Origin of the sequence: Schlegelella aquatica (genome assembly GCF_026013905.1) — a bacterium.
Lineage (GTDB): Bacteria > Pseudomonadota > Gammaproteobacteria > Burkholderiales > Burkholderiaceae_C > Caldimonas > Caldimonas aquatica.
The window spans coordinates 2,742,767-2,796,540 of the sequence record NZ_CP110257.1 but is presented as its reverse complement, the minus strand read 5'-3'; the positions used below and the strand labels follow the sequence as shown (position 1 = coordinate 2,796,540).

Here is a 53,774-nt window from a genome sequence, read left to right as displayed (position 1 = left end):
AGCTGCTTGTCGTTCATGTACTCGCTTTCCGGCATCGCGAGCACTTCTTCGTCGGTCAGTTCGCGGCCGGATTTGGTCTTCCAGGCATTGGCGATCCTGGGGTCGACCTTGGCTGGGGAGGGGCGGCGCTCTTCGAGCACTGCCTGAGAGGTGGTCTTGTTCATGCTGGGTCTCGCGATGGGGCGGGCGGCTTCGGGAGCCGCCGGCGCCGGAGAGACAGGAGCAGCCGCGGGTGCTGCCGCCACCGCCTGGGCCTCGCTCTTGCGCGCGGGCGCCTTGGCAGGGGCCGACGGCGCCGTCTTGGGAGCGATGGTCGAGGCCGCCGTCTTGGCAGGACGCTGGGGCGTCGTCACCGTCTTGCTGCTCGCTGGGGTTTTCTTCTTGGCCGGCTCCCGGGCGGCAGCCTTGCTGCCGGTCGCCCCGGTGACGGCGGTCTTGGCCGCCGCCTTGGCCGGTGCTTTCGTCGCCGGGGCCACCGTCTTCTTGGTGCCGGGGACCACCAAGGTCTTGGCGGCACGTTTGGCACTGGGGGTTCGCTGGGCCGGCGTCTTGCTCACTTTCGTCTCCTCAGGAGCAGTTATATACCTGCTCTTGTTTGTGCACGTGAACCGGTACCGGCCCGCGTGTCCGGGAGTACCGGCCAATGCCCCGCGCCGATGGCGTCGTGGCGGCCCGGCCGGGCGCCCAGGAGTGCGGTGACGGGCCCTTGTTCACGCGTTTGTGGTGTTCGGCTGCTCTCGAGGGCCCGGTCGCCCAGGCACCCGAGAGCGCCGCGGATTGTAGCGACGCGAGGAGACGGCGCCGCCGAGTTTTCCCGGGGGTGAGGGGGGCGTTGGTCAGGCGAGACACTGCTGTAAGCCCTGCGTAAAGATGTCCTTGGGCAGATCGATGCCAATGAACACCATCTTGCTGACCTTGGGCTCCCCCTCGGCCCACTTCGGCCCCAGGTCGCTGCCCATCAGCTGGTGCACCCCCTGGAACACCACCTTGCGGTCGGTGCCCTGCATGTAGAGCACGCCCTTGTAGCGCAGCATCCGCGGCCCGTAGATCTGCACGATGGTGCCAAGGAAGTCCTCGAGCTTCGCCGGGTTGAACGGGCGGTCGGAACGGAAGACGAAGGACTTCACGTCGTCGTCGTGATGGTGGTGGTGGGGGTGGTCGCAGTGCTCGCCGTGGTCGTGATCGTGGTGGTGAGAGTGGTCGTGCGCGTCTTCCTTGAGGAAATCGGGGTCGATCTCGAGCTTGGCATTGAGATTGAAGCCGCGCAGGTCGAAGACCTCGGCGATGGGCACCTCGCCGAAGTGCACCCGGCGCTGCGGCGCGCGCGGGTTCATGTGCTTGAGCCGGTGCGACAGCGCCTCCACCGCGGCTTCGTCCACCAGATCGGTCTTGCTGATGAAGATCTGGTCGGCAAAACCGACCTGCCGGCGCGCCTCCTGCCGCTGGTCGAGCTGCTGGTCGCCGTGCTTGGCGTCCACCAGCGTCAGGATCGAGTCGAGCAGGTAGGTCTCGGCGATCTCGTCGTCCATGAAGAAGGTCTGCGCGACGGGGCCGGGGTCGGCCAGGCCCGTGGTTTCGATCACCACGCGGTCGAACTGCAGCTCGCCCTTGCGGCGCCTGGCCGCCAGGTCGGCCAGCGCGGTGCGCAGGTCCTCGCGGATCGTGCAGCAGATGCAGCCGTTGCTCATCTGCACGATCTGCTCCTTCGTGTCGGCCACGAGGATGTCGTTGTCGATGTTCTCCTCGCCGAACTCGTTCTCGATGACGGCGATCTTCTGGCCGTGCGGTTCGTTGAGCACGCGCTTGAGCAGCGTCGTCTTGCCGCTGCCCAAAAAGCCGGTGAGGATGGTGGCGGGAATGGGGCCTTGGGTCATGGTGGAGCTCAGCGGAAAGGGAGGTTGAACCGGCGGGCCGCGACGGCGCCGCCGATGCGCATCGGCGCAGTGTAGCGAGGAGCGTGCCTGCCCGGGTTTCCATACGTGGGGCGGGGCGGCCTGGAAGGCCCTGCGCCGGGTCGGGTATCCTTGTCGTCCCGCAACTACGACGCACGCTTGTGTCCGATCCTCACCCGAGTCGGGCGCCGCGCAGCCCCGACAAGCGCAGCCTGTTCGAGCGACTGGTCGAATTCCTCTCGCCGGGGCCGGATTCCAAGGCCGAGCTGATCGAAACCCTGGCCGAGGCGGAGGACCGCGAGCTGATCGAGCCCGAATCGAGGTTGATGCTCGAGGGCGTGCTGCGCATGGCCGACATGACGGCCGGCGACGTGATGGTCGCCGCCCCGCGCATGGACCTGCTGGACATCCGGGCGCCCTATGACGAGCTGCTCAACGTCGTGATCGACACCGGCCACTCGCGTTTCCCCGTCTACGAGGGCGAGCGCGACAACATCATCGGCATCCTGATGGCCAAGGACCTGCTCAAGCTGCAGCGCGCGCCCGAGCTGAACCTGCGCACCTTGCTCAGGCCGGCCGTCTTCGTGCCCGAGTCCAAGCGGCTGAACGAGCTGCTGCGCGACTTCCGATCCAACCGCAACCACCTGGCCATCGTGATCGACGAGTTCGGCAAGACGGCCGGCCTCATCACCATCGAGGACGTGCTGGAGCAGATCGTCGGCGAGATCGAGGACGAGTTCGACGAGGACGACGCGCCCACCGGCATCTACACACTGGCCGACGGCAGCCACCGCGTGGCCGGCGACGCCGACATCGAGGCCGTCAACACCTTCTTCGGCGTGGAGCTGCCGGAGGAGGACTTCGACACCATCGGCGGGCTGGTGGCCCACGAGCTCGGGCACGTGCCCCGCCGAGGCGAGTTCGCGGACATCGCCGGGCTGCGGTTCGCGGTGCTGTTCACGCGCGCGGGTGCCGTGCGCTGGTTCAAGGTCACTCGCGCACCGGCAGCCCCCGAGGCGCCGGCCGAACACTGATGCCCTTCGCCGTCGAACTGCTCGCCGCCGCCCTGGCAGGCTGGGGGCACGCGCAGTCGTTCGCCGCCGACAACCGTTGGTGGCTGCAACTGGCCATGGTCGCCGTGCTGGCAGGGCTGGTGCACCGCACTGCCAGCGCCCGGCGGGCCGGCCTCCTCGGCTGGGTCTACTCGACCGCCTGGGTCGTCGGCAGCACCTGGTGGCTCTACATCAGCATGCACGAGTACGGCGGGCTGCCCGGGTGGTTGGCCGCGCTGGCCGTCTTTCTGCTCGGGGCCTTCCTGTCGCTGTACCTCGGCGTGGCGATGTGGTGGCATGTGCGCTCCGGCGCCCGGGAGCGCCTGTGGTCGCCGGTGCTGTTCGCCGCCGTCTGGCTGCTGGCCGAGCTCGCGCGCGGCGTCCTGTTCACCGGCTTCCCCTGGGCCGCCTCGGGCTATGCGCACGTGGAGGGGCCGCTGACGTCGCTCGCGCCCTGGTGGGGCGTCTATGGCATCGGCTTCGTGGCGGCGTGGATCGGGGCGGCAGGCGCCAAGGCGCTGGCGGCCGGCGCTCACCCGCGGGGGTGGGCCCCTCTGCTCGGGGCGCTCGGGCTGTGCGTGGTGGCCGCGGCGGTGCCGCACGAGTTCACGGACCCGACGGGGCGGCTGACCGTCACGCTGCTGCAAGGCAACGTGCCGCAGGACGAGAAGTTCTCGGCGGAGCATCTGCCGCAGGCGCTGGAGTGGTATGCCGCGCAGCTCGACGCCGCCAGCGGCGACCTGGTCATCACCCCGGAAACGGCCATCCCGCTCTTGCCCCACCAACTGCCCGAGGGCTACTGGGAGGCCCGGCGGCAGAAGATGGCGCAGGGCCAGACGGCCTGGCTGGTGGGCATGCCGCTCGGCAGTTTCGAGTCGGGCTACACCAACTCGGCCGTCGGGCTGGCGCCGGGGGTGCCGCTGGACTACCGCTACGACAAGTACCACCTCGTGCCGTTCGGCGAGTTCATTCCCTGGGGGTTCCGCTGGTTCGTCGAGATGATGAACATGCCGCTGGGCGACTTCGACCGCGGCCCGCTCGACGCACCGTCCTTCGTGGTCCGGGGCGAGCGCTTGGCGCCCAACATCTGCTACGAGGACTTGTTCGGCGAGGAGCTGGCGGCGCGCTTCTCCGACGCCAAGGTGGCGCCGACCGTCTTTGCCAACATCAGCAACATCGCCTGGTTCGGCAACACCGTGGCCCTCCACCAGCACCTGCAGATTTCGCGCATGAGGGCGCTGGAGTTCCAGATCCCGATGGTGAGGGCCACCAACACCGGTGCGACCGCCATCATCGACCACACTGGGCGGGTGACGCATCAGCTGCCGCCTTACACCCGCGCGGCGCTGACCGGCCCGATCCAGGGGCGTACCGGGCTCACGCCTTACGCGTGGTGGGCCTCGCGCGCGGGTCTCTTGCCGTTGGCGGCGTTCGCGCTCCTGTTGCTGGTTGCTCATCAGCGTATCTGGCCGCGGCGCAGCGAGTGAACGGCCACGGCGCGCACCGCGCCCAGGAGCCGCGCAGGGCGGGGCCGCCTAGAATTGCGGGTTCGGCCTGCGTTCGCGCAGGCTCATTTCAATTGCGCGACCGACGCACGGACCATCCATGCTGACCTTCCAGCAACTCATCCTGCGCCTGCAGTCCTACTGGGATGCCCAGGGCTGCGCGCTCCTGCAGCCCTACGACATGGAAGTCGGGGCGGGCACCAGCCACACCGCGACTTTCCTGCGCGCCATCGGCCCGGAGCCCTGGAAAGCCGCCTACGTGCAACCCAGCCGCCGGCCGAAGGACGGCCGCTACGGCGAGAACCCCAACCGCCTTCAGCACTACTACCAGTACCAGGTGGTGCTCAAGCCCGCGCCGGCCAACATCCTGGAGCTGTACCTCGGCTCGCTGGAGGCGGTGGGTTTCGACCTCAAGAAGAACGACATCCGCTTCGTCGAGGACGACTGGGAGAACCCGACGCTGGGCGCGTGGGGCCTGGGTTGGGAGGTCTGGCTCAACGGCATGGAGGTGACGCAGTTCACCTACTTCCAGCAGGTGGGCGGCATCGACTGCAAGCCCATTACCGGCGAGATCACCTACGGCCTGGAGCGGCTGGCGATGTACCTGCAGGGCGTGGAGAACGTCTACGACCTCAAGTGGACCGAGACGCTGACGTATCGCGACGTCTATCACCAAAACGAGGTCGAGCAGTCGGCCTACAACTTCGAGCACAGCGACGTGGAGTTCCTGCTCTCGGCCTTCGCGGCGCACGAGAAGCAGGCCAAGTACCTGATGGAGCAGCAACTGGCCCTGCCGGCCTATGAGCAGGTGCTCAAGGCGGCGCACACCTTCAACCTGCTGGACGCGCGCGGTGCGATCAGCGTGACGGAGCGCGCGGCCTACATCGGCCGCATCCGCAACCTGGCGCGCAGCGTCGCGCAGAGCTACTACGACAGCCGCGAGCGCCTGGGCTTTCCGATGGCCCCGCGCGAGTGGGTCGCCCAGCTGCCGAAGAAGGAGGCCCAGGGATGAGCGCCGCGCTGAGTACCAAGAACCTGCTGGTCGAGCTCTTCGTCGAGGAGCTGCCGCCCAAGGCCCTGAAGAAGCTGGGCGAGGCCTTCGCCCACGGCATCGCCTCGGGCCTCGCCGCCCAGGGACTGCGCAGCCCCGATGCCGCGGTGACGCCGTATGCCTCGCCGCGTCGCTTGGCGGTGCATCTGGTGGGCGTGGCCGAGCGTGCGGCCGACAAGCCGATGCGCCAGAAGCTGATGCCCGTCTCGGTGGCCCTGGACGCCGAGGGGCGGCCCACGCCGGCGCTGCTCAAGAAGCTCGCCGCGCTCGGCCTGGACGAAGGCGTCGTGCCGCAGCTGCAGCGCGCGATGGACGGCAAGGCCGAGGCCCTGTTCCACGACAGCGTGGTGCCCGGCGCCACCCTGCGCGAGGGCCTGCAAAAGGCGCTCGAGGACGCGCTCGCCAGGCTGCCGATCCCCAAGGTCATGGCCTACCAGCTCGAAGACGGCTGGAGCACCGTCCATTTCGTGCGCCCGGCGCACGGGCTGGTTGCGCTGCACGGCGCGGAGGTCGTGCCCGTGCAGGTGCTGGGCCTTGTGGCCGGGCGCCACACGCAAGGCCACCGTTTCGAGGCGCTGCGCAACCCGGTCGAGCTGCGCGACGCGGACAGCTACGCTGAGCAGCTCGAGCGCGAGGGCGCGGTGATCCCGGGCTTCGAGGCGCGCCGGGCCGAGATCGCTCGCCAGCTGGAAGCCGCAGCACGGGCCGTCGGCGGCGGCGTCAAGCCGGTGGACGACCGGGCGCTGCTCGACGAGGTCACCGCGCTGGTCGAGCGGCCGAACGTGCTGGTGGGCCGCTTCGAGAAGGAGTTTCTCGAAGTGCCCCAGGAGTGCCTCATCCTCACGATGAAGGCCAACCAGAAGTACTTCCCGCTGCTCGACGCCGAGGGCCGGCTCACGAACCAGTTCCTGGTGGTGAGCAACATCCGCCCCGAGGACCCGAGCGCGGTGATCGGCGGCAACGAGCGCGTGGTGCGTCCGCGCCTGGCCGACGCGAAGTTCTTCTTCGACCAGGATCGCAAGAAGACGCTGGCCTCGCGCGTGCCGGGGCTGGCCAAGGTCGTCTATCACAACAAGCTCGGCACCCAGGGCGAGCGCATCGAACGCCTGCGGGCGCTGGCCCGGGCCATCGGCACGCGCCTGGAGGGCGAGGTGCTGGGCGAGCGGGCCGAGCAAGCGGCCACGCTGGCCAAGGCCGACCTGCTGACCGACATGGTCGGCGAGTTTCCGGAGCTGCAGGGCATCATGGGCGGCTACTACGCCCGCCATGACGGCCTCGGCGAGGAGATGGCGCAGGCCATCGAGGACCACTACAAGCCGCGCTTCGCCGGCGACGAGCTACCGCGCAACCCCATCGGCATCGCGGTGGCGCTGGCCGACAAGCTGGAGACGCTGGCGGGCCTGTTCGGCATCGGGCAGGTGCCCACCGGCGACAAGGACCCGTTCGCGCTGCGTCGCCACGCGCTGGGCGTGATCCGCATGCTCATCGAGCGCGACCTGCCGCTGGAGATGGACTGGCTGATCGCCGAGGCCTTCCGGGTGTTCGGGCCGGCCCACGGCCAGGCCCAGGCCGAGGTGGCCTTCTTCGTGCGCGAGCGCCTGGTGGGCTACCTGCGCGACGTGGGCTACAGCGCCCGCGAGGTGGACGCGGTGGTCGAGGTGCGCCCGTCGCACTGGGGCGAGTTCCCCAAGCGCCTGCAGGCGGTGCGCGCCTTCGTCTCGCTGCCGGAGGCCGAGAGCCTGGCCGCGGCCAACAAGCGCGTGGGCAACATCCTGAAGAAGGCCGAGGGCACGGTCGAGCCCCAGGTGGACGCCGCGCTGCTGCGCGAGCAGGCCGAGCGCGCGCTCTACGAGGCGCTGCTGCAGGTGCAGCCTGGGGCCGACGCGGCCTTCGAGCGCGGGGACTACACTGCCTCGTTGCAGGCCCTGGCGGCGCTCAAGGCGCCGGTGGACACCTTCTTCGACCAGGTGATGGTCAACGCGGAAGACCCGGCCTTGCGCGCCAATCGGCTGGGCCTGCTGGCCCTGCTGCATGCGGCGATGAACCGGGTGGCCGATCTGTCGCGCCTGGCGACCTGAGGCCCTCGAGGAGGCGACGATGGACCGTGCGATGCGACTGGTGGTGCTGGGGCGCGATGGGGTGATCAACCGGTTCCGCGAGGAGCACATCGCCGACCCTGCCGAATGGGAGCCGCTGCCCGGCGCGCTGGAAGCCATCGCACGGCTCAACCATGCCGGCTGGCATGTGGTGGTGGCGACCAACCAGCCCGGCCTGGGCACCGGCCTGCTCGACATGGCCGGACTCAACGCCGTGCACCGACGCATGAACGAGGAGCTGGCCCGCCATGGCGGTCGCATCGACGCGATCTTCATCTGCCCGCACACGGCGGCCGACGGCTGCGACTGCCGCAAGCCCGCACCGGGCCTGCTGCTGAAGATCGCCGAGCGCTTCGGCGTCGATTGCGCGGAGATGGTGGTCGCGGGTGACACCTTGCGCGACCTGCAGGCGGCTCACGCCGCCGGCTGCGAGCCGCACCTGATCCGGTCGGGGCGCAGTGCCCACCTGACGCCGGCCGAGGCCGAGGCCCTGGCCCTGCAGGTCCCGGGCAGCCGGGTGCACGCCGACCTCGACGCCTTCGTCGCGCACCTCGTGCAGCGCCAGCCGACGCTGGCCGGGCAGGCCGGCCCTTCCTCGGGTTACGGCGCGCTGCCCGCGGCCTGAACGACCTCGGACGCACCCTGCATGAAGCTGCTCATCCTCGACCGCGACGGCACGATCAACGAAGACCGCGACGACTACGTGAAGTCGCCCGAGGAATGGGTGCCGGTGCCCGGTGCGATCGAGGCCATGGCCCGGCTCTTCCACGCGGGATGGACGCTGGTGGTGGCGACCAACCAGTCGGGTCTGGCGCGCGGTTACTTCGACCTGCCGACGCTCGAGGCCATGCACGAGAAGATGCAGTGTCTGCTGGCCGCCCACGGGGCCCGCGTCGACGCGGTGTTCTATTGCCCCCACGGCCCGGAGGAAGGCTGCGACTGCCGCAAGCCGCGCCCCGGGTTGTTCCATCGCATCGCCAGCCACTACGGGGTCGATCTCGCCGGCGTGCCGGTGGTGGGCGACACGCTGCGCGACCTGCAAGCGGGTGCGGCCGCGGGTTGCGAGCCGCACCTGGTGCGCACCGGCAAGGCCGCCTCACTGGACGCGGCGGGCCTCGCCGAGCTCGTGCAGCGGGTGCCCGGCACGCGCGTGCACGCCGACCTGGGCGCCTTCGCCGACCACCTGCTCGGGGCGGCCTCATCCGCCGCCTCGACCCGCGCCTTGCCGTGATTCCCTTGCCCTGATCCTGACGGTCATGTTGTTCCTGCGTTCGCTCGCCTACCTGCTGTGGCTCATCGTCACCGTCGTGCCGTATGCGGTGGTGGTGCTGCTCGTCTCCATCTTCATCCGCGGCGAGCGCCTGTACTGGCTGTGCGTGGGCTGGACGCGGCTCGCCGTCTGGGGGGGGCGCTGGATCTGCGGCATCCGCTGGCGCGTGCAGGGCTGGGAGCGCCTGCCCCAAGGCCCCGCGATCCTGCTGCCCAAGCACCAGTCGGCCTGGGAGACGCTGGCGTTTCCGATGCTGATGCCGCGACCGCTGAGCTTCGTCTTCAAGCGCGAGCTGCTGTGGGTGCCTTTCTTCGGCTGGGCGCTCGGCCGCCTCGACATGGTCCATATCGACCGGAGCAAGCGATCGGAGGCCTGGGCCAAGGTGGCCGAGCAGGGCCGGCGCTACATGGACCGGGGCACCTGGGTGATCATGTTCCCGGAAGGCACGCGCACGGCGCGCGGCAGGCAAGGCGTCTACAAGACGGGCGGAACCCGCCTGGCGGTGGCCACCGGCGTGCCGGTGGTGCCCATCGCCGTGACCTCGGCGCGCTGCTGGCCGCGCAACGCCTTCCTCAAGCGCCCCGGGCTGGTCGAGATCTCCATCGGCGCACCGATCGCCTCGACCGGTCGCGACCCGGAGGCGCTGATGCGCGAGGTGGAGCAGTGGATCGAGGCCGAGATGCGCCGCCTAGACCCCGAGGCGTACCCGCCCGGCGCGGCCTCCACGGCGGTGCCCCGCACCGTGCCGGACGGCACGCAAAGCTGAGCGGCCGCGCGCCGGGTTCGGCGTTTCCGTTTCCGGGGCCTCGCGCGCGCACGTGCGGCCGTGCGTGACGGGCGCAACGCGGGTGCTCGCGACGGCGGTTCTATACTCGCCGGCCATGGCACGCAGCAAGGCAAGCGATTTCGATTCCGCTCAGCTGGCCTTGCCGCTTTTCGAGCCCGAACCCGCGGCTGCGCCCGTCGTGCCGACGGCCACCGCGCCCCGGGCCGCCCCCGGCCCGGCTCCCGGCTCCGCCCCTTCGCCGGCTGGGCTGCCGCACGCCACGCTGAAGCCGCCGTTGCCCGAGGGGCCGTGCGCGGACGCGTCCACCGCGGTCGCCGGCCTGCCGACCTTCCGGCATCCGCGCGCCAGCCGCGAGGTGCGCTTGCGCGAGCACCGCATCGCCTACGAGCTCAAACGCGCCAAGCGTCGCTCGATCGGCTTCGTCGTCACCGCCGAGGGCCTGAGCGTGAGCGCGCCACGCTGGGTCGGCCTTGCCGATATCGAGGCGGCGCTGCGCGAGAAGGCGGCCTGGATCCTGCGCAAACTGGCCGAGCAGGCGGAGCGCAACCGCCGGCTGCAGCAAGCGCGCATCGACTGGAAGGACGGGGCGAGCGTGCCCTTCCTGGGCGAGACGCTGATCGTCGTCCTCGATCCGCGCGCACCGGGGGCCGTGCTCAATGTCGATGCCCAGGCCCTGCCCGGCGTGCCGCGCCTGACCCTGCACGTGGGGCTGCCGCAGCACGCCGGTCCGCAGCAGATCCGCGATGCGGTGCAGGCCTGGCTGCAGCGCCAGGCCCGGCGTGTGTTCGAGGAGCGCTGTCGCCACTTCGCCGAGCGGCTCGGGGTGCGCTACCGGCGCCTGGCGCTGTCGTCCGCCCAGACCCGCTGGGGCAGCGCCTCGGCCGACGGCTCCATCCGCCTGAACTGGCGGCTGATCCACTTCGCGATGCCGACGATCGACTATGTCGTGGCGCACGAGCTGGCCCATCTGCGCGAGATGAACCACAGCCCGCGCTTCTGGGACGTGGTGCGTTCGGTGATGCCCGACTACGAGCAGCTGCGCGGCGCGCTCAAGGAGAGCGTCGTGCCGGCGATGGACTGAGGCGGGCGCGCCCTCAGGGGCGAGACGCGAGCATCACGCCAGTGACCGCGATGGCGCCGCCGATCAACATGCTGGGCAGCAGGGGTTCGCCGAGCAGCAACACGCCGAACGTGGCGCCGAACACCGGCACCAGGTTGTTGAAGACCACGGTGCGCGCCGCACCGATGCGTTGCACGCCCTGCGAATACCACACAAAGGCCAAGGCGGTTCCGAACAGGCCCAGGTACACCGCGGCGACGACCACCGGCCACGTGAAGGCCTGTAGCTCCACACCGCGCCATTCGGTGAGCGAGTAGAGGCCGAGGAGCAAGGTGCCCCACAGCGAGGCATAGCTCGTGGCCGCCAGCGGCGTGAGGCCCCGCAGCGCGACGCGGCCGATCAGCGTGTAGGCGGCCCAGCTCCACACGCCCCCGAACATCAGCCATTCGCCCAGGCCCACCGATTGGCCGAGTGCCGCGGTGATGTCGCCGCGCGAGATCACGACCCACACCCCGGCCAGCGCCAGGATCACCCCCATGGCGCGGCGCAGGCTCAACCGCTCGCGCAGCAGCAGCGCGGCCAGCCCGATCGTGACCACCGGGTTGAGCGCGATGATGAGCGAAGTGCGGCTGGCGGGCAGGTGCTTGAGCGCGCCGAGGAAGAAGAGGTTGTACGCAAAGATCCCGGTGGCTCCCAGCGCAAAGGTGACCCACAGCTGCCGGCGGTCCAGCCGCGGCAGGCCGCCTTCCAGCACCTTGGCAGCGAGCACGAGCGCGAGGCTGGCGATGAGGTAGCGCAGCACCGAGCCCACCCCCGGCGGCACGGCGAGCGCGACGAGGCGGCCTGCGATGAAGGTGCCGCCCCAGATGGCGGGCACGGCGACCAGCCGCAGGTACAGGGGCCAGCCGGCGGCCGGGGCAGGAGCAGAGGCGAGGACGGCGCTCATGGGATTTCCCTTCGGGTGACACGGCAGACGCCGGGGGGCCTGCCTGGTAAGCTTGTTGATGAGTTTATGCTTGTGCATGCTCATAGGGAAATGAGCGATTGCTCATCGAAAGGGGCCGCGAATGACCTTCACGCAACTCGAGGTTTTCGTCACGCTGGCGCGCGCCGGCAGCTTCTCGCGCGCTGCCGCCTTGCTGGGCATCACGCAGTCGGCGGTGAGCCACGCCATCCGCGCCCTGGAGCGCGAGCTCGGCGTGCCGCTTTTCGTGCGCGACCGCGCGGTGCCCGAACTCACCCCCGCGGGCGCGCGTCTGCTGGCGCGGGCCCATGAGATCCGCACCTTGCACGAGGCGCTCATCCAGGATGCCAAGGACGCGCAGGGCCTGCGCGAGGGGGTGCTGCGCATCGCCTCGTTCGGCTCCACCTCCAGCCTGCGCATCCTGCCGGACCTGCTCGCCCGCTTCCGGCAACTGCACCCGGGCATCGAGGTCTACATCGACGAGGAGGCGGACGACACCGTGGTGCGCTGGTTGACGGAGCGGCGCGTGGAGATCGGCTTCGTCGTGTTGCCCGACGAGCGTTTCGAGACGCTGCCGCTGGTGCAAGACGAGTTCGTCGTGGTGCTGCCCGAGGCGCACCCCCTGGCCCGCAAGGCCAGCGTCGCGCCCGCCGACCTGAACGACCTGCCGTTCGTGCTGCCCGAGGCGGGCTGCAGCGATCTGATCCAGGCCATCCTGGACCGGGCGCAGGCGCGGCCCCGCATCCTCTACCGGTTTCCGCAGCTGCTGTCGATCCTCGGGTTCGTCGAGCGGGGGCTGGCGGTTTCGGTGGCCGCGCGCCTGGCGCTGCCGGACGACGCGCCCGGCGTGGTCTATCGCCCGTTGTCGCCGCGGGCGCCGCGCCGGGTGGGGCTGGCCGTGCGCGACGCGGCCAAGCTATCGCCGGCGGCGCGCGCCTTCATGCAAGTCGCGCGGCAGATGTACGGCGGGCGCCGGCAGACGGCGGGCCGTGCAACGGCCGTGCCCGTGGGCACCTGCGCTATGCCGGCGCGAACCTGAACACCCCGTCTTCGCCGCGGATGCGGCGCAGACGGCCATCGAACCACAGCGCATGCAGGTGCGCGATCGCCTCGCCGATGGCGAAGGTGGTCTGGTGCAGGTCCAGCGTGCGTTTGAAGAGCACCGGCAGCAGGTCGGCGGCGCTGCACGGCCGCTCGGCGCAGGCCTGCATCACCTCGGCCAGCCGCAGGTCGTGGTGCTCCTTGAGTTGGCGCACGCGCTCGTGCAGGCCACGGAAGGGGCGCCCGTGAGAGGGGAGCACGAGCGTGTCGGTCGGCAGCGCCGTGAGGGCATGCACCGAGCCCAGGTAAAGGGGTAGCGGGTTGGCCTCGGGTTCGAGGTCGATGACGCTCACGTTGGTCGAAATGCGCGGCAGGAGCATGTCGCCGGAGATGAGCACGCGCAGCTCGTCGCAATAGAGCGAGATGTGCTCGGGCGAATGGCCGTAGCCCGCGATGCAGCGCCAGGGGCGCCCGCCGATGTCCACGGCGGCGCCGTCCATCAGGCGGCGGAACTGGGCCGGCACCTGGGGGACCATCGAGGCGTAGTAGTTGGCCCGCGCGCGCACTTTTTGCAGCGAGTCCGGGTCGGTGAGGCCGTGGCTGGCGAAGAACCGGGCAGCCGCCTCCCCTCCGAAGCCGGTCGTGCTCTGGCTCGCGATGCGCGCGGCGTTGAAATCGGTGGCGCTGATCCACAGGCGGCAGTCGCGCCCGCCGGCGCCCCAGCGTTCGGTGAGCCAGTGCGCCAGGCCGATGTGGTCCGGGTGCATGTGGGTCACGATCACCCGCAGCACCGGCAGGCCCTGCAGCTCATGCTCGAAGACCGACTCCCAGGCGGCGCGTGTCGCGTCGCTGGTGATGCCGCAATCGACGATCGTCCAGCCAGCCTGGCCCTCCTGTTCGTCGCGCAACAGCCAGAGGTTGATGTGATCGAGCGCGAAGGGCAGACCCATGCGCACCCAGCGCACGCCGGGCGCGACCTCCAGGCTGCGGCCGGTTTCCGGCAGGCGATCGGCGAGCGGGTAGTCCAGGCGTTGTTCCAGCGGGTTCATTCGCTACACTTTACGTAAACGTCAATTTCAGCCCAGTATAGACATCCATGTCCTCCTCTGCCGTCACGCAGGCGTCACCCCTCAACGGCGTGACCTACACCATCAGCCAGCTGGCCAAGGAGTTCGACCTCACGACGCGGGCCATCCGCTTCTACGAGGACTGCGGCCTGCTGAGCCCGCAGCGCAGCGGCCCCAACGGACGCAACCGGGTCTACACCGCGCGCGACCGCACCCGGCTCAAGCTCACGCTGCGCGGCAAGCGCCTGGGGCTGAGCCTGGCCGAGATCAAGGAGCTGGTGGACATGTACGAGTCGCCGCGCGACACGGTGCCTCAGCTCAAGAAATTCCTCGTCGTGCTGGCCGCCCATCGTGAGCAGCTGGAGCAGCAGCTGGCCGATCTGCAGGTCACGCTGGAGGAAGTGCGCACCCACGAACGCGAGGCGCGCCGCCTGCTCGGGGAAATCGAGAAGAAGAAAAAAGCCTGAAACCGGGGCAGGGCGACTAGAATTGACGTTTACGTTAACGTCAATTCGACCCCGCCATGCCCACCGAGCTGCATCCGGCCGACCCCCACTTCGCCGAGCGGGTCCGCCGCTCGTTCGAGCGCCAGGCGGTGATGTCCACCATGGGCATCACGCTCGCCGGTGTAGAGGCCGGCCGCGTCGTGCTGGAGATGCGCCACCGCGCGGACCTGACGCAGCAGCACGGGTTTCTCCATGCCGGCGTGGTCTCGACCGCGCTGGACTCGGCGTGCGGCTACGCGGCCTTCTCCCTCATGCCGGCGGAGGCGGGCGTGCTCACGATCGAGTTCAAGGTCAATCTGCTGGCGCCGGCCCGCGGGCCGGTGTTTCGTTTCGATGCGCAGGTCGTCAAGCCCGGGCGCACCATTACGGTGGCCGAGGCCCGCGCGATCGAGGCGGGCGACCGGGGCGAGCGCGTCATCGCCACGATGACGGCGACGCTGATGACCGTGCTCGGCCGCGAGGACGTGCGGCACTGAAGGCCCATCTTCCATCCTTCGAGAGGACATCCCATGCAACTTCCAGGACTCGACTTCCAACTGGGTGAGGACATCGATGCGCTGCGCGATGCGGTGCGCAGCTTCGCCGAGGCGGAGATCGCGCCGCGCGCGGCCGAGATCGACCGCACCGACCAGTTCCCGATGGACCTGTGGCGCAAGATGGGCGAGCTGGGCGTGCTCGGTATCACCGTCGAGGAGGAGTACGGCGGCGCGAACATGGGCTACCTCGCGCACATGATCGCGATGGAAGAAATCAGCCGCGCCAGCGCCTCGGTGGGGCTGTCCTACGGGGCGCACTCCAACCTGTGCGTCAACCAGATCCGCCGCAACGGCAACGAGGCGCAGAAGAAGAAGTACCTGCCCAAGCTCATCAGCGGCGAGCACGTGGGTGCGCTGGCCATGAGCGAGCCGGGCGCGGGCTCGGACGTCGTCAGCATGAAGCTGCGCGCCGAGGACAAGGGCGGCTACTACGTGCTCAACGGCAACAAGATGTGGATCACCAACGGGCCGGATGCCGACACGCTGGTGGTGTACGCGAAGACGGAGCCGGAGCTGGGCGCGCAGGGCATCACGGCCTTCATCATCGAAAAGGGCATGAAGGGCTTTTCGATCGCGCAAAAGCTCGACAAGCTGGGCATGCGCGGCAGCCACACCGGCGAGCTGGTGTTCGAGAACGTCGAGGTGCCCGCCGAGAATGTGCTGGGCAACGTCAACGGCGGCGTGAAGGTGCTCATGAGCGGCCTGGACTACGAGCGGGCGGTGCTCGCCGCCGGGCCCGTGGGGATCATGCAGGCGGTGATGGACAACGTCATCCCCTACATTCACGACCGCAAGCAGTTCGGCCGCAGCATCGGCGAGTTCCAGCTCATCCAGGGCAAGGTGGCCGACATGTACACCGTGCTGCAGGCCGCCCGCAGCCTCTGCTACACGGTGGGCAAGAACCTCGACAAGCTCTCCAAGACCTCGGGCGGCGAGCACGTGCGCACGGTGCGCAAGGACTGCGCGGCCGTGATCCTGTGGTGCGCCGAGAAGGCCACCTGGATGGCCGGCGAGGGCATCCAGATCTTCGGCGGCAACGGCTACATCAACGAGTACCCGCTGGGCCGGCTCTGGCGTGACGCCAAGCTGTACGAGATCGGCGCGGGCACCTCCGAGATCCGGCGTATGCTGATCGGGCGCGAGCTGTTCGCCGAGACGATGTGAGGCCGTGATGAGCGACCTCGTCGAGACCTACCGCGGCACCGTCTACCCCTGGCACTGCGACCACATGGGGCACATGAACGTGATGTGGTATGTGGGCAAGTTCGACGAGGCGACCTGGCAGCTCTTGACGATGCTCGGGCTGTCGCCGGCCTGGTTGCGTGAAAACCGGCGCGGCATGGTCGCGCTGGACCAGCGCATCGCCACCGGGCGCTGCAGCGGCAGGCGGCCCTGGCGCTGCCCTGGGATGCGTGAGGGGCAGGGACGGACTGCGTAAACTGTGCACTGCAGCAAACCCACGCCCTGATCACCGATGAGCACGCAGCTGGACGAACTGTTCGAGAACAACCGGGTGTGGGCGCGCCAGACCGAGGCGCGCTCGCCCGGCTTCTTCACCCGGCTGCAGCAGCAGCAGGCGCCGCAGTACCTGTGGATCGGCTGCGCGGACAGCCGCGTGCCGGCCAACGAGCTGGTCGGCCTGCTGCCGGGCGAGCTGTTCGTGCACCGCAACGTCGCCAACGTGGTCGTGCACTCCGACCTCAACTGCCTGTCGGTGATGCAGTTCGCGGTCGACCAGCTCAAGGTGCAGCACGTCATCGTGGTCGGCCACTCCAATTGCGGCGGCGTGCGCGCAGCGCTCGAGGACACGCGGGTGGGGCTGGCCGACAACTGGATTCGCCACGTGCAAGACGTGCGGCATCGTCACCAGGAGTGGCTGGACAGCCTGCCGCGCGAGCGGCGCCTCGATGCGCTCGTCGAGCTCAACGTGCTGGAGCAGGTGCTCCACGTGTGCCAGACGACCATCGTGCAGGATGCCTGGGCGCGCGGGCAGCAGGTGGTGGTGCACGGCTGGGTCTACGGCCTGCACAACGGCTTGCTGCAGGACCTGCGCATGACGATCGACCAGCCGGAGGGCGTCGCTGCTGCCTACCAGGAGGCCCTGCAGCGGCTGCGCGGGCGCTACGCACCCTGCCAGGCGGAGGCGGCGTGATGTTTCCTCCCCAGCAGCTCAACGACGCCCGCGCCTACGCCATCGCGTGCGCGCTGCTGGAGGGATTCGACCGGCACTACCGGCTCTTCCGCGAGTCGAGCGCGGCGGCCAAGCAGCGCTTCGAGAGGGCCGACTGGCACGGCCAGCAGCGTGCCCAGCGCGAGCGCATCGAGTTCTACGACAAGCGCGTGGACGAGGCGGTCGAGCGGTTGCAGCGTGAGTTCTCGGCACACGAGCTGCCGATGGACGTGTGGCACCAGATCAAGCTGCACTACATCGGCCTTCTGACGAATCACCTGCAGCCCGAGCTGGCCGAGACCTTCTTCAACTCGGTCACGACCAAGATCCTGCACCGCAGCTACTTCAACAACAACTTCATCTTCGTGCGCCCGGCGATCTCGACCGAGTACCTCGAGAACGACGAGCCGGCCTCGCAGCCGACCTTCCGCGCCTACTACCCCACCAAGGACTCGCTGCGCGAGACGCTGCACCGCATCGTCACCAACTACCAGCTGCAGCGCGACTTCGACGACCTCGACCGCGACGTGGACAACGTGCTGCAGGCCGTGCATGCGCAGTTCGGCAGCTTCCGTTGGCGCGCGAACTTCCAGATCCAGGTGCTGTCGTCGCTCTTTTTCCGCAACAAGGGCGCGTACATCGTCGGCAAGATCATCAACGGCTTCCGCGAGACGCCGTTCGCGCTGCCGATCCTGCACAACAGCCGGGGTCTTTACATCGACGCGGTCCTCTTCGGCGAGGAGGATATGCAGATGCTGTTCAGCTTCGCGCGGGCCTACTTCATGGTGGACATGGAGATTCCGGCCGCGTACGTGCAGTTCCTGCGGTCGCTGATGCCGCGCAAGCCGCGGTGGGAGATCTACAACGCGCTGGGGCTGCACAAGCAGGGCAAGAACATCTTCTACCGCGACTTCCTCTATCACCTGCGCCACTCGAGCGACCGGTTCCGTATCGCGCCGGGCATCAAGGGCATGGTGATGCTGGTGTTCGACCTGCCGTCGTTCCCGTACGTGTTCAAGGTCATCAAGGACTTCTTCCCGCCGCAGAAGGAGACCACGCGCGAGCAGATCAAGGCCAAGTACCTGCTGGTCAAGCAGCACGACCGCGTGGGCCGCATGGCCGACACGATGGAGTATTCCAACGTCGCGTTCCCGCGCTCGCGCTTCGACGAGGACCTGATCGCCGAGTTGCGCCATTACTGCCCCAGCCTGCTGGAGGACGACGGCGAGCACCTGGTGATCAAGCACCTGTACATCGAGCGGCGCATGATCCCGCTCAACATCTACCTGCAAGAGGCCGCGCCGGAGCAGATGGCCCATGCGGTGATCGAGTACGGCAACGCCATCAAGGACCTGGTGGCCGCCAACATCTTCCCCGGCGACATGCTGTGGAAGAACTTCGGCGTCACCCGCAACGGCAAGGTGGTGTTCTACGACTACGACGAGATCGAGTACATCACCGACTGCAACTTCCGGCGCGTGCCGCCGCCTCGCCACGAGGAGGACGAGCTCTCGGGCGAGCCCTGGTACAGCGTCGGCCCGAAGGACGTCTTTCCCGAGACCTTCGAGCCCTTCCTGCTGGGCGACCCGCGGGTGCGCGAGGTCTTCATGCAGCACCACGCCGACCTGCTGGACCCCGCGTTCTGGCAAGGCCACAAGGAGCGCATCCTGGCCGGCCACGTGCACGATGTGTTTCCCTATGACGTGAGCAAGCGGTTCGGCCGCCAGCGCCGCGTCAAGGCGGTGCCGGCGGCAGAGCCCCTGCCGGTTTGAGCCCGCGTCGCAAACCCCCGACCTTCCACAAGGAGTGCATCATGTCCGATCCCATCGTCATCGTCTCCGCCGCCCGCACGCCCATCGGCGGCCTGTTGGGTGATTTCTCCGGCCTCGCCGCATGGGAACTGGGTGCCGTGGCGATCCAGGCCGCCGTCGAGCGTGCCGGCGTGCCCAAGGACGCCGTCGACGAGGTGCTGATGGGCAACTGCCTGATGGCCGGCCAGGGTCAGGCCCCGGCGCGCCAGGCGCTGCTCAAGGCGGGCCTGCCGCAGTCCACGGGGGCCGTCACGCTGTCCAAGATGTGCGGCTCGGGCATGCGCGCGATGATGTTCGCGCACGACATGCTCGCCGCCGGCTCGGCCCAGGTGATGGTGGCCGGCGGCATGGAGAGCATGACCAATGCCCCGCACCTGGCCTTCATCCGCAAGGGCCACAAGTACGGCGCCACCACGTTCTACGACCACATGGCGCTCGACGGCCTGGAGGACGCCTACGACCGCGGCAAGGCGATGGGCGTGTTCGCCGAGAGCTGCGTGGCCAAGTACGCCTTCAGCCGCGAGGCGCAGGACCAGTTCGCGATCGCCTCGACGCAGCGCGCCATCCAGGCCAACAGCGACGGCAGCTTCGACTGGGAGATCGCGCCCGTGACGCTGCCGGGCAAGGGCGGCGAGGTGCGGATCACCAAGGACGAACAGCCCTTCAAGGCCAAGCTCGACAAGATCCCGGGCCTCAAGCCCGCGTTCAAGAAGGACGGCACCATCACCGCGGCGACCTCCTCGAGCATCTCCGACGGCGCGGCGGCGCTCGTGATGATGCGCGAGTCGACGGCCAAGCAGATGGGCGCGACGCCGATCGCGCGCATCCACGCCCACGCCGTTCACTCGCAGGCGCCCGAGTGGTTCACCACCGCCCCGGTCGGTGCGATCGACAAGGTGCTCAAGAAGACCGGCTGGACGGCGGACCAGGTGGACCTGTGGGAGATCAACGAGGCCTTCGCTGCCGTGACGATGGCGGCGATGCACGAGCACAAGCTGCCGCACGAGAAGGTGAACGTGCACGGCGGCGCGGTCGCCCTCGGCCATCCGATCGGCGCCTCGGGCGCGCGCATCGTCGTCACGCTGCTGGGCGCGCTGAAGAAGCGCGGCCTCAAGAAGGGCGTGGCCGCGCTGTGCATCGGCGGCGGCGAGGCCACCGCGATGGCCATCGAGCTGTACTGAGCCGCAGGCGCCGGCCCGTCGCGCGAGGCAAGGAGGCGAGGCGGGCCGGCCGGTTTCTGGTAACGCGCAGGAGAACGCCCTCGGGCTCCATCGCCCTCGGTTCACGAGAGGTGCGGTCCCGCCCGAAGGGCGTTCCGTCAGAGATGTCAGGGAGGACACCATGAGCGCAGTGACAGAACGGGAGATCGTGAAGGTCGGCGAGACCTTCATGCGCACCGTGCGTTTCACGGAGAAGGACATCGCGGCGTTCGCCGCCGCATGCCTGGACAGCAACCCGCTGCATCGCGATCCGGGCGAGGCGGCCGAATCCCGCTATGGCGAGGTGATCGCGAGCGGCCCGCACACGGCTTCGATGCTGATGGGGCTGGCCGCCAGCCATTTCTCGCGCCGGGATGACGGCATCAAGCGACAGATGGTCTGTCTGAACTTCAACTTCGCCTACAAGGCGCCGGTGCATGCCAACGAGGACGTGATGCTCCACTGGGTGGTGGCTTCCGTCGAGTGGAACCGCAAGCTCGAGGGTTACATCGTGATGGTGGACGGCGCGGCGAGCACCGAGCGCTGCGGTGTGGCCGTCGTCAGCCGGGGTACTTTGCTCGTCAAGGAGGTGCCGTGACGGTGCTGCTCATTGGTGCCTCGCGTGGCATCGGCTATGAGCTGGGGAGGCAGTACCGCGAGGAAGGCCGGCGTGTGGTGGCCACCGCGCGCGACGAGCGCGGCCTCGCAAGACTGGGCGAACTCGGCTGCGAGGCCGTGCCCCTCGACGTGACCGAGGCCGCGAGCGCCGCGGGGTTCGGTTGGCGCATCGACGGCGAGCGCTTCGAGGTCGTCGTCTATTGCGCCGGGCTCTACGGCCCTCGCACGGCCGCGCTGGAGCCGCCGTCCATGCACGACTTCGACCTGGTGATGCACGCCAACGTGCTGGGCGCCATGCGCATCCTGCCGGTGTTGCAGGGGCTGCTGGCCCAGCGGGCGAAGGTGGCGGTGCTGTCGTCGGTGATGGGGTCGATCGGCGGGCGCACCGGCACCTCGGGTTGGCTCTACCGGGCTTCCAAGGCCGCGCTCAATTCGGTATTGAAGGACGTGTCGCTGGTGCTCGGCCCGCAAGGGGCGGTGTGCGTCGCATTGCACCCCGGCTGGGTGGCCACCGACATGGGCGGGCCCTCGGCGCCTCTGACCCCCGAGCGCAGTGCCGCCGACCTGCGGGCCTTGCTGGCCAGGCTGGGCCCGCAAGACAACGGCCGCTTCCTCAACCACGATGGATCGGCCATCCCTTGGTGATGTTTTCGAGGTGAACACGGCTGCGGGCCGGACGCACCGCCCGCGGCGAGACGAGGAGTACCCATGCTGCTGAGCCCCGACCAGACCATGATCCGCGATGCCGTGCGAGCGTTCGTGGAGGACGAGATCAAGCCGCACGCGGCCCGCTGGGACAAGGAGCACCACTTCCCCAAGGAGGTGCACCGGGGGCTGGCGGCGCTCGGCACCTACGGCGTGTGCGTGCCCGCCGAGTACGGCGGGGCGGGGTTGGACTACGTCACGCTGGCCCTGGTGCTGGAGGAGATCGCGGCCGGCGACGGCGGCACGAGCACGGCGGTCAGCGTCAACAACTGCCCGGTGTGCGCGATCCTGCTGCGCTACGGCAGCGAGATGCAGAAGCGCCGTTGGCTCGTACCGCTCGCTCAGGGCGAGCTGCTCGGCGCCTTCTGCCTGACCGAGCCCCACGTGGGCTCGGATGCGTCGGCCTTGCGCACGACGGCCCAGCGCGAGGGCGATCACTACGTCCTCAACGGGGTCAAGCAGTTCATCACCAGCGGCAAGAACGGCCAGGTGGCCATCGTGATCGCGGTCACCGACAAGGCCGCGGGCAAGAGGGGCATCAGCGCGTTCATCGTTCCCACCGACACGCCCGGCTACCAGGTGGCCCGGCTGGAGGACAAGATGGGCCAGCATTCGAGCGACACGGCGCAGATCGTGTTCGAGAACTGCCGCATCCCGGCCGAGTACCGCGTGGGCGAGGAAGGCGAGGGCTACCGCATCGCGTTGTCGGCCCTGGAAGGCGGGCGCATCGGGATCGCGGCGCAGAGCGTGGGCATGGCCCGTGCGGCGTTCGAGGCGGCGCTGGCCTACGCGAAGCAGCGCGAGAGCTTCGGCAAGCCCATCTTCGAGCACCAGGCGGTGCAGTTCCGCCTCGCCGAGATGGCGACGCAGATCGAGGTGGCCCGCCAGATGGTGTGGCACGCGGCCGCCTTGCGCGATGCCGGTCAGCCCTGCCTGAAGGAAGCGGCGATGGCCAAGCTCTTCGCCAGCGAAATGGCCGAGCGCGTCTGCTCCGATGCCATCCAGATCCACGGCGGCTACGGCTATGTGAGCGACTTCCCGGTCGAGCGCATCTACCGCGACGTGCGGGTGACGCAGATCTACGAAGGCACCTCCGACGTGCAGAAGATCCTCATCGGCCGGGCGCTGGCCTGAGCGCAGCCCTCGCGCTTCTTGCGCACAGCGCACAAGCGAGGCAGGGTATTCAGCTCGTTCTCAGTTGAGAGGCCCTTCGAGGCCTCGGGGTTTCCTTTGGTCCCGGGTTTTTCGCTAGCACGCGGCCCGGGGCCGGTGTTTAGCATGGACTGGACCCGACGGGACGCAAGAGCCCGCGGGCAGCTTCTCGCACACCATAGTAGGAGACCCACGTGAGCAAGACATCTTCCAAGGCGGCCAAGCCGTCTCAGCGCCGTAGTTTTCTGAAGCAGGCGACCGCCGGTGCGGTCGGTGCGGGAGCGGCCGCCTTTCCGATGGTTTCGTCGGCACAGACGGTGAGCTTGCGCTTCCAGAGCACGTGGCCCGCGAAAGACATCTTCCACGAGTTCGCCAACGACTTCGCCAAGAAGGTCAACGACATGGCGGGCGGGCGGCTCAAGATCGAGGTGCTGCCTGCGGGCGCCGTGGTGCCGGCCTTCCAGCTGCTGGAGGCGGTCAACAAGGGCACGCTGGATGGCGGCCACGGGGTCGTCGCGTACCACTACGGCAAGAACTCGGCGCTCGCGCTGTGGGGCTCCGGCCCGGCGTTCGGCATGGACCCGAACATGGTGCTCGCCTGGCACTACTACGGCGGCGGCAAGGCCTTGCTCGAAGAGATCTACAAGGCCATCAACATGGACGTGGTCTCGTTCCTGTACGGGCCGATGCCCACGCAGCCGTTCGGCTGGTTCAAGAAGCCCATCGCCAAGCCCGAGGACATCAAGGGCCTGAAGTTCCGCACCGTGGGCCTGGCGGTGGACATGTACACCGACATGGGCGCCGCCGTGAACCCGCTGCCGGGGGGTGAGATCGTGCCCGCGCTCGACCGCGGCCTCATCGACGGGGCGGAGTTCAACAACGCCTCGAGCGACCGCGTGCTCGGCTTCCCGGATGTGGCCAAGGTCTGCATGCTGCAGAGCTTCCATCAGTCGGGCGAGCAGTTCGAGGTGCTCTTCAACAAGGGCAAGTACACGGCCTTGCCGGCCGAGTTGCGCGCCATCATCGACTACGCGGTGCAGGCGGCCAGCGCCGACATGAGCTGGAAGGCCATCGAGCGCAACTCGCAGGACTACATCGAGCTGAAGAAGGCCGGGGTCAAGTTCTACAAGACACCCGACAGCGTGCTGCGGGCGCAGCTGGACACCTGGGACAAGATCATGGAAAGAAAGAGCGCCGAGAACCCGCTGTTCAAGAAGGTGCTCGATTCGCAGCGGGCCTTCGCGCAGCGCGCCAAGCAGTGGCAGAACGACTACATGGTCGATTTCAACATGGCCTACAACCGCTACTTCGGTCGCGGCGCGAAGAAGGGCTGAGGCCGGGCCGCCTGCCCGGCTGCGAAGGCGCCCCGGGGCGCCTTCTTTTTGTCTCGACGAAGGTCGGAGCTAGCGAGATGCAGAAGATGCTACTGGCGGTGGACCGCCTGTCCACATGGATAGGCAAGGCCACCGCATGGTCGGTCGTGGTGCTGACGGTGATGGTGACGTGGGAGGTGTTCTCCCGCTACGCGCTCAACCGCCCGCATGGCTGGATGCTTGACGCGCAGATCATGCTCTACGGTCTGCTCTTCATGGCCGCCGGCGCCTACACCTTGTCCAAGAACGGGCACGTGCGGGGTGACGTGCTGTATGGGTTCTTCCGCCCCCGCACGCAGGCCGCCATCGACCTCGTGCTCTACATCGTGTTCTTTCTGCCGGGGGTGTTCGCGATGACCTGGGCCGGCTGGACGTTCGCGCAGGAGTCCTTCGCGATCCGCGAGACGACTTTCAATGCCGAACCGCTGCCGCTGTATCCGTTCAAGTTCGTGATTCCCTTCTCCGGCGCAGTGCTGCTGCTGCAGGGGCTGGTGGAGATCGTTCGGTGCGTGATCTGCCTGCAGCGCGGGCAGTGGCCCTCCCGCGAGGAGGACGTCGAGGAGGTGGACGTAGACAAGCTCAAGGAGATGGTGCACGTGGATGACGACAACGACCCGCTGGCCGGGGGACCTGCACGCGAAGGTGGCCGCGCATGAAGCTCAGGAAGGAACTGTGGTTCGGCTTCACGTTGATGGCCATCATCGTGGCCGGAGCGCTCTACATGCTGCTGTCGGCGCCGGTCATCACCAACGGCCACATCGGACTGCTGATGCTGTCGCTGGTGGTCGTCGCGATCATGCTGGGCTTTCCCACGGCCTTCACGCTGATGGGCATGGGCGTGCTGTTCACGTGGCTGGCGTACGAGCGGGACTGGCACCGGACGCTGGACCTGATGGTGCAGGCCACGTACAAGACCATGGCCAACGACGTGCTGATCTCGATCCCGTTGTTCGTCTTCATGGGATACCTGGTCGAGCGGGCCAACCTCATCGAAAAGCTGTTCAAGAGCTTGCACCTCTCGCTGGCACGGGTGCCTGGGTCGCTCGCGGTGGCCACGCTGGTCACCTGCGCGGTGTTCGCCACTGCTACGGGCATCGTCGGTGCGGTGGTCACGCTGATGGGCCTGCTGGCGCTGCCCGCCATGCTGCGCGGCGGCTACAGCGTGCCGCTGTCCGCCGGCTGCATCACCGCCGGAGGGTGCCTGGGCATCCTGATCCCGCCGTCGGTGCTGTTGATCGTCTATGGCGCCACGGCGGGCGTCTCGGTGGTCAAGCTCTATGCGGGCGCCTTCTTCCCGGGGCTGATGCTGGCTGGGCTTTACATCCTGTACGTGATCCTGCTGGCCAAGCTGAAGCCCTCGCTGGCGCCGCCGCTCACGGCCGAGCAGCGGCGGGTGCCGTTGCCCGAGCCGCTGGAGCGCGCCGGCGCCGAGGGCCAGCGGCGCGCGCTGCCTGCCTTGCTCGCTGCGCTCAAGGGCCGGCGCAACCATGGAGTGCCGGCGGGCTACCTGCTGCGCCAGCTGTTCGTCGCGTTGCTGCCGGCCCTCGTGTTCGCCGCGGCCGCCCTGTGGAGCTATGAGCGGGTGACGCGTCCGGTGACGGAGGAGGTGATCCCCGGGTTGCAGCAGATGGGCGGCGACGCAGCCGAGCCCGCGGGGGACGCGGACGGCGGCGTGGCGGAGCCCCCGGCCGAGGGCCTCCAAGAGCCGGGCGCCGACGGACTGGCCGAGCCGCCGGGCAGCGAAGCGAGCGAGGCTGCCGCGGCACCGCAGGCCGGGCAGCCCTCGGGCGCCGCGACGGGCCCGGCGGGGCCGGCAGAGGCGGCACCTGCCGGCGCCGGTGAGGCGGCGCGACTCCAGGTGCCCCCGGGCTACTGGATCGGCGTGGCAGCGGGGGCGGTGGCGCTCATCGCCTACTACGCGCTGCTCAGCTTCACGCGGCTCGAGATCTTCAAGATGCTGCTGTCGAGCTTCTTTCCGCTCGTCATCCTCATCATGGCGGTGCTGGGCTCGATCGTCTTCGGCCTGGCCACGCCGACGGAGGCGGCCGCGGTGGGGGCCTTCGGGGGCTTCCTGCTGGCCGCGGCGTACCGGCAGCTCAACTTCACGGTGGTCAAGGAAAGCGTGTTCCTCACCGCGAAGACGAGCGCGATGGTGTGCTGGCTGTTCGTCGGCTCGGCGATCTTCTCGTCGGCGTTCGCACTGCTGGGCGGGCAGGAACTGGTCGAACGCTGGGTGCTGGGATTGAACCTGACGAAGCTCGAGTTCCTCGTGCTCAGCCAGGTGATCATCTTCATCCTCGGTTGGCCGCTGGAATGGACCGAGATCATCGTGATCTTCATGCCGATCTTCGTGCCGCTGCTGGACAACTTCGGCGTCGATCCGCTGTTCTTCGGACTGCTCGTCGCGCTCAACCTCCAGACCGCCTTCCTGAGCCCGCCGGTGGCGATGGCGGCCTTCTACCTGAAGGGGGTGAGCCCGCCGCACGTGTCGCTGAATCAGATCTTCGCCGGCATGTTGCCCTTCATGGGCATCCAGATCCTGGCCATCCTGCTGCTGTATGCCTTCCCGGGCATCGGCCTGTGGCTGCCGGAGTTGTTGTACAAGTAGGCATCGGTGTTCGACGCATGAACAGTCCCCCCGCCATGCAGCAGCCCATAGACTTCTACTTCGACTTCTCGTCGCCCTACTCGTACATCGCCTCCGAGTGGATCGAGGCCGTGGCCGCGCGCCATGGCCGCACCGTGCGGTGGCACGCGATGCTGCTCGGCGTGGCGTTCCAGGCGGCCGAACTGAAGCCCCCGGTGAATCACCCGCTCAAGCGGGAGTACGTGCTGCGCGACTTCGCGCGCTCGGCACGCATGGAGGGCGTGCCCTACACCCAGCCCGAGCCTTTCCCCATCCCGACGCAGAACGCGGCCCGGGTGTACTGGTGGCTCCACGAGACGCGGCCCGAGCGCGCGATCCCGTGGGCGAGGGCGTGCTTTCGCGCGTACTTCGCTCGCGGCGTGGACTTGTCGGACGCCCAGGCCCTCTCCACGCTCGCCACCGAGTTCGGGTTGGGCGAGGGGGAGGCGCAGGCCGTGTGGAACGATCCCGTGTGGAAGGAGCGCCTGAAGCGGGTCAACGAAGCGGCGGTGGCCGCGGGGGTGTTCGGCGCGCCCTTCTTCTTCGTCGACGGCGAGCCGTTCTGGGGCAACGATCGCAAGGCGCAGATCGAGCGGTGGCTCTCGCAAGGTCCGTTCTGATCGGGAGGTGGAGAGATGGCACTGAAGAAAGGCTTTCGCGCCTTGGTGGACGAGGCGATGGCGCAGGTGAAGACCTACAGCGTCGAGGAGGCACGGGCCCGGCTGGACGACCCGTCGGTGCAGTTCGTCGACGTGCGCGACGTGCGCGAGCTGGAGCGCGACGGCGTCATTCCGGGCGCCGTGCACGCGCCGCGCGGCATGCTCGAGTTCTGGGTCGACCCGGAATCGCCGTACCACCGGCCGGTGTTCGCCGAAGACAAGGAGTTCATCCTGTTCTGTGCGGCGGGTTGGCGTTCGGCGCTGGCGACCAAGACGCTGCAGGACATGGGCCTGCCGAAGGTGGCCCACATCGACGGCGGCTTCACCGCCTGGAAAGCCGCGGGGGCGCCCGTGGCCGAGAAGCCCAAGAAGGGTTAGGGCCCGGTCACGCCGCCGCCGCAGGTGGGCCGGCCGGGCCACCACCCTGCCAACGGAGCCGGGCCGGCTCTCAGGCCGGCAAGGCCGTCGGGCCGGGCGTGAGGTAAGAGGCCATCGCCTCGCCCATGCGCACCGGGCGCTCGGGGGCCCAGCCGGCATTGAAGCGCATGCAGTCCTTCGGGAACAGCATCACGACGGTCGAGCCCAGCAGGAAGCGCCCCATTTCCTCGCCGCGACGCAGCACGACGGGCCGGTCGTCGTAGCGCCAGGTGCACACGTCGGGCCGGCGGGGCGGATTGACGACGCCGTGCCAGACGGTGGCCATGCTGCCGACGATGGTGGCACCCACCAGGACCATCGCGAAGGGCCCGCGCGGCCCCTCGAACAGGCACACCACGCGCTCGTTGCGCGCGAACAGGCCCGGCACGCCGCGCGCGGTGGCCGGATTGACCGAAAACAGCTCGCCCGGCACGTACACCATCTGCCGCAGACGCCCGTCGCACGGCATGTGGATGCGGTGGTAGTCCTTCGGGCTCAAGTACAACGTGGCGAACTCGCCGTCCTCGAAATCGCGTGCCAGCGCGGCATCGCCGGCGAGCAACGCGGTGGTCGTGTAGCGGTGCCCCTTGGCCTGGAAGATCTGGTCGCGCTCGATGCGGCCGAACTGGCTCACGGCGCCGTCGATCGGGCAGATGAGATCTGCGTTGGCCACCGGTCGTGCGCCCGGCTTGAGCGCGCGGGTGAAGAAGTCGTTGAACGTCTGGTAGCTGGCGACATCCGGGTCGGCCGCCTCGCCCATGTCCACGCCGTAATGACGCACGAACCAGCGGATCACGGCGGTCGTGAGAGCGCCGCCACGGGCACGGGCGAGCGCGCCCATGAGGACGGTGAGAGCCCGCTTGGGCAAGACGTACTGGCTGAGGACGAAGAGATCGGGCACGGAGTCTCGAGCGGCTGACGAAGATGCGAAGTGTAGGCGCTCGCCGCCGCGCGCCCGTCACCGGCGCCCCCCGGCCGCCATGCGGGCAGCCGCGCCCCGGGTGCGCGCCGGGGCGCTAGGGCATCGGTCGGGGCCAGCGTTTCAACGAGGCGTCCTTGACGTCCTCGCTGACCGGGGCGGTACCGAGCTTCTCGCTGCGCAGTGGCGCGGTGGCCGGGGCCGGCGGTGGGGCGTCGGCGGGGGCGGCCTCGGGCCCCGGGCGGGCGCGCCAGCGCGCGGCGATGCGCTCCATCGCCTGCTCGAGCTGCTGCCTCTCTTGCTCGGCCTGCGCCTGCTGGTCGGTGGCCGCGGCAGCGGAGGCAGCGACCGGTGGACCGGAGACGGGGGAGGCAGGGGCCGATGCCGCGCCGGCGCGCAGTGGGGCGCTGCCGCCCTGGGCCGCGGGCTGCGGCCCGCCGCCGGTGCCGCCGATCTGCGAGCCGGCGGGGGATGTGCCGCCCATGGCCGTGCCGCCGGTGTTGCCTTCGGCCCCGTGGGGGATGCCGGGCGTGCCGCTGGGCCCCGGCGCGTTCGGGCCGCCGCCGCGACGCCTCGCTTCGACCTCCCCGCTGGTGCCGCCGCCGGCGCTCACCTGCCCTGGAAACTGCGTGCGTGCGATGCGATCCGCGGGGTCCCCGTCGCGGGCAGTGCAGGCCGACAGTGCGAGCGCGTGCAGCACGGCTGCGACCGGGAGCAGCCCCCGGGGGCGAGCGAGGCCGTGCTTCATCGCGGTGCTCCGGGTCGGGTGGCCGGGTGCATGCCGCCGGGGGCCGCGCCCCGGGGGCCGATCGCCTCGCCGGGCGGCGCCACGGCTGCGGCCCCGCGGGTTTGCAAGTCCTCGTACCACAGCCGGTGATGCTTGCGCGCCCAGGCTTCGTCCACGGTGCCGTGGCGCATGCCACGGTAGGTGCCGGGCGTGCCGAGCGTGCCCATGTAGATGTGCCCGAGGGTCGCGGCGACGTAGAAAGCGGCCCCCAGCAGATGAAGCCCATGGGCCCACTGCTGCACGTAGCGGGTGGTGCCCACGGCGCTGCCCACCTCTCCCAGATACGGGAAGTCGAGGATGAGCCCGGTGATCGACATCACGAGCCCGAGCACCGCGACCCCGAACCAGAACCACAGCTTCTCGCCGGCATTGAAGTAGCCGGCCGGCGCAGGGCCTTCGCCGATCAGGCCGCCCGCCCGGCGCACCCACGCCCAGTCCTCTTTGCAGAAGCGGTTGTGTCGCAGGAAGGTGGCGAACATCAGCACCGACGACAGGATGAACAACGGACCGACGACGTTGTGGACGTACTTGCCGGCCAGTGCGATCCACGAGAACAGCCCGTGCCCCATCCAAGGCAGGAGCAGCTTCTTGCCGTACAGCATCACGAGCCCGGTGAGGGCGAGCGCGAGGAAGCTGAGCGCGGTGGCCCAGTGGACCGCGCGCTGCCAGCCGTCGAAGCGCAGCACCTCGCGGCCGGAATCGGGCGGCGCATGGCGATCGGGCCGGGTGGCGGCCCAGGCGACCAAGAGCCCCAGCGGGACGAGCATCCAGAGTGCCGCGGCCCACCAGGCCAGCGGGCCGTTGCGCAGGGTGCGCCAGGTGTTGCCGCCCCGCTGGAGAATCACGTTCTGCTCCGGCATGGTCCCCGGGGGGATGAGGTAGTGCCGGTCCATGTGCCGGCGGCCCGACGCCGCGTCGCTCCAGCCCGGCTCGGGCGTGCCTTGCTCGGCCTGCAGGATGGTCTGCTCCTCGGCGTACGCGGGCACCGCGTCATCGTGCGGCACGGCCGAGTGCGCCGCGGTGCTGCCCAGCAGCGCCGCCACGACGAGCAGGAGGGCCGCGCAGGCGGCTCGCGGCCGGCGAAGGTCAGCGTGCATGTTCGCGTCCTTGCGGGGGTGGCGCGCGGCCGTACTCGTCCTGGAGCTGATTGCGGTTCAGCAGGGCCGCATTCCAGGCGAGGCGGTCGCGGTGGAAGTGCGCATCCGGGTGCAAGTCGTCGGGCTTGCCGTCATAGTGCCCGTCGCGCCAGGCCGGGTACTGCTCCACCTCCAGGCAGCCGGCGAGCAGTGCCGCCACTGCGACGACGGCGATCAGGCGCGTGGGGATCATGCCGGCAGCTTCCTCGGGTCGTTCTGCGTGCTGCCGGGACGCTGGTTCGTGCGCGGCGCGCTGTCGTGCGGGCCGGACTCGCGGCGCCGGGCCGGGTCGTAGGCGATGTCCCAGCCCCACAGTTCGGGCCCGTAGCCGCGCGTGTCCACGCGCTTCTTGTAGATCGCCGCGATGACGTTGGCGTCGCCCGCGAGCAGCGCCTTGGTCCCGCACTGCTCGGCGCACACCGGCAGCTTGCCTTCGCTCAGACGGTTGCGTCCGTACTTCTCGAACTCGGCCTGCGAGCCGTCGGGTTGCGGCCCGCCGGCGCAGAAGGTGCACTTGTCCATCTTGCCGCGGTGGTTGAAGGCGCCGGTGCTGGGGAACTGCGGGGCGCCGAACGGGCAGGCGAGGTAGCAGTAGCCGCAGCCGATGCACAGGTCCTTGTCGTGCAGCACCACGCCGTCGGTGGTGTGATAGAAGCAGTCCACCGGGCACACGGCCATGCAGGGGGCATCGGTGCAGTGCATGCAGGCCACCGACACGTAGTGCTCGCCCGGCACGCCGTCATGGATGGTGACGACGCGCCGGCGGTTGACGCCCCAGGGCGTCTCGTTCTCGTTCTTGCACGCCGTGACGCACCCCATGCAGTCGATGCAGCGCTCGGTGTCGCAGATGAATTTCATGCGGGCGGGCATCGCGTCCTCCTCAGGCGGCGACGATGCGGCACAGCGAGACCTTGGTCTCCTGCATCATCGTCACCGCGTCGTAGCCGTAGGTCCAGCCGGTGTTGCACGCCTCGCCGCGCACGATGGGCGCCGCGCCTTCGGGGTAGTGCTCCAGCAGGTCTTCGCCCATCCACCAGCCGCCGAAGTGGTACGGCATCCACACGATGCCCTGCGGCACCCGCTGCGTGACCAGCGCCATCACCTTGAGGCGAGCGCCGGAGGGTGTCTCGACCCACACGTACTGCCGCGTGCGCGCGCCCAGGCGCGCGGCGTCCAGCGGGTTGATCTCGACGAACATGGCCTGTTGCAGCTCGGCCAGCCAGGGGTTGGAGCGTGTCTCGTCGCCGCCGCCCTCGTACTCGACCAGCCGCCCGGAGGTCATGATGAGCGGGTAGTCCTTGGAGAAGTCCACCGCCTGCACGCTGCGGTAGAGCGTGGGCAGCCGCCAGAAGCGCGCGCGGTCGTCATAGGTCGGGTACTGCGCCAGCAGGTCGCGCCGCGGGGTGAGCAGCGGCTCGCGATGCACCGGCACGGGGTCGGGGAAGTTCCAGACGTGGCACCGTGCGCGGGCATTGCCGTAGGGCGCGCAGCCGTGCCGGACGACCACGCGGATGATGCCCCCCGACAGGTCGGTCTTCCAGTTCTTGCCTTCGGCCTGCGCCTGCTCCTCGGGCGTGAGCTCGTTCCACCACCCCAGCTTCTTCAGGAACACGTGGTCGAACTCCGGATAACCGGTGTCGATCTCGCTGCCCTGGGGCGCCGAGCCGTCGGCCGCCAGCAGGCTGCGGCCGTCGTGCTCCACCCCCCAGTTGGCACGAAACGGCAGGCCGCCTTCGGCCACCGGTTTGGACAGGTCGTAGAGGATGGGCGTGCCGGGGTGACGCATCTCGGGGGTGCCCCAGCAGGGCCAGGGCAGGCCGTAGTAGTCCCCCTTGCACGGCCCCGACTCGGCGCGCAGGGTGGTCGGATCGAAGTCGCGCTTGTGCCGCATGTGCAGCTTCAGGCGCTCGGGCGAGCAGCCCGTGTAGCCGATGGTCCAGCACGCGCGGTTGATCTCACGCAGGATGTCCTCGACGACGGGCTCGTCGTCGACCACCTTGATGTGCTTGCACAGCTCGTTCGCGTAGCCGAACTTCTTCGCGAAGAGGTACATGATCTCGTGGTCGGTCTTGCTCTCGAAGATCGGCTGGATCACGCGCTCGCGCCACTGGATGCTGCGGTTGGAGGCGGTGACCGAGCCTTGCGTCTCGAACTGCGTGCACGCGGGCAGCAGATAGACACCCTCGGTGCGCCCGTGCATCGCGGCGGTCATCGTGGGATAGGGGTCGATCACCACGAGCAGGTCGAGCTTTTGCATCGCCGCCTTCATGTCGGGCAGGCGGGTCTGGCTGTTGGGCGCATGGCCCCAGAAGACCACCGCCTCGAGGGGCCGGGGCTGGTCCACGTAGCGGCCCTGCTCGAGCACGCCGTCGAACCAGCGCGAGACGGTCATGCCCGGCTTTTCCATCAGCGCCTTGGAGGCATAGCGCGAGACGAGCCACTCGTAGTCCACGCCCCACACGGCCGCGTAATGCCGCCATGCCCCTTCCGACAGGCCGTAGTAGCCCGGCAGCGAATCGGGGTTGGGCCCGACGTCGGTCGCCCCCTGCACGTTGTCGTGGCCGCGGTAGATGTTGGCACCGCCGCCCGCCACGCCGATGTTGCCCAGCGCCAGTTGCAGGATCGACAGCGCGCGCACGTTGGCGCTGCCCACGTGGTGCTGCGTGATGCCCATGCACCACACGACCGAGGACGGGCGGTTCTTGGCGAGCATCTCGGCGGCCAGTCGCACCGAGGCTTCGGGCACCCCCGTCACGTCGGAGACCTTCTCGGGCGTCCACTTCGCCACCTCCTTGCGCACCTCGTCCATGCCGTAGGTGCGCCGGGCGATGTAGTCCTTGTCTTCCCAGCCGTTCTGGAAGATGTGCCAGAGCAGGCCCCAGATGAACGGGATGTCGGTGCCGGGGCGGATGCGCACGTAGTGGTGGGCGAAGCGCGCGGTGCGCGTGAAGCGCGGGTCCACCACGATCATCTTCGCGCCCAGCTCCTTGGCGTGCAGGAAGTGCAGCATCGAGATCGGGTGCGCCTCGGACGGGTTGGAGCCGATGAACAGGACCGCCTTGGTGTGGTGCAGGTCGTTGAACGAGTTGGTCATCGCGCCGTACCCGTAGGTCTGCGCGACGCCGGCCACGGTCGTGGAGTGGCAGATGCGGGCCTGGTGGTCGGTGTTGTTCGTCCCCCACATCGAGACGAACTTGCGCAACAGGTAAGCCTGCTCGTTGTTGTGCTTGCTCGAGCCGATCCAGTAGACCGCATCCGGACCCGACGCCTCGCGGATGCGGAGCAGGCGGCTGCCCACCTCCTCGATCGCCTGGTCCCAACCGATGCGTTGATACCGGCCGCCCACCAGCTTCATCGGGTAGCGCAGGCGATGCTCGCCGTGGCCGTGCTCGCGCACCGAGGCGCCCTTGGCGCAGTGCGCGCCCATGTTGATGGGCGAGTCGAAGGCGGTGTCCTGCCGCACCCACACGCCGTCTTGCACGATCGCATCGACCGAGCAGCCCACCGAGCAGTGGCTGCAGATGGTGTGCTTGCGCTCGACCGGTGTGCCGGGCCGCGCATCGTCGGTCGCGGCGGCAGCGGGGCCGATCAGGTCCACGTGCAGGTGCCGGGCCGCCACGCCCGCCCCGAGCGCCACGCCGGCTCGCACCAGATACCCGCGCCGGTCCATCGTCTGCTGCATCACCCCTGCGAGGCTCTTGCGCAGGAAGCCGCTCAAGCCCTGGGTCGACCGAGGATGCGGTGATCGGCTCATGCCAGTTCCTCCTCCGGGGGCCGCCCGGGCCACCCGTGTCACCAGTACGCCGCCGTGGCGTAGTACTGCAGGATGTGTTCCGTCACGTGATAGCCCTGCGGACGGTCCGCTTCCTCGGGCGCTTCGGGAGCGGCCGCGGCGCGGGCCCCTTCGCTGGCGGCGGCGACGGCCAGGGCCGGCGCGCATACCGCGGCGCCGAGAAAGGTGCGTCGATGCACCAGGGCCGGGGGTGCGGCGGGTGCCGGGGGATGGCGCGATGTCATGGTCCTTCTCCTGCGGCAGACAACGGGTCGGACGGTAGCGATTCATGCCGCCACCCCGAGCCCTCCAGCATCTCGAACGCCTCGGTCTCGATATCCAGGAAGGCGCGCACGAAACGCGCGGCGGCGGCGTAGAACCCGGCATCCGGTGCGTGCTCCATGTCGTTCAGGCACTCGGCGTACCAGGGCGCGACGTGCCGGTCGAAGAACTGGCGCTGACGCTCGAGGGGGCGCGCAGGCACGGGCCCGACACCGGTGATGAGGACCCGCATCGTCGCGCACAGCGCCGCGAGGTGGTCTTCGGGCTCGCCGACATGGCGCGCACGCGCAAGGCCCAGCGCCCGCAGGTCGGCGCGCAAGTCCGCAAGGGGCTGATCCATCATGAACCCGCTGCGATAGACCGAGGCATAGGGATTGAGCCGCGGCGTGCCGATCGAGACGAACAAGGCGTCGAATGCCTCCGCCACTTCGCGGGCCGGGGCGCGCGCAGCCTCGCGCAGCGACCGCCACGCATCGGCCAGGACGCTGCCGGCGGGGCGCGCGTCCTGCATCGAGGCCAGCGCCTGCAGCAAGGCCGCGTCGGCGGGGGCGCTCAGCAGCCGCGCAGCCAGGCCGTAGCAGTCCGCCCGTGCCTGCTCGACGGGCGAAAGTGGCGGCGCCATCGGCGCCGGCGTGTGCGGCGGGGCATGGACCCCGCTGCGAAGGTCGGTGCTCGTGCGGTGCATGGGTGGCACGGCCCAGCAGATGGCGTTCCCGGCCCGGCCCCGGGGTCGCCTGTTCGCCTTGGCACCGGCCTGGGACGGGGCCGGCGGGGAGGTCGGAAAGACCTACCGTGTAGATCTTGCACGGCCGTTGTCATCGCCCGGTCATGCAACGTTCATGGACCGGTCATGGGTCGTCTAGATGATGTGCTGCGACGTCCCCCTGGAGGAGATCCATGCACGACACGGTGATCGAGGTGCGCGGCCTGCGCAAGACGTTCGGCGACTGCTGCGCGCTGAAGGACGTGGACCTGACCGTGCGGCGCGGCGAGATGGTTGCCCTGCTCGGTGCGTCGGGCTCGGGCAAGTCCACGCTGCTGCGGCACCTCTGCGGGCTGCATCGGGGAGACGAGGGCAGCGAATCGCGCGTGGCGGTGTTGGGGCGCCTGGTGCAGCAGGCCGGGCGGCTCGAGCGCGACGTGCGCCGCACGCGGGCGGCCATCGCCACGATCTTCCAGCAGTTCAACCTGGTCGACCGGTTGCCGGTGATGCACAACGTGCTGGCCGGCGCGTTCAATCGCCTGCCGCTGTGGCGCACGGCGCTGCGGCGCTTTCCGGCGCACGAGCTGGAGGCGGCCTGGCTCGCCCTGCAGCGCGTGGGCATCGAACGCTGCGCGTGGCAGCGGGCCTCCACGCTGTCCGGCGGGCAGCAGCAGCGGGCGGCGATCTCGCGCGCCATCGTGCAACGGGCGCAGGTGATCCTCGCCGACGAGCCCATCGCCTCGCTCGATCCGGAGTCGAGCCGCAAGGTGATGGAGCTGCTCGCGCGACTCAACCAGGAGCAGGGCACGACGGTGGTCGTGTCGTTGCACCAGGTGGACTTCGCCTTCGCCTACTGCCCGCGCACGGTGGCCTTGCGACACGGCCAGGTCGTGTACGACGGGCCGACGGCGCAGCTGAGCCGCCAGAGGCTGATGGAGCTGTATGGCACACAGACCGAGGAGCTGTTCTCCCACCGGGTGGGCGCGCTGCCCGGTGCGGCCTCCCAGCCCGCGCTGGCGGGCGCACTCCCGGCAGCCGCCTGATCCCGCCCGCATTCCGCTCACCCCTTGTCCGAGGAGACGACCATGGACCGCCGCGCCTTCACCCTCACCGCCGTCGCGCTCTCGCTCGGCCTGGCCGCCAGCGCCAGCGCGCAGACGGGCGAGATCAGCTTCGGCATCATCTCGACCGAATCGTCCCAGAACCTCAAGCAGGCCTGGCAGCCGCTGCTGGAGGACATGAGCCGGCGCACCGGCTTGAAGATCAACGCCTTCTTCGCACCGGACTACGCCGGGATCATCGAGGGCATGCGCTTCAACAAGGTGCACCTCGCGTGGATGGGCAACAAGTCGGCGATGGAGGCGGTCGACCGCTCCGGGGCCGAGGTGTTCGCCCAGACCGTCTCGGTGGACGGCTCGATGGGTTACTACTCGCTGCTGGTCACGCACAAGGACAGTCCCCTGAACTCGCTGGAGGACGTGATTCGCCAGCGCCAGGGGCTCACGCTGGGCTTCGGCGACCCCAATTCCACGTCGGGAACCCTGGTGCCCGGTTACTACGCCTTCCAGCAGCACAAGGTCGATCCGCTGAAGGACTTCAAGCGCGTGGTGCGGGCCAACCACGAGACGAACCTGCTCGCCGCGGCGAGCCGGCAGGTGGACGTGGCCACCAACAACAACGAGGCCATCGAGCGTCTGAACCTGACCAACCCGGCCAAGGCCAAGGACATCAAGGTGATCTGGAAATCACCGCTGATTCCCTCCGACCCGCTGGTGTGGCGCGCGGACCTCGACCCGGCGGTCAAGGCCAGGCTGCGCGAATTCCTGCTCGGCTACGGCAAGCAGGACGCGCGCGAGCAGGCCATCCTCAAGGTGATCGGCTTCGCCGGCTTCAAGGCATCGAGCAACGCGCAGTTGCTGCCGATCCGCCAGCTCGAACTGGCGCGCGAGCGCAATCGCGTCGAGAACGACTCGTCCCTGTCGGCCGAGGACAAGCAGAAGAAGCTGCAGGAGATCGACGCCCGCTTGGCGGAACTGCAGAAGCTGGTCGCGAGCGCCCGGTGAGCCGGCCGCAAGGCGACCGTTGGGGGCGCGGCGCGGACCGCCGGACCAGGAGCTGCTGAGATGAGCATCACGCACACGTCCGTCCCCGGGGCCGGCCTTGCCGTGCCCGTGCCGCCACGCGCCGGCTGGGGGAGGCTGGCCTTGTGGGGTCTGTTGCTGGCGGTGCTGGCCGGGTCGTGGCGGGGGGCCGACATGCGGCCCTTCGACCTGTGGAACGACTCGGGCAACATGGGCGAGTACCTGCGCGGGTTCTTCCCCCCGGATTTCCGGGAGTGGAAGCACTACGCCGCAGAACTGCTCGTGACCTTGCAGATCGCCGTGTGGGGAACGGCCCTTGCCGTGACCTGCGCGGTGCCGCTGGGCCTGCTCGCCTCGTCCGACATCGTGCCGTGGTGGGTGTACCAGCCGGTGCGCCGCCTGCTCGACGGGTGCCGCGCGATCAACGAGATGGTGTTCGCGCTGCTCTTCGTCGTCGCCGTGGGCCTCGGCCCCTTTGCCGGCGTCCTCGCGCTGTGGGTCCACACGACCGGGACGCTGGCCAAGCTCTTCTCCGAGGCGGTGGAGGCCATCGACCCTCAGCCCGTCGAAGGTATCCGGGCCACGGGAGCCAGACCGCTCGAGGAGATCCTCTACGGCGTGCTGCCGCAGGTGATGCCGCTGTGGATCTCGTACTCGCTGTACCGCTTCGAGGCCAACGTGCGTTCGGCGTCGGTGGTCGGCATGGTCGGTGCCGGCGGCATCGGCATGGTGCTCTGGGATGTCATCCGAGGATTCCAGTACGGGCAGACCGCTGCCGTGCTCATCATGCTGATCGTCGCGGTGTCGCTGATCGACCTGGCGTCGTCGGCCCTGCGCAAGCGGCTCATCTGACACCCCATCGGAGGCCACCATGCCTTCCCACTCCATCATCGAGCGCATCGACAAGCTGTACCGTCTTCACGGCCAGCGGCTCTACAGCGGCCTGCAGGCGGAGGCGGTGACCGCGCTGGAACATGCCCTGCAGTGCGCGCAGCTGGCCGAGTGGGCCCACGCGGACGACGGTCTCGTTGCTGCCGCCTTGCTGCATGACATCGGGCACCTGCTGGCGGGCGGCCACACGCCCGACGGCGAGGACGACCGGCACGAGATGCTGGCGTGTGCGTGGCTGTCGCAGGCCTTCGACGCCGACGTGATCGAGCCGATCCGCCTGCATGTGCAGGCCAAGCGCTACCTCTGTACCCGCGACGCCGGCTACCACGACAGCCTCTCGCCCGCCTCCCGGCATACGCTCGTGTTGCAGGGAGGGCCGATGAGCGAGGCCCAGGCCCAGGCCTTCGAGGCCCTGCCGCACGCCCACGCGGCGGTCAAGCTGCGCCGGTGGGACGACCTCGCGAAAGTTCCGGGCCGGCCCACTCCGTCCTTGGACTACTACCTGGTCGTGCTGGCCCGTTTGGTGCAGGACGAGGTCCTGGGCGCAGGCTGGTCCGCCGCCGACGGACTGAGCACGCTTTGACCCGCGCCCTGCCGCCGGCCCGGCGCATGGGGGGCGGCCAGGGTCAGGCAGGCGGCCCATGAGGGCGGGGTGGCGCGGCCTTCAGGCCACGCGCACACCCGCCCGCCAGACCCAGCGCACGACGGGGTGGTCGTGCACCTCGCGTGCTCGCACGAGGTCGGCTCGCAAGCCAGGCGCGATCTCTCCCCGGTCCACGAGGCCGGACGCCCGCGCGGGGTTGCGGCTGACGGTGTTGATGGCCTCGCTGAGCGTGTGGCCGCCTTCGCGGTGCAGCTTCCAGGCGGCGGTCAGCAGGCTCGCGGGCACGTAGTCGGACGACAGCGCGTCGAGGACGCCGGCACGGGCGAGATCCAGTGCCGCCACGTTGCCGGAATGCGAGCCTCCGCGCACGACGTTCGGTGCCCCGGCGATCGTCGCCAGTCCTCGCGACCTGGCATGGCGGGCCGCCTCCAGCGTCGTCGGAAACTCGCTCATCGACGCGCCGAGCGCGACCGCCTCGTCCACGTGCTCGACGGTGGTGTCGTCGTGGGTGGCGAGCGCGACGCCATGCTGCCGCGCGAACTCGGCGAACCAGCGGCGGTTCGGCGCAGCGTGTCGCGTCTGGCGTTCCGGCGCCGCCCGCAGCTCGGCCTCGAACTTCTCGGCGCTCCAACCCTTCTTGCCGGTGTAGTAGATGCGGGCGTGCTCCACGTCGCTCCACTGGCGCTGGCCGGGGGTGTGGTCCATCAGCGAAATGAGCCTGAGCCGGGGGTGGGCGGCGAAGGGCTCGAACAGCTGGCGCGCGTTGGGTGCAGGCAGCTCGCAACGCACGTGGATCAGGTGTTCGGCGCGCAGGGCGCCCGCCGTCTCCAGCCGGTCGAGCACCCCGAGCAGCTCGCCCTGGTCGCGAGCACGGAAACCCTCGTCGTAGGGGTCGCCGACGCCGATCGCGTCGAACACGGTCGTGATGCCGGCGGCTGCGACCTCGGCGTCGTGCGATTGCACTGCCGGCTGTACGGGGAAGTACACACGCGGGCGAGGCATCAGATGACGTTCGAGGTTGTCGGTGTGCAGTTCCACCAGGCCAGGCAGCAGGTAATCGCCTTCCAGGTCCACCGCCCCGGGCACGCAGGTCGTGCCGCTGTCGATCGCGTCGATGCGTCCGTCGCGCACCCGTACCGTGCCCGAGATCACCTCGTGCGCGAGCACGACGCGGGCATGGGTGAGCACCAGTTCGGTCATGAGGTTCCTCGAGGTCGGGCGGGCCGGTCCAGGCCCATCATAGGGTGAGGGTGCGCGTGGCGACGCGGTCGCGCACGTCCTCGTCGTGGAAGATGCCGACGATGGCCGCGCCGCGCTCGCGCGCCTGGCGGATCAGGTCCACCACCACCTCCCGGTTCGCTGCATCGAGCGAGGCGGTAGGCTCGTCCAGCAGCAGCACCGGGGTCGGCTTGACGAAGCCGCGGGCGATGTTGACGCGCTGCTGCTCGCCGCCGGAGAAGGTGGAGGGCGCCAGTGTCCACAGGGCGCGGGGCACGCGCAAACGCTCCAGGAGCGCGGCGGCACGGGCGCGTGCGTTCTCCACGTGCTCGTCGTAGCGGGGATCGTCCACGTCGGCCGCGTCGCCCAGCACCAGGCCTTCCAGCAGGCGCTCGGCCACGACGTCCAGTGCGGGCACCCTGGGCACCGCGCGCAGGAACTGGCTCACGTAGCTGACCGTCGATCTGCGCAACGCCAGCACTTCCTGCGGTGTGGCGCGGGCAAGGTCGAGGTAGCGCGGCGCGTTCCCATCCACGCGCACCGCCACGCGTGCGCCGGCACGGCCGTCGTCCTCGCAGCCGTAGTTGCCGTAGAGGCACTTGAGCAGCGTGGACTTGCCGCGTCCCGATGCGCCGACCAGCGCGACGCATTCACCGGCATGGACCTGCAGCGACACGTTCTCGAGGACGTCCAGACGCCGACCGCCCTGCAGATGCAGGGTGAAGCGCTTGCTCAGGCCCTGCACGTCGATCACCGGCCAGGCGCGCGTTTCGATCTTCATGTCCGCTCCTTCAGGGCACGACCACCGATGACACCAGCAGCTGCGTGTACTCGTGCTGGGGGTCGTCGAGGACGCGGTCCGTCAGGCCGTGCTCGACGATACGGCCCTGCTTCATCACGACGATGCGATGGGCGAGCAGACGCGCCACGCCCAGGTCGTGCGTGACGATGATGGCGGCCAGGTGCATGCGCGCGACCAGCAGCCGGATGAGGTCGAGCAGGCGGGCCTGCACCGACACGTCCAGGCCGGACGTCGGCTCGTCCATGAGCACGAGTCGCGGTCGCGTCACCAGATTGCGGGCGATCTGCAGCCGCTGCCGCATGCCGCCCGAGAAGTCGCGCGGCAGGTCGTCGAGCCGGCTCGCGTCCAGTTCGACGCGCTGCATCCAATGTTGGGCCTCGGCGCGCAGTTGCCCGTAGTGGCGCACGCCCAGCCCCATCAACCGCTCGCCGATGTTGGCCCCGGCGCTCACGCCCATGCGCAGGCCCAGGTGCGCCTGCTGGTGCACGTAGCCCCACTCGGTGCGCGCGAGGAGCCGCCGCTGGGCTTCGCCGAGGGCGTGTACGTCGAGCCATCGGCCGTCGCGCGCGCGGTAGCGCACCTGGCCCTCGTCCGGGCGCTGCAGGCCGGCGATGCACGACAGCAGGGTGGACTTGCCCGAACCCGACTCACCGACTACCGCCAGCACCTCGCCCGGGTGCAGTTCGAGGCTGGCCTCGCGTACCGCCCAGTGGCGGTCGTACCGCCGGCCCAGCGCTCGCACCTGCAGCAAGGGCTCGGTGGCGGAAGGGCTGTCACCGTGCATCGATCGTCACCTTGAAGCTGTAGCCGTGGCGCTCGAAGCCCAGGCCCTCGTAGAAGGCATGGGCGGCGGTGCGCGACTGGTTGGACGACAGCGCCAGCTTGTAGCAGCCGGCGGCGCGCGCCTGATCGAGGGCATGCTCCATCATCCGGCGCCCGATGCCCAGCCCCTGTGCATCCGGATGGACGGCAACGTCCTCGACCAGGGCGGAGGGCGAGCAGCGGTGGCCGAGGTTGGGCAGCACGATCATCGCGTAGGTGCCCACCGCCTGGTCCGCCGTCTCGGCGATCCACAGGTGGTAGTTGGGATAGCGTTGCATCGTCTCGAAGGTGGCACGGGCCTGCCCCTCGTCGTTGGTGCCCGGCGCGTCGAGCCCTGAGGCCTCGTACAGGGCCAGGATGCGCGGCACGTCGTCGACGGTCGCGATGCGCAGGCGGATGTCAGTCGCGGTCATGGGCGGCCTCCCTTCGTTCGCGGCACCAGTCGGTGTCCGAGCAGGCCCACAGGCGCTCGCCATGGGCCAGGATCATCTCGTCCAGGTAGCTCGTCGTGCAGCCGCACAGCGCGCAGACATGGCCCTGCGGCTCCACCCGGAAGGGATGGTCCTCGAAATCCAGGCTCTCGACCCTCGTGTAGGGTGGCACCGCGTAGATGCGCTTCTCGCGCCCAGCGCCGAAGAGCTGCAGGGCCGGCATCATGTGCATCTTCGGGTTGTCGAACTTGGGGATGGGCGAGGGCGCCATCACGTAGCGGCCGTTGACCAGCACCGGGTAGTCGTAGGTGGTGTCGATGCGTCCCCATTGCGCGATGTCCTCGTACAGCTTGACGTTCATCAGCCCGTACTCGCGGTGGGCGTGCAGCTTGAGCGTCTCGGCGCGGCGGGGCTCGAGGCGGTAGAGCGGCTCCGGCTGCGGCACCTGGTAGACCAGGATCTGGCGTTCAGTGAGCGGCGCCTCGGGAATGCGGTGGCGCGTCTGGATCAGCGTCGCCTCCCGCGTGCGCTCGGTGGTGCGCACGCCCGTCGTGCGGGCAAAGAAGTGACGGATGTTCACCGCATTGGTCGTGTCGTCCGAGCCCTGGTCGATGACCTTGAGCACGTCGTCGCGTCCGATGACGGCGGCCGTGACCTGGATGCCCCCGGTGCCCCAGCCGTAGGCCAAGGGCATCTCTCGCGAGCCGAAAGGCACCTGGTGGCCGGGGATGGCGACCGCCTTGAGGATCGCACGGCGGATCATGCGCTTGGTGCCCTCGTCGAGATAGGCGAAGTTGTAGCCGGCAGCCGGCGGGGCGAGTGGCGGTCGGGCGTTCATGCGGTCGGCTCGATGGCAGGGGTCGGGTCCGCAGCAGGCGCGGGGGCGTCGGCGGCAGCGCAGGCAGGCGAGCGGGTCTCGGGGGCTCGCGCGCGCAGTCCGCGCACCAGCTGCAGTTCGCTTTCGAAGGTCACGTAGTGAGGCAGCTTGAGGTGCTGCACGAAGCCCGAGGCTTCGATGCTGTCCGAGTGCGAAAGCGCGAACTCCTGGTCCTGCGCCGGGCTGGTGAGCTCCTCGCCGAACTCGTCGGCGCGCATGACCCGGTCCACCAGCGACATCGCCATGGCCTTGCGCTCGCTGCGACCGAACACGAGGCCGTATCCGCGCGTGAACTGGGGAGGCTGCTCGGCACTGCCGGTGAACTGGTTGATCATCTGGCACTCGGTCAGCACGACCTCGCCCAGCTCGATCGGAAAGCCCAGCTCGTCGGGCGTGAACTCCACCGCCACCGCCCCGACGCGGATCTCGCCCGCGAAGGGGTGGGTGTGCGCATAGCCGCGCTGCGTCGAATAGGCCATGCCCAGCACCCAGCCCTCGTCGCCGCGGGCCAGCATCTGCAGCCGCCCTGCACGGGGCATGGGGTAGGCCGGCGGCTCGCGGGTGATGTCGGGAGGCTGCGGATCGCCGTCGCTCGGTGTGAGCGGCTCCACCAGGCCTTCCGCGGCGAGGGCCTCGAGGGCGCATGGCATGGCCTCGGACACGGGCTCCCCGGCGGCCACGGCGATCTTCTCGCCGTGCGTGGGCGGTGCCTGGTCGGACGCGCGGAGCAGATCGAAGTCCAGCAAACGTTGCGTGTAGTCGAAGGTGGCTCCCAGCAACTGCCCGCCAGGCAGGTCCTTGAAGATCGCCGAGACGCGGCGGCTGGCGCGCATGCGTTCGGTGTCGAGCGGCTCGCCGTAGCCGAACCTGGGCAGGGTGGTCCGGTAGGCCCGCAGCAGGAACACCGCCTCGACCACGTCGCCCTGCGACTGCTTGAGGGCCAGTGCGGCCAGCTCGGGGTCGTACAAAGAGGCCTCGCCCATCACGCGATCCACCAGCAGCCCGAACTGAGATTCGATCTGCGCGACCTCGATCTCTTGCTGCGCCGGATCGCCCCGGCGGGCGGCGGCGAGCAACCTGCGTGAAGCTTCGATCGCGGATTCGCCACCCTTGACGGCGATGTACATCTCAGCGGCTCCTTTGCACCACGGTCGAGCGCGGCACCGCCGCGATCTGCCCGCTGCAGGTGAAGACGATGTCCACGCCCCGGGGAAAACCCGCCTGCAGTTCCTCGCGCGCGCGCCAGAAGGCCAGGCTCAGCCCCCCCACCGCCAGCCACCTGGCATGGCGAACTCCCGGGCCCGAGAGCCGCACCCACGGCGTGGGGTCCGCATCCTCGGGGTGCGCCGGTGGCGCTGCGGCTGCCGCGTCCTCCTCGACCGAGACGATGGAGGGCGCCTCGACGATCAAAGTGGCGCCTTCCTGCGGCGCCTCGTCGCTGCCGCGAGGCAGGCCGAGCAGCAGGGCCTCGGCCGCCGCGTGCGCGGGCGCGAAGGCGTACTGTGACTCCTCGGCACGAGGTACCACGCGCATGCCGGTGTGGAAACGACCGAACGCGAGCACGCCCTCGAGCACTTGCGCCGGCGCGAACGCGGGACTCAGCCAGACGGCAGTGTCTGCATCGGCCACGGTGAGCAGTATGGCGGTGGTCGCCACGCCCAGGCCGCTCGGAGGCGCCAGTGCGTCGCGCGTGTCGGCGTCCAGGGCCTGCACACAGCCGGGCCGTGCCATCGCTTCGAGCAGGCAGCGGAAGGTGGTTTGGCTGCCGTGCACCGGATCGGCGAAGCCGCGCGGCAGCGCGGCCAGCGCGCCGGTGCTCCCCGCGTCGGGCGACTCAGAATGGGCGATCAGGGCGGCGATCATCAGCTGAGCTCCGGTTGCAGGGTGAAGAACTCGACGCGGCTGGGCGCGACCGCGGCTCGCTCGCGCGCATGGCGCTCGGCGGTGTGCGCCTGCAACGGTGCGATCACCTGCCGCCACACGTCCGCCTGCCAGGCGGGCTGCTGCAGGCAGGCGTCCACGCAGGCGATCCAGTGCGCCCTTTCGGCGTCCCGGCCGAGGACGTATCCCACGCCCACGCTGGTGTGTCCGTCCGGCCCCGAGAGGGTGAGGGCGCAGCGCGTGACGGTCGCCTCGCCCAGGTTGAAGCGGTCGCCGGTGTTGCCGATGCGGCCGCGCAGCATCACGAGGCCGTGCTCCGGCGGGCGCAACCACTGCCCCGGGTGACGCCTTGCCAACGGCGCGGCATGGCGCTCGAGCGCCTCGCGGCTGGAGCGCGCCAGCACCGACAACCATTGGCGGCGCGCCTTGGCGTCGCAGCGAAGAACGGGGGACGGGGAGGGCTCTGACATGGATCGGTCATCTAGACGACTCTATGATGTCGCCCAGTGTGCAAGCCATCGATGACAGTTTGTTGAAGCTCGATCCTCCTGCGACCCGCATGCTCCACGACCCAGCCCTGACCCTTGCGGCCGACACCGAGCCGTCCCTGCCGCGCTGGCAGCAGATCGCCCAGGCCCTGCGCGACGACATCGTGGCGGGCCGTTTCCTGCCCGGCGAGCGCATGCCCAACGAACTCGTCCTGGCCGAGCGCTTCGGCGTCAACCGCCACACCCTGCGCCAGGCGGTCAAGGCCCTGGCCGACAGCGGCTTCGTGCGTGTCCTGCACGGGCGCGGCACCTTCGTGCGCGAACTGGTGCTGGACTACGCCTTGCAGCGGCGCACCCGGCTCACGCAGAACTTGGCCGAGTCCGGCGAGCGCGCGCAGCGCGAGCTGCGCCATGCCGAGGTCGTGGCGGCCGGCACGTGGGCAGCGCCGCTGCGTCTGCAAGCGCGCGAGAAGGTCGAGGTGCTGCACACGCGGGCCATCGTGCGCGGGCGGGTGATTGGCGTCAGCGTCAGTGCCTTCCCGTGGCGCCGCTTCGAAGGCGTCGCCGCCGCCTTCGCGCAGACGGGCTCGGTGACCGCTTCCCTGCGGCGCTATGGCGTGAGCGACTACACCCGGGCGCGCAGCGTCGTCTCGTGCCGCATGCCGACCGCCGACGAGGCCGACGCACTGGCGCGCCCGACCTCGGCCCCTGTGCTGGTCGTGGACTACGTCAACGTCGACGCGCAGGGCGTGCCGGTGGAGGCGGGCACGACGCTGTTCGCCTCGGACGCGGTGCAACTGAGCGTGAGCCCGGAGGACTTCCATGCGGATTGAGTCCGCGCACCGTCTGGCCGTGTACTACGCGCCGCCTGCGGACCATCCCCTGTGGGATGCCGGCTGCACTTGGCTGGGTCGCGATGCGGCGCAGCCGCAGCGGGCCTGGGTGCCGGTGTGCGCGTGGGCCGCGGCGCCCCGGCGCTACGGTTTCCACGCCACGCTCAAGCCCCCGTGCCGGCTGCGGGAGCCGGCGCGGGCCTCCGCCTTCGTGGAGGCCGTCGCGCAGCTGGCGTCCACCGTCCAGCCCTTCGAGATGCCGCCGCTCGATGTGGGCTGGTTGGGCGACTTCATGGCCTTGCGTCCCCGCGAGCCCTTCGACGGCGCGCACCCGATCGTCGCGCTCGCCCGGCGCTGCGTGATCGACCTCGATCCGTGGCGTGCGCCGCCCTCCGAGAGCGAGTTGCGCCGGCGCGAGCGGGGGTTGACGCAGCGGCAACAGACGCTGCTCCAACGCTACGGCTACCCCTACGTGCTGGACGAGTGGCGGTTCCACATGACGCTGACGGACGGCCTCGCTCCTGTGCCTGCCTCGCGTGATGAACTCACCGTCCGCGCACGGCGGCACTTCGCCGCCGCACTGGCTCGACCGCTGCATTGCACGGACCTTGCGATCTTTGCGGAGCCGGCCGCAGGCGAGCCTTTCGTGCTGGTGCAGCGTTGTCCGCTGGGGACGCGATGAGCGAACGCCCGCAGATCACGGCGCGAGGCGCGGGCCGGGACGCCACCCCGATGCCGGCCCTGGGCGACGGCGAACGCCTGCTGTACGTGATGGGGCCTTCGGGGGCCGGCAAGGACAGCGTGCTGGCGGCCGCACTCGCCATCCTGCGGCGCGAAGAGCCGCTGCGGCTGGCGCGGCGCACGGTGGCCCGGCCGCACGGTGGCGCGAGCGCGGCAGACGAGACGGTCAGCCTGCCGCAGATGCGGCGGTGGCTGTCCGAAGGCGAGTTCGCGTTGCACTGGGAAGCCCATGGCTGCCTCTATGGCATCCGCTGGGCGGCGCTCGAGCAGTGGCTCGCAGGGGACTGGGTCCTCATCAACGGCTCGCGGGCGCATTGGCTGCGTTGGAGCCCCCAGGTGCCGGCCGCGCACAGCATCTGCATCACCGCGCCCGAGCACGTGTTGCGCGAGCGGCTGCTGCGCCGGGGCCGGGACAGCGGGTCGCAGGTCGAGGCGCGCATGGCCCGCTATCGCGAGTTCGAGGGGCTGCCCGCGGACCTGGTGCTGCGCAACGAGGGCGACGTGGCCCGCACCGCCCAGGCCTTGGTCGCCTGGTGGCGCGGCCTCCTGGACGGCAAGACCGGGCGGGCAGCGAGGGCTCGCTCGGCTGCGTAAGATGCCCGCATGCAGCGGTTGCTCATCGTCCTCGGCGTGCTTCTCCTGCTGGCCGGGCTGGCGTGGCCGTGGATCTCCCGCCTGCCGTGGGGCCGGCTGCCGGGCGACCTTTCGGTCGAGCGCGAGGGCTTCAGCTTCCACTTCCCGCTGATGACGTCGCTCGTCATCTCGGTGATCCTCAGCCTCATCCTGTGGTGGTGGCGCAAGTAGGCGGGAAGTGCGCAAGACGAGCACCAACGCCGGCTCGCCCTCGACCCCCCTTGCCGACACAGGGAAATGCGAAAGGTGTACTATCCGTCTTGCATCAATGCACAAGACAGTCTCCCGTCGTTCTGTTCTGCTCCCCGCGCCTCGCGCGCTCCGGTTCTGAATCCCCGTCGTTGATCTTCTTGGCGTTGCTGCGCTGCGACGGCATGTGCTGCGCATCACCTCGAAAGGAATCGATATGACGACTCAAACCGGAACCGTGAAGTGGTTCGACGAAGGCAAGGGCTATGGCTTCATCCAGCCGGACGACGGCGGCAAGGATCTGTTCGCGCATTTCCGCGACATCCAGGTCAACGGGTTCAAGACGCTGACCGAAGCACAACGCGTGCAGTTCGACGTCGTGCAGGGCAAGAAGGGCCTGCAGGCGTCCAACATCCGCCTGATCTGAGCGCCGCAAGGCCGGGCGAGCCGCCCGGCCCCACGCCGCTCCAGGTGCATGGCCCCGCGTGCCGCAAGGCGGGCGGGGCCGCTCGAAGCACCTTTCCTTCCTGTGCGCTTGCTTCGCCGTGGCGAAGCAAGCGCGTTCGTCGTGCGGGCGCTCGAACGCCGGCGCGACCCTTCCTAGGAACCCTCATCGATACCCAGTCCGAAATTCTGGAAATCGGCAAGTACCGCGTCTCGCCGCTCGTGAAGCAGCTGCAAGACGGCCAGTACGCTGCTTCAGTCTCCATCCGCTCGGGCACGGGCAGTTCCACGCACGATCGCGTGTGGCGCCTGGTGCCCCGATTCGACAACCGGCAGGCAGCCGTCCGTTATGCCACCGAGCATGCGCTCGCGTGGCTCGATGCCGGCCGCCGCTTGCCCCAACCCTGCTAGGACCCACGACATGGCCAAAGAAGAACTGATCGAGATGCAAGGGGTGGTGGACGAGATGCTGCCGGATTCGCGCTACCGCGTCACGCTCGACAACGGCCACCAGCTGGTGGCGTACACCTCTGGCAAGATGCGCAAGAACCACATCCGCATCCTCGCGGGCGACAAGGTGTCGCTGGAGCTGTCGCCCTACGACCTGAGCAAGGGCCGGATCACCTTCCGTCACCTCGAACGCCGTGGCCCCGCGCCGGCGTCGTCGCGTCGGCCTCGCTGAGAGTCCATGAGGCCGCCGGTCAGCGCCGCCGCCGCGTGGCCCACAGCGGCTTGCGGCTCTTGAGCTGCCGCTCGATGCCGCGGTTCAGCGCGTCGCGCTGCCCCGTCACGGCTTCGAGGTGGCCATACACACCCTCGAAGCGCAGATCCAGCCACAACCACAGCGAGCACAGCCTGAGCGCCTGTTCCATGCGGTCCAGGCGGCTGTGCTCGTCCACCTGGTCCAGGAACCACGGCTCGCCGGCCGAGCCGTTCCTGGCGTGCTGCGCGGCCCACGTGAGAAAGTGCTCGAGCTGTGTGGGCGCGTCCACGTCCACCGGCGCCTGGGCATAGATGAAGCGATCGCGCAGCGGCAGAACGCCCGCCACCCGGTCGATGTGCTCCGCCAGTTCGAGCATCTGTTCCAGCGACGCCACCTCGAAGTGGCTGCTGTCGATCTCCAGCCGCTCCATGAACACGCCGAGCACCTGCCGCAGCCGGTGCAGGCCCAGACGCTCGGCGATCGTCTGCACATGCCACCAGTTGGGGGCCACCCGGGCCTTGAAGCCCGGCGGCGCCTTGGGCTCGCGCGCCAGCAGATGCTTGAGCACCGCCAGGGCGTCGGGCTCGGCCTCGCGGAGCACGCCGGCGTGGCCCTCTTCGTGGATGCCGTAGCGTCCGGCTCGCCCTGCGATCTGGTGCGCTTCCGAGACGCTCAAGTCGCGCTCTTTTTCTCCGTCGAACTTGACCACCGTGCTGAAGAGCACGCGGCGGATCGGCAGGTTCAGCCCCATGCCGATCGCGTCGGTGGCCACGAGCACCGGCGCCTCGCCCTCGGCGAACCGCTCGGCTTCGCGGCGGCGCACCTCCGGCGGCAGGGCGCCGTAGATGACGCTCACCCGCATGCCCTTCTCGGCGATGCGGTCGCGCAGCATCAGGACCTCGCGGCGGCTGAAGGCGACGACCGCGTCGCCCTTCCTCAGCGAGCCGAGCGGCACGGGCGTGCGCAGCAGCTGCACGTGCTGCTTGCGCTCGAACACCTGCACCTCACACGGCTCGTCGCACACTTCCAGCAGGCGGCGGATCGCCTCGACCGCATAGGCCGAGCAGATCACGATCACTTCGTAAGCCGGCACGCCGACGATGGCCTGGGTCCACGCCCAGCCGCGGTCCGCATCGAAGAGCATCTGCGCTTCGTCGATCACTGCCACGTCGACCACATCGCGGGTGTTGAGCATCTCCACCGTGCTGGAGACGGCCCGCGCACCGGGCGCGGGCACGTGTTCCTCGCCGGTGAGCAGCGAGCAGGGCACCCCACGCGCTTCGAGTCGGTCCCGCCCTTCCAAGGCGAGCAGTCGCAGCGGTGCGAGGTACGTGCCCGACTCGGCGCGGGCCAGGCGTTCGAAGGCGGCGTGCGTCTTCCCGCTGTTGGGCGGGCCCACGAAAAGGGTCACTCGCCGGCCGATGCGGCGGGCCAGCGGAAAGCTGTCCGGATAGCCGTGGAAGGCGAGTTCGGCGTTGAGGCTCTCCAGCTCGGCGCCCGCCCCCCCCTCGGCGGGGCCGAAGGAGCAGGGCCAGGGCGCGAAGGGGGGCGTGAGGCGATGGCGGTCTCCGGGGTTCGGGGTGGGTGGCCCATTGTCTCCCGAGGGGCGGCCTCGATGGGGCGATGGTGTCGTCGCGGATGGCCGATCGCGGTCGGGGGCACCCGCGGCGCAGCGGCCGTGGGCAGCTTCGTGCGGGGCCGGCGTCAGTAGCGGTCCGCGGGGGCCGAGGCCTTGTGCCGGAACTCGAGCGGCGAGAGCCCCGTCCAGGCGCGGAAGGCCCGCGAGAAGCTCTTCTCGTTGTCGAAGCCGACCGCCTGGGCGATCTGCTTGATCGGTTTGCGGGTGCGGGTGAGCAAGGCCGTCGCCCGGTTCCGGCGGGCCTCGTCTTTGAGCGCCTGCAGCGACGCGCCCTCCTGCTGGAGCTGCCGGTGCAGGCTGCGCACCGACAGATGCAGCTCGCGCGCGAGCTCCTCGGCCGTGCGCAGTTCGTGGCTGCGGGTGCGCAAGAGCTCCTGCACCCGCTGCACGAGCAGGCGGTCGCGCCGGTAGGGCAGCACGATGAGCCGCACGGCGTGCTGCAGCATCGCCTGCAAGGCCTGCTCGTCCCGCCGGACGGGCAGCCTGAGGTACTGCGCATCGAACGTGAAGCCCGTCTGGGGCGCCTCGAACCGCACCGGCCCCGGAAAGAGGGGCCGGTACACGTCGGCATGCGGCGGCGGCGCGAAGGGAAAGTCCACTGCCACGAGGGGCAGGCGTGAATCGACCACCCAGCTGGCGTAGCCGTGGAGGTTGCGCAGGCTCGTGAGCAGGCAGAACTCGCGCAACTCGCCGAGCGGGCGGTGCTCGGTGATCTCGATGCGGGCGAGGCCCGCCGACTCCTGGAGTGTGAAGACGATGTCGCGCGTGAGCAACCCGTGGTGCCGGCACCAGCGCTTGAGCGCCACCCCGAGGTTCGGTGCCGTCAGCGAGGCGCGGGCGAGCATTCCGTAGCTGCCCCAGGGCAGGGGGCGCGAGAACCACCCCAGCGCCTCGTCGTCGAGCTGCTGCATCGCCAGGCGTGAAAACGTCTCCATCTGCCAGGCGGTGATCCGCCCGCCCGGGTCGGCGAGATGCTCTGGCGTGATTTGTGCCTCCTGGAGAGCCGCCGTCGGGTCTTTGCGGTACCGCCGGTAGGCGACCAGCATGGCGTGAATGAAGGCCATGGGCGTGAGGGCACGGCCGCCGGCGGGGGAGGCGGCCTTGGCACTGCGGGGCGAGGGCGAGGGGCGGCGGCGAGGCATGAGGGGAGTGTCTCGCCAGGTGGCACGATTTGCAACCTTCTTGGCCGCCGAGGTGGGTTTTCACCGCCTAATCTCCGGCGGATTGCCCTGTCCACACCACAAGCACATCCGGGAGACAAGACATGAGCGCATCTGCCTCGAGCCCCGAGCCTGCAGTCGTGCCGCGCTACATCCGCTTCGTCCAGGAGATGCCGATGACGGTGACCGGCAAGGTGCAGAAGTTCATGATGCGCCAGCAGATGATCGACGAACTGCAGTTGCAGGAATCCAAGACCGCTTGAACCCCGACCGGAGACTGTCCATGCCGACGCTCGAATCCCGGCTCAACCCCCGCAGCGAGGAGTTTCGCCACAACGCCCAGGCGATGCGCGCGCTGGTGGACGACCTGCGCCAGCGCCTCGACCAGATCGCCCAGGGCGGCGGCGAGGCCGCACGCGCCAAGCACCTGGCCCGCGGCAAGCTGCTGCCCCGCGAGCGGGTCGAGATGCTGCTCGATGCGGGCACGCCCTTCCTGGAGATCGCGCCGCTGGCGGCCTTCGGGATGTACAACGACGAGGCGCCCTCGGCCGGCATGATCGCGGGCATCGGCCGCGTGTCGGGCGTCGAGTGCGTGATCGTCTGCAACGACGCCACCGTCAAGGGCGGCACCTACTACCCTGTCACCGTCAAGAAGCATCTGCGCGCGCAGGAAATCGCGCAGCAGAACCGGCTGCCGTGCATCTACCTGGTGGACTCGGGCGGCGCCAACCTGCCGAACCAGGACGAGGTCTTCCCCGACCGCGATCACTTCGGCCGCATCTTCTACAACCAGGCCAACATGAGCGCGCAGGGCATCCCGCAGATCGCGGTGGTGATGGGCTCGTGCACGGCCGGCGGGGCCTACGTGCCGGCGATGAGCGACGAGACGATCATCGTCAAGAACCAAGGCACTATCTTCCTGGGCGGCCCGCCGCTCGTGAAGGCTGCCACCGGTGAAGTGGTGAGCGCCGAGGACCTGGGCGGTGGCGACGTGCACACGCGGCTGTCGGGCGTGGCGGACCACCTCGCCGAGAACGACCTGCACGCGCTGGCGCTGGCGCGCGCCTCGGTGGCCAACCTCAACTGGCGCAAGGTTCACACGCTGCAGTGCGTGGCGCCGCGCCCGCCCAAGTACGCCCCCGAGGAGCTGCACGGCGTCATCCCGACCGACACGCGCAAGCCCTTCGACGTGCGCGAGGTCATCGCCCGCATCGTCGACGGCTCGGAGTTCGACGAGTTCAAGGCGCGCTACGGCACGACGCTGGTGACCGGCTTCGCGCACATCGAGGGCATGCCGGTGGGCATCGTCGCCAACAACGGCATCCTGTTCGCCGAGAGCGCCGACAAGGGCGCGCACTTCATCGAGCTGTGCTGCCAGCGCAAGATCCCGCTGGTGTTCTTGCAGAACATCACCGGCTTCATGGTCGGCCGCAAGTACGAGAACGCCGGCATCGCGCGTGCGGGCGCCAAGATGGTGACTGCGGTCGCCTGCGCGCAGGTGCCCAAGTTCACCGTGATCATCGGCGGCTCGTTCGGCGCCGGCAACTACGGCATGTGCGGCCGGGCGTACTCGCCGCGCTTTCTCTGGATGTGGCCCAACGCGCGCATCAGCGTGATGGGCGGCGAGCAGGCGGCCTCGGTGCTCGCCACCGTCAAGCGCGACGGCATCGAGGCCAAGGGCGGCACCTGGAGCGCGGAGGAGGAAGAAGCCTTCAAGGCGCCGATCCGCGCGCAGTACGAGCGCCAGGGGCATCCGTACTACGCCTCGGCGCGCCTGTGGGACGACGGCGTGATCGACCCGGCCGACACGCGCCATGTGCTCGCGCTCGGCCTGAGCGCCGCGCTCAACGCACCGATCCCCGAGACGCGCTTCGGCGTGTTCCGCATGTAAGGAGGTTCCGCCCATGGCTTCGACACTCGACGTGCGCCGCGACGGCCCCGTGGCCCGCGTCTGGCTCAACCGGCCCGACGTGCGCAATGCCTTCAACGACGAGACCATCGCCGAGCTGACCCGCACCTTCGCCGCGCTCGGCGAGGACGAGGGCGTGCGCGCCATCGTGCTGGGCGCCCACGGCAAGGCCTTCAGCGCCGGGGCCGACCTGAACTGGATGCGGGCGATGGCCGACTACACCTGGGAGCAGAACCGGGACGACGCGGCGCGGCTGGCGCAGATGCTGTGGA

The 53,774-nt window shown here is 69.6% G+C and carries 60 protein-coding genes (2 of these 60 running past the window's edge); 38 read left to right on the top strand and 22 right to left on the bottom strand.

All coding sequences use genetic code 11. The features are described from left to right. Together dksA and OMP39_RS12765 are read right to left on the bottom strand one after the other, a co-directional pair. Positions 1-557 carry the 5' portion of an RNA polymerase-binding protein DksA gene (gene dksA, locus OMP39_RS12770; RefSeq protein ID WP_264892091.1) on the bottom strand. Its footprint begins 346 nt before the window's first position, so only the first 557 of its 903 coding nucleotides appear in the window; its start codon is at positions 555-557; its stop codon lies off the left edge, out of view. Positions 558-836: 279 nt separating this feature from the next. Next, on the bottom strand, positions 837-1,874 hold the full coding sequence (locus OMP39_RS12765) for a CobW family GTP-binding protein (RefSeq protein WP_264892090.1): 1,038 nt from the start codon (positions 1,872-1,874) through the stop codon (positions 837-839). Positions 1,875-2,053: 179 nt separating this feature from the next. On the opposite strand from OMP39_RS12765, the gene OMP39_RS12760 reads away from it, so the two are divergent. The 8 genes from OMP39_RS12760 (at position 2,054) to OMP39_RS12725 (ending at position 10,734) form a co-directional block, all read left to right on the top strand. Next, positions 2,054-2,926: a CorC family transporter gene (locus OMP39_RS12760; protein WP_264892089.1), complete on the top strand. Its 873-nt coding sequence runs from the start codon at positions 2,054-2,056 to the stop codon at positions 2,924-2,926. Further along, on the top strand, positions 2,926-4,431 hold the full coding sequence (gene lnt, locus OMP39_RS12755) for an apolipoprotein N-acyltransferase (protein ID WP_264892088.1): 1,506 nt from the start codon (positions 2,926-2,928) through the stop codon (positions 4,429-4,431). The genes OMP39_RS12760 and lnt overlap by 1 nt, the downstream gene beginning before the upstream one ends. 118 nt (positions 4,432-4,549) lie before the next feature. After that, a complete protein-coding gene (glyQ, locus tag OMP39_RS12750; RefSeq protein ID WP_264892087.1) occupies positions 4,550-5,461 on the top strand; it encodes a glycine--tRNA ligase subunit alpha in 912 nt (303 codons plus the stop codon). Beyond that, positions 5,458-7,578 carry a glycine--tRNA ligase subunit beta gene (glyS, locus tag OMP39_RS12745; protein WP_264892086.1) on the top strand — a complete coding sequence of 707 codons (2,121 nt, stop codon included), beginning with the start codon at positions 5,458-5,460 and terminating at the stop codon, positions 7,576-7,578. Before glyQ ends, glyS begins: the two co-directional genes overlap by 4 nt. A 19-nt stretch (positions 7,579-7,597) precedes the next feature. After that, on the top strand, positions 7,598-8,221 hold the full coding sequence (gene gmhB, locus OMP39_RS12740) for a D-glycero-beta-D-manno-heptose 1,7-bisphosphate 7-phosphatase (protein ID WP_264892085.1): 624 nt from the start codon (positions 7,598-7,600) through the stop codon (positions 8,219-8,221). Between the two features lie 21 nt (positions 8,222-8,242). Further along, a complete protein-coding gene (gmhB, locus tag OMP39_RS12735; RefSeq protein ID WP_264892084.1) occupies positions 8,243-8,827 on the top strand; it encodes a D-glycero-beta-D-manno-heptose 1,7-bisphosphate 7-phosphatase in 585 nt (194 codons plus the stop codon). Positions 8,828-8,852: 25 nt separating this feature from the next. After that, positions 8,853-9,632: a lysophospholipid acyltransferase family protein gene (locus OMP39_RS12730; RefSeq protein ID WP_264892083.1), complete on the top strand. Its 780-nt coding sequence runs from the start codon at positions 8,853-8,855 to the stop codon at positions 9,630-9,632. A gap of 115 nt (positions 9,633-9,747) precedes the next feature. Beyond that, positions 9,748-10,734 carry a M48 family metallopeptidase gene (locus tag OMP39_RS12725; protein ID WP_264892082.1) on the top strand — a complete coding sequence of 329 codons (987 nt, stop codon included), beginning with the start codon at positions 9,748-9,750 and terminating at the stop codon, positions 10,732-10,734. A gap of 13 nt (positions 10,735-10,747) precedes the next feature. Here OMP39_RS12725 and OMP39_RS12720 read toward each other — a convergent pair whose 3' ends face one another. Further along, complete coding sequence (locus OMP39_RS12720) at positions 10,748-11,659, bottom strand: DMT family transporter (protein ID WP_264892081.1); 912 nt, start codon at positions 11,657-11,659, stop codon at positions 10,748-10,750. 121 nt (positions 11,660-11,780) lie between these two features. Here OMP39_RS12720 and OMP39_RS12715 point away from each other — a divergent pair, with 121 nt between their 5' ends. Further along, a complete protein-coding gene (locus OMP39_RS12715) occupies positions 11,781-12,716 on the top strand; it encodes a LysR family transcriptional regulator (RefSeq protein WP_264892080.1) in 936 nt (311 codons plus the stop codon). Here OMP39_RS12715 and OMP39_RS12710 read toward each other — a convergent pair. Next, positions 12,697-13,767: an MBL fold metallo-hydrolase gene (locus OMP39_RS12710; RefSeq protein WP_264892079.1), complete on the bottom strand. Its 1,071-nt coding sequence runs from the start codon at positions 13,765-13,767 to the stop codon at positions 12,697-12,699. The genes OMP39_RS12715 and OMP39_RS12710 overlap by 20 nt on opposite strands. 47 nt (positions 13,768-13,814) lie before the next feature. On the opposite strand from OMP39_RS12710, the gene OMP39_RS12705 reads away from it, so the two are divergent. The 15 genes from OMP39_RS12705 to OMP39_RS12635 all read left to right on the top strand — a co-directional run bounded on the left by OMP39_RS12705 (position 13,815) and on the right by OMP39_RS12635 (position 27,518). Continuing rightward, complete coding sequence (locus OMP39_RS12705) at positions 13,815-14,252, top strand: MerR family transcriptional regulator (protein WP_264892078.1); 438 nt, start codon at positions 13,815-13,817, stop codon at positions 14,250-14,252. 56 nt (positions 14,253-14,308) lie between these two features. Next, on the top strand, positions 14,309-14,767 hold the full coding sequence (locus OMP39_RS12700; RefSeq protein ID WP_264892077.1) for a PaaI family thioesterase: 459 nt from the start codon (positions 14,309-14,311) through the stop codon (positions 14,765-14,767). Between the two features lie 33 nt (positions 14,768-14,800). Next, positions 14,801-15,991 (top strand): isovaleryl-CoA dehydrogenase, encoded by a 1,191-nt coding sequence (locus OMP39_RS12695; protein WP_264892076.1) that lies wholly within the window; start codon positions 14,801-14,803, stop codon positions 15,989-15,991. A 7-nt stretch (positions 15,992-15,998) separates the two neighbouring features. Further along, complete coding sequence (locus OMP39_RS12690) at positions 15,999-16,265, top strand: acyl-CoA thioesterase (RefSeq protein WP_264892075.1); 267 nt, start codon at positions 15,999-16,001, stop codon at positions 16,263-16,265. 36 nt (positions 16,266-16,301) lie between these two features. Continuing rightward, a complete protein-coding gene (can, locus tag OMP39_RS12685) occupies positions 16,302-16,979 on the top strand; it encodes a carbonate dehydratase (protein WP_264892074.1) in 678 nt (225 codons plus the stop codon). Continuing rightward, a complete protein-coding gene (gene aceK / locus OMP39_RS12680) occupies positions 16,979-18,769 on the top strand; it encodes a bifunctional isocitrate dehydrogenase kinase/phosphatase (protein WP_264894574.1) in 1,791 nt (596 codons plus the stop codon). Before can ends, aceK begins: the two co-directional genes overlap by 1 nt. A gap of 41 nt (positions 18,770-18,810) precedes the next feature. Beyond that, positions 18,811-19,989 (top strand): acetyl-CoA C-acyltransferase, encoded by a 1,179-nt coding sequence (locus tag OMP39_RS12675; RefSeq protein WP_264892073.1) that lies wholly within the window; start codon positions 18,811-18,813, stop codon positions 19,987-19,989. 160 nt (positions 19,990-20,149) lie between these two features. Then, positions 20,150-20,605, top strand: coding sequence for a MaoC family dehydratase (locus OMP39_RS12670; RefSeq protein WP_264892072.1), 456 nt, complete (start codon positions 20,150-20,152; stop codon positions 20,603-20,605). After that, complete coding sequence (locus tag OMP39_RS12665) at positions 20,602-21,270, top strand: SDR family oxidoreductase (protein WP_264892071.1); 669 nt, start codon at positions 20,602-20,604, stop codon at positions 21,268-21,270. Before OMP39_RS12670 ends, OMP39_RS12665 begins: the two co-directional genes overlap by 4 nt. A gap of 63 nt (positions 21,271-21,333) precedes the next feature. Beyond that, a complete protein-coding gene (locus OMP39_RS12660; protein WP_264892070.1) occupies positions 21,334-22,464 on the top strand; it encodes an acyl-CoA dehydrogenase family protein in 1,131 nt (376 codons plus the stop codon). A gap of 212 nt (positions 22,465-22,676) precedes the next feature. Then, complete coding sequence (locus OMP39_RS12655) at positions 22,677-23,816, top strand: TRAP transporter substrate-binding protein (protein ID WP_264892069.1); 1,140 nt, start codon at positions 22,677-22,679, stop codon at positions 23,814-23,816. Positions 23,817-23,893: 77 nt separating this feature from the next. After that, a complete protein-coding gene (locus OMP39_RS12650; protein ID WP_264892068.1) occupies positions 23,894-24,511 on the top strand; it encodes a TRAP transporter small permease subunit in 618 nt (205 codons plus the stop codon). Next, on the top strand, positions 24,508-26,463 hold the full coding sequence (locus OMP39_RS12645) for a TRAP transporter large permease (protein ID WP_264892067.1): 1,956 nt from the start codon (positions 24,508-24,510) through the stop codon (positions 26,461-26,463). The genes OMP39_RS12650 and OMP39_RS12645 overlap by 4 nt, the downstream gene beginning before the upstream one ends. Positions 26,464-26,480: 17 nt before the next feature. Next, positions 26,481-27,101 (top strand): 2-hydroxychromene-2-carboxylate isomerase, encoded by a 621-nt coding sequence (locus OMP39_RS12640; protein ID WP_264892066.1) that lies wholly within the window; start codon positions 26,481-26,483, stop codon positions 27,099-27,101. 15 nt (positions 27,102-27,116) lie between these two features. Next, positions 27,117-27,518 (top strand): rhodanese-like domain-containing protein, encoded by a 402-nt coding sequence (locus OMP39_RS12635; protein WP_264892065.1) that lies wholly within the window; start codon positions 27,117-27,119, stop codon positions 27,516-27,518. 70 nt (positions 27,519-27,588) lie between these two features. Here the strand turns inward: OMP39_RS12635 and asd are convergent, their stop codons facing one another. From asd to OMP39_RS12595, 8 genes are all read right to left on the bottom strand, one after another. Further along, positions 27,589-28,398: an archaetidylserine decarboxylase gene (asd, locus tag OMP39_RS12630; protein ID WP_425340678.1), complete on the bottom strand. Its 810-nt coding sequence runs from the start codon at positions 28,396-28,398 to the stop codon at positions 27,589-27,591. Between the two features lie 175 nt (positions 28,399-28,573). Beyond that, positions 28,574-29,224: a hypothetical protein gene (locus OMP39_RS12625; protein ID WP_264892063.1), complete on the bottom strand. Its 651-nt coding sequence runs from the start codon at positions 29,222-29,224 to the stop codon at positions 28,574-28,576. Then, entirely contained in the window at positions 29,221-30,360 is a 1,140-nt protein-coding gene (locus OMP39_RS12620; RefSeq protein ID WP_264892062.1) for a formate dehydrogenase subunit gamma, read from the bottom strand. Before OMP39_RS12620 ends, OMP39_RS12625 begins: the two co-directional genes overlap by 4 nt. Then, on the bottom strand, positions 30,350-30,592 hold the full coding sequence (locus OMP39_RS12615; protein ID WP_264892061.1) for a hypothetical protein: 243 nt from the start codon (positions 30,590-30,592) through the stop codon (positions 30,350-30,352). Before OMP39_RS12615 ends, OMP39_RS12620 begins: the two co-directional genes overlap by 11 nt. Continuing rightward, positions 30,589-31,269, bottom strand: coding sequence for a formate dehydrogenase FDH3 subunit beta (fdh3B, locus tag OMP39_RS12610; protein ID WP_264892060.1), 681 nt, complete (start codon positions 31,267-31,269; stop codon positions 30,589-30,591). The genes OMP39_RS12615 and fdh3B overlap by 4 nt, the downstream gene beginning before the upstream one ends. A 10-nt stretch (positions 31,270-31,279) precedes the next feature. Beyond that, positions 31,280-34,153, bottom strand: coding sequence for a formate dehydrogenase subunit alpha (locus tag OMP39_RS12605; protein WP_264892059.1), 2,874 nt, complete (start codon positions 34,151-34,153; stop codon positions 31,280-31,282). 38 nt (positions 34,154-34,191) lie between these two features. Beyond that, positions 34,192-34,416: a formate dehydrogenase gene (locus OMP39_RS12600; protein WP_264892058.1), complete on the bottom strand. Its 225-nt coding sequence runs from the start codon at positions 34,414-34,416 to the stop codon at positions 34,192-34,194. Beyond that, positions 34,413-35,138 carry a TorD/DmsD family molecular chaperone gene (locus tag OMP39_RS12595; protein ID WP_264892057.1) on the bottom strand — a complete coding sequence of 242 codons (726 nt, stop codon included), beginning with the start codon at positions 35,136-35,138 and terminating at the stop codon, positions 34,413-34,415. Before OMP39_RS12595 ends, OMP39_RS12600 begins: the two co-directional genes overlap by 4 nt. Positions 35,139-35,350: 212 nt before the next feature. Between OMP39_RS12595 and phnC the strand changes: the two genes are divergently transcribed. Genes phnC through OMP39_RS12575 form a run of 4 tightly spaced genes read left to right on the top strand, consistent with a single transcriptional unit; the run spans position 35,351 to position 38,711 of the window. Beyond that, positions 35,351-36,199, top strand: a complete 849-nt coding sequence (gene phnC, locus OMP39_RS12590; protein ID WP_264892056.1) for a phosphonate ABC transporter ATP-binding protein — start codon at positions 35,351-35,353, stop codon at positions 36,197-36,199. Between the two features lie 42 nt (positions 36,200-36,241). After that, a complete protein-coding gene (phnD, locus tag OMP39_RS12585) occupies positions 36,242-37,219 on the top strand; it encodes a phosphonate ABC transporter substrate-binding protein (protein WP_264892055.1) in 978 nt (325 codons plus the stop codon). Between the two features lie 60 nt (positions 37,220-37,279). After that, entirely contained in the window at positions 37,280-38,089 is an 810-nt protein-coding gene (gene phnE / locus OMP39_RS12580; RefSeq protein WP_264892054.1) for a phosphonate ABC transporter, permease protein PhnE, read from the top strand. 19 nt (positions 38,090-38,108) lie between these two features. Next, positions 38,109-38,711, top strand: a complete 603-nt coding sequence (locus OMP39_RS12575; RefSeq protein WP_264892053.1) for a phosphonate degradation HD-domain oxygenase — start codon at positions 38,109-38,111, stop codon at positions 38,709-38,711. Between the two features lie 81 nt (positions 38,712-38,792). Here OMP39_RS12575 and OMP39_RS12570 read toward each other — a convergent pair whose 3' ends face one another. The 8 genes from OMP39_RS12570 to phnG are packed head-to-tail and all read right to left on the bottom strand — an operon-like array spanning position 38,793 to position 45,233. After that, entirely contained in the window at positions 38,793-39,932 is a 1,140-nt protein-coding gene (locus OMP39_RS12570) for an alpha-D-ribose 1-methylphosphonate 5-triphosphate diphosphatase (protein ID WP_264892052.1), read from the bottom strand. Positions 39,933-39,969: 37 nt separating this feature from the next. Further along, positions 39,970-40,731 carry a phosphonate C-P lyase system protein PhnL gene (gene phnL, locus OMP39_RS12565; RefSeq protein WP_264892051.1) on the bottom strand — a complete coding sequence of 254 codons (762 nt, stop codon included), beginning with the start codon at positions 40,729-40,731 and terminating at the stop codon, positions 39,970-39,972. Positions 40,732-40,741: 10 nt separating this feature from the next. Next, positions 40,742-41,536, bottom strand: a complete 795-nt coding sequence (gene phnK, locus OMP39_RS12560) for a phosphonate C-P lyase system protein PhnK (protein WP_264892050.1) — start codon at positions 41,534-41,536, stop codon at positions 40,742-40,744. Then, the gene (locus OMP39_RS12555; RefSeq protein ID WP_264892049.1) at positions 41,526-41,987 is read right to left on the bottom strand and encodes a GNAT family N-acetyltransferase; all 462 of its coding nucleotides are present in this window, start codon (positions 41,985-41,987) and stop codon (positions 41,526-41,528) included. The genes phnK and OMP39_RS12555 overlap by 11 nt, the downstream gene beginning before the upstream one ends. Continuing rightward, positions 41,974-42,843 carry an alpha-D-ribose 1-methylphosphonate 5-phosphate C-P-lyase PhnJ gene (locus OMP39_RS12550; protein WP_264892048.1) on the bottom strand — a complete coding sequence of 290 codons (870 nt, stop codon included), beginning with the start codon at positions 42,841-42,843 and terminating at the stop codon, positions 41,974-41,976. Before OMP39_RS12550 ends, OMP39_RS12555 begins: the two co-directional genes overlap by 14 nt. Continuing rightward, entirely contained in the window at positions 42,840-44,009 is a 1,170-nt protein-coding gene (locus tag OMP39_RS12545; RefSeq protein WP_264892047.1) for a carbon-phosphorus lyase complex subunit, read from the bottom strand. Before OMP39_RS12545 ends, OMP39_RS12550 begins: the two co-directional genes overlap by 4 nt. Position 44,010: 1 nt before the next feature. Further along, positions 44,011-44,745 carry a phosphonate C-P lyase system protein PhnH gene (gene phnH, locus OMP39_RS12540; protein ID WP_264892046.1) on the bottom strand — a complete coding sequence of 245 codons (735 nt, stop codon included), beginning with the start codon at positions 44,743-44,745 and terminating at the stop codon, positions 44,011-44,013. Then, on the bottom strand, positions 44,745-45,233 hold the full coding sequence (gene phnG, locus OMP39_RS12535; RefSeq protein ID WP_264892045.1) for a phosphonate C-P lyase system protein PhnG: 489 nt from the start codon (positions 45,231-45,233) through the stop codon (positions 44,745-44,747). The genes phnH and phnG overlap by 1 nt, the downstream gene beginning before the upstream one ends. Positions 45,234-45,322: 89 nt before the next feature. On the opposite strand from phnG, the gene phnF reads away from it, so the two are divergent. The 7 genes from phnF (at position 45,323) to infA (ending at position 48,773) form a co-directional block, all read left to right on the top strand. Beyond that, complete coding sequence (gene phnF / locus OMP39_RS12530; protein ID WP_264892044.1) at positions 45,323-46,084, top strand: phosphonate metabolism transcriptional regulator PhnF; 762 nt, start codon at positions 45,323-45,325, stop codon at positions 46,082-46,084. Further along, entirely contained in the window at positions 46,074-46,766 is a 693-nt protein-coding gene (locus OMP39_RS12525) for a DUF1045 domain-containing protein (protein ID WP_264892043.1), read from the top strand. The genes phnF and OMP39_RS12525 overlap by 11 nt, the downstream gene beginning before the upstream one ends. Next, positions 46,763-47,419, top strand: a complete 657-nt coding sequence (locus tag OMP39_RS12520) for a nucleoside/nucleotide kinase family protein (RefSeq protein WP_264892042.1) — start codon at positions 46,763-46,765, stop codon at positions 47,417-47,419. Before OMP39_RS12525 ends, OMP39_RS12520 begins: the two co-directional genes overlap by 4 nt. Positions 47,420-47,428: 9 nt before the next feature. After that, a complete protein-coding gene (locus OMP39_RS12515; RefSeq protein ID WP_264892041.1) occupies positions 47,429-47,629 on the top strand; it encodes a DUF2905 domain-containing protein in 201 nt (66 codons plus the stop codon). A gap of 235 nt (positions 47,630-47,864) precedes the next feature. Further along, complete coding sequence (locus OMP39_RS12510) at positions 47,865-48,074, top strand: cold-shock protein (RefSeq protein ID WP_264892040.1); 210 nt, start codon at positions 47,865-47,867, stop codon at positions 48,072-48,074. Positions 48,075-48,313: 239 nt separating this feature from the next. Further along, on the top strand, positions 48,314-48,502 hold the full coding sequence (locus tag OMP39_RS12505) for a hypothetical protein (RefSeq protein WP_342454860.1): 189 nt from the start codon (positions 48,314-48,316) through the stop codon (positions 48,500-48,502). Between the two features lie 10 nt (positions 48,503-48,512). Continuing rightward, on the top strand, positions 48,513-48,773 hold the full coding sequence (gene infA, locus OMP39_RS12500) for a translation initiation factor IF-1 (protein ID WP_264892039.1): 261 nt from the start codon (positions 48,513-48,515) through the stop codon (positions 48,771-48,773). 19 nt (positions 48,774-48,792) lie between these two features. On the opposite strand, the gene OMP39_RS12495 is transcribed toward infA, so the two are convergent. Together OMP39_RS12495 and OMP39_RS12490 are read right to left on the bottom strand one after the other, a co-directional pair. Further along, positions 48,793-50,229, bottom strand: a complete 1,437-nt coding sequence (locus OMP39_RS12495; RefSeq protein WP_425340677.1) for a helicase-related protein — start codon at positions 50,227-50,229, stop codon at positions 48,793-48,795. Between the two features lie 269 nt (positions 50,230-50,498). Beyond that, complete coding sequence (locus OMP39_RS12490; RefSeq protein ID WP_264892037.1) at positions 50,499-51,497, bottom strand: AraC family transcriptional regulator; 999 nt, start codon at positions 51,495-51,497, stop codon at positions 50,499-50,501. A 200-nt stretch (positions 51,498-51,697) separates the two neighbouring features. Between OMP39_RS12490 and OMP39_RS12485 the strand changes: the two genes are divergently transcribed. The 3 genes in view from OMP39_RS12485 to OMP39_RS12475 are tightly spaced (at most 20 nt apart) and all read left to right on the top strand, a layout consistent with a single transcriptional unit that may run on beyond the window. Continuing rightward, positions 51,698-51,856, top strand: a complete 159-nt coding sequence (locus OMP39_RS12485) for a hypothetical protein (RefSeq protein WP_264894640.1) — start codon at positions 51,698-51,700, stop codon at positions 51,854-51,856. Positions 51,857-51,876: 20 nt separating this feature from the next. Next, positions 51,877-53,484, top strand: coding sequence for a carboxyl transferase domain-containing protein (locus tag OMP39_RS12480; RefSeq protein ID WP_264892036.1), 1,608 nt, complete (start codon positions 51,877-51,879; stop codon positions 53,482-53,484). 13 nt (positions 53,485-53,497) lie between these two features. Continuing rightward, positions 53,498-53,774: the 5' portion of an enoyl-CoA hydratase/isomerase family protein gene (locus tag OMP39_RS12475; RefSeq protein ID WP_264892035.1), read on the top strand. 518 nt of this gene lie beyond the right edge of the window; the window shows 277 of its 795 coding nt (coding positions 1-277); the start codon lies at positions 53,498-53,500; its stop codon lies beyond the right edge, outside the window.

Excerpts from the sequence above, each read along its gene's own strand:
- OMP39_RS12765 (WP_264892090.1), bottom strand. The coding sequence starts at position 1,874 with ATGACCCAAGGCCCCATTCCCGCCACCATCCTCACCGGCTTTTTGGGC.
- lnt (WP_264892088.1), top strand. The coding sequence starts at position 2,926 with ATGCCCTTCGCCGTCGAACTGCTCGCCGCCGCCCTGGCAGGCTGGGGG.
- glyQ (WP_264892087.1), top strand. The coding sequence starts at position 4,550 with ATGCTGACCTTCCAGCAACTCATCCTGCGCCTGCAGTCCTACTGGGAT.
- glyS (WP_264892086.1), top strand. The coding sequence starts at position 5,458 with ATGAGCGCCGCGCTGAGTACCAAGAACCTGCTGGTCGAGCTCTTCGTC.
- gmhB (WP_264892085.1), top strand. The coding sequence starts at position 7,598 with ATGGACCGTGCGATGCGACTGGTGGTGCTGGGGCGCGATGGGGTGATC.
- gmhB (WP_264892084.1), top strand. The coding sequence starts at position 8,243 with ATGAAGCTGCTCATCCTCGACCGCGACGGCACGATCAACGAAGACCGC.
- OMP39_RS12730 (WP_264892083.1), top strand. The coding sequence starts at position 8,853 with ATGTTGTTCCTGCGTTCGCTCGCCTACCTGCTGTGGCTCATCGTCACC.
- OMP39_RS12725 (WP_264892082.1), top strand. The coding sequence starts at position 9,748 with ATGGCACGCAGCAAGGCAAGCGATTTCGATTCCGCTCAGCTGGCCTTG.
- OMP39_RS12720 (WP_264892081.1), bottom strand. The coding sequence starts at position 11,659 with ATGAGCGCCGTCCTCGCCTCTGCTCCTGCCCCGGCCGCCGGCTGGCCC.
- OMP39_RS12715 (WP_264892080.1), top strand. The coding sequence starts at position 11,781 with ATGACCTTCACGCAACTCGAGGTTTTCGTCACGCTGGCGCGCGCCGGC.
- OMP39_RS12710 (WP_264892079.1), bottom strand. The coding sequence starts at position 13,767 with ATGAACCCGCTGGAACAACGCCTGGACTACCCGCTCGCCGATCGCCTG.
- OMP39_RS12705 (WP_264892078.1), top strand. The coding sequence starts at position 13,815 with ATGTCCTCCTCTGCCGTCACGCAGGCGTCACCCCTCAACGGCGTGACC.
- OMP39_RS12700 (WP_264892077.1), top strand. The coding sequence starts at position 14,309 with ATGCCCACCGAGCTGCATCCGGCCGACCCCCACTTCGCCGAGCGGGTC.
- OMP39_RS12695 (WP_264892076.1), top strand. The coding sequence starts at position 14,801 with ATGCAACTTCCAGGACTCGACTTCCAACTGGGTGAGGACATCGATGCG.
- OMP39_RS12690 (WP_264892075.1), top strand. The coding sequence starts at position 15,999 with ATGAGCGACCTCGTCGAGACCTACCGCGGCACCGTCTACCCCTGGCAC.
- can (WP_264892074.1), top strand. The coding sequence starts at position 16,302 with ATGAGCACGCAGCTGGACGAACTGTTCGAGAACAACCGGGTGTGGGCG.
- aceK (WP_264894574.1), top strand. The coding sequence starts at position 16,979 with ATGTTTCCTCCCCAGCAGCTCAACGACGCCCGCGCCTACGCCATCGCG.
- OMP39_RS12675 (WP_264892073.1), top strand. The coding sequence starts at position 18,811 with ATGTCCGATCCCATCGTCATCGTCTCCGCCGCCCGCACGCCCATCGGC.
- OMP39_RS12670 (WP_264892072.1), top strand. The coding sequence starts at position 20,150 with ATGAGCGCAGTGACAGAACGGGAGATCGTGAAGGTCGGCGAGACCTTC.
- OMP39_RS12660 (WP_264892070.1), top strand. The coding sequence starts at position 21,334 with ATGCTGCTGAGCCCCGACCAGACCATGATCCGCGATGCCGTGCGAGCG.
- OMP39_RS12650 (WP_264892068.1), top strand. The coding sequence starts at position 23,894 with ATGCAGAAGATGCTACTGGCGGTGGACCGCCTGTCCACATGGATAGGC.
- OMP39_RS12645 (WP_264892067.1), top strand. The coding sequence starts at position 24,508 with ATGAAGCTCAGGAAGGAACTGTGGTTCGGCTTCACGTTGATGGCCATC.
- OMP39_RS12640 (WP_264892066.1), top strand. The coding sequence starts at position 26,481 with ATGAACAGTCCCCCCGCCATGCAGCAGCCCATAGACTTCTACTTCGAC.
- OMP39_RS12635 (WP_264892065.1), top strand. The coding sequence starts at position 27,117 with ATGGCACTGAAGAAAGGCTTTCGCGCCTTGGTGGACGAGGCGATGGCG.
- asd (WP_425340678.1), bottom strand. The coding sequence starts at position 28,398 with ATGGGCGCGCTCGCCCGTGCCCGTGGCGGCGCTCTCACGACCGCCGTG.
- OMP39_RS12625 (WP_264892063.1), bottom strand. The coding sequence starts at position 29,224 with ATGAAGCACGGCCTCGCTCGCCCCCGGGGGCTGCTCCCGGTCGCAGCC.
- OMP39_RS12620 (WP_264892062.1), bottom strand. The coding sequence starts at position 30,360 with ATGCACGCTGACCTTCGCCGGCCGCGAGCCGCCTGCGCGGCCCTCCTG.
- OMP39_RS12615 (WP_264892061.1), bottom strand. The coding sequence starts at position 30,592 with ATGATCCCCACGCGCCTGATCGCCGTCGTCGCAGTGGCGGCACTGCTC.
- fdh3B (WP_264892060.1), bottom strand. The coding sequence starts at position 31,269 with ATGCCCGCCCGCATGAAATTCATCTGCGACACCGAGCGCTGCATCGAC.
- OMP39_RS12605 (WP_264892059.1), bottom strand. The coding sequence starts at position 34,153 with ATGAGCCGATCACCGCATCCTCGGTCGACCCAGGGCTTGAGCGGCTTC.
- OMP39_RS12600 (WP_264892058.1), bottom strand. The coding sequence starts at position 34,416 with ATGACATCGCGCCATCCCCCGGCACCCGCCGCACCCCCGGCCCTGGTG.
- OMP39_RS12595 (WP_264892057.1), bottom strand. The coding sequence starts at position 35,138 with ATGCACCGCACGAGCACCGACCTTCGCAGCGGGGTCCATGCCCCGCCG.
- phnC (WP_264892056.1), top strand. The coding sequence starts at position 35,351 with ATGCACGACACGGTGATCGAGGTGCGCGGCCTGCGCAAGACGTTCGGC.
- phnD (WP_264892055.1), top strand. The coding sequence starts at position 36,242 with ATGGACCGCCGCGCCTTCACCCTCACCGCCGTCGCGCTCTCGCTCGGC.
- phnE (WP_264892054.1), top strand. The coding sequence starts at position 37,280 with ATGAGCATCACGCACACGTCCGTCCCCGGGGCCGGCCTTGCCGTGCCC.
- OMP39_RS12575 (WP_264892053.1), top strand. The coding sequence starts at position 38,109 with ATGCCTTCCCACTCCATCATCGAGCGCATCGACAAGCTGTACCGTCTT.
- OMP39_RS12570 (WP_264892052.1), bottom strand. The coding sequence starts at position 39,932 with ATGACCGAACTGGTGCTCACCCATGCCCGCGTCGTGCTCGCGCACGAG.
- phnL (WP_264892051.1), bottom strand. The coding sequence starts at position 40,731 with ATGAAGATCGAAACGCGCGCCTGGCCGGTGATCGACGTGCAGGGCCTG.
- phnK (WP_264892050.1), bottom strand. The coding sequence starts at position 41,536 with ATGCACGGTGACAGCCCTTCCGCCACCGAGCCCTTGCTGCAGGTGCGA.
- OMP39_RS12555 (WP_264892049.1), bottom strand. The coding sequence starts at position 41,987 with ATGACCGCGACTGACATCCGCCTGCGCATCGCGACCGTCGACGACGTG.
- OMP39_RS12550 (WP_264892048.1), bottom strand. The coding sequence starts at position 42,843 with ATGAACGCCCGACCGCCACTCGCCCCGCCGGCTGCCGGCTACAACTTC.
- OMP39_RS12545 (WP_264892047.1), bottom strand. The coding sequence starts at position 44,009 with ATGTACATCGCCGTCAAGGGTGGCGAATCCGCGATCGAAGCTTCACGC.
- phnH (WP_264892046.1), bottom strand. The coding sequence starts at position 44,745 with ATGATCGCCGCCCTGATCGCCCATTCTGAGTCGCCCGACGCGGGGAGC.
- phnG (WP_264892045.1), bottom strand. The coding sequence starts at position 45,233 with ATGTCAGAGCCCTCCCCGTCCCCCGTTCTTCGCTGCGACGCCAAGGCG.
- phnF (WP_264892044.1), top strand. The coding sequence starts at position 45,323 with ATGCTCCACGACCCAGCCCTGACCCTTGCGGCCGACACCGAGCCGTCC.
- OMP39_RS12525 (WP_264892043.1), top strand. The coding sequence starts at position 46,074 with ATGCGGATTGAGTCCGCGCACCGTCTGGCCGTGTACTACGCGCCGCCT.
- OMP39_RS12520 (WP_264892042.1), top strand. The coding sequence starts at position 46,763 with ATGAGCGAACGCCCGCAGATCACGGCGCGAGGCGCGGGCCGGGACGCC.
- OMP39_RS12515 (WP_264892041.1), top strand. The coding sequence starts at position 47,429 with ATGCAGCGGTTGCTCATCGTCCTCGGCGTGCTTCTCCTGCTGGCCGGG.
- OMP39_RS12510 (WP_264892040.1), top strand. The coding sequence starts at position 47,865 with ATGACGACTCAAACCGGAACCGTGAAGTGGTTCGACGAAGGCAAGGGC.
- infA (WP_264892039.1), top strand. The coding sequence starts at position 48,513 with ATGGCCAAAGAAGAACTGATCGAGATGCAAGGGGTGGTGGACGAGATG.
- OMP39_RS12490 (WP_264892037.1), bottom strand. The coding sequence starts at position 51,497 with ATGGCCTTCATTCACGCCATGCTGGTCGCCTACCGGCGGTACCGCAAA.
- OMP39_RS12485 (WP_264894640.1), top strand. The coding sequence starts at position 51,698 with ATGAGCGCATCTGCCTCGAGCCCCGAGCCTGCAGTCGTGCCGCGCTAC.
- OMP39_RS12480 (WP_264892036.1), top strand. The coding sequence starts at position 51,877 with ATGCCGACGCTCGAATCCCGGCTCAACCCCCGCAGCGAGGAGTTTCGC.